This is a genomic window from Rhizorhabdus argentea (genome assembly GCF_037861105.1).
GTDB classification, from domain to species: Bacteria; Pseudomonadota; Alphaproteobacteria; order Sphingomonadales; family Sphingomonadaceae; genus Rhizorhabdus; species Rhizorhabdus argentea.
On sequence record NZ_JBANFK010000010.1, the window covers coordinates 1 to 56804 of the forward strand.

Annotated in this window: 52 protein-coding genes (1 of these 52 running past the window's edge); 21 read left to right on the forward strand and 31 right to left on the reverse strand. The window is 64.0% G+C overall.

The genetic code is table 11. From position 1 onward, the window contains the following. Both AAC645_RS11005 and AAC645_RS11010 read right to left on the reverse strand, forming a co-directional pair. The coding region (locus AAC645_RS11005) for a serine hydrolase domain-containing protein (protein WP_340315979.1) at window positions 1-363 on the reverse strand (363 nt) is incomplete at its 3' end. Window positions 364-496: 133 nt separating this feature from the next. After that, on the reverse strand, window positions 497-2764 hold the full coding sequence (locus AAC645_RS11010; RefSeq protein ID WP_340315981.1) for a TonB-dependent receptor: 2268 nt from the start codon (window positions 2762-2764) through the stop codon (window positions 497-499). A gap of 151 nt (window positions 2765-2915) precedes the next feature. Between AAC645_RS11010 and AAC645_RS11015 the strand changes: the two genes are divergently transcribed. Next, window positions 2916-3818, forward strand: coding sequence for a LysR family transcriptional regulator (locus AAC645_RS11015; protein WP_340315983.1), 903 nt, complete (start codon window positions 2916-2918; stop codon window positions 3816-3818). A 123-nt stretch (window positions 3819-3941) separates the two neighbouring features. On the opposite strand, the gene AAC645_RS11020 is transcribed toward AAC645_RS11015, so the two are convergent. The 6 genes from AAC645_RS11020 to AAC645_RS11045 all read right to left on the reverse strand — a co-directional run bounded on the left by AAC645_RS11020 (window position 3942) and on the right by AAC645_RS11045 (window position 10843). Further along, window positions 3942-5576 (reverse strand): hypothetical protein, encoded by a 1635-nt coding sequence (locus AAC645_RS11020; RefSeq protein WP_340315985.1) that lies wholly within the window; start codon window positions 5574-5576, stop codon window positions 3942-3944. Further along, entirely contained in the window at window positions 5573-6931 is a 1359-nt protein-coding gene (locus tag AAC645_RS11025) for an NAD(P)/FAD-dependent oxidoreductase (protein ID WP_340315987.1), read from the reverse strand. Before AAC645_RS11025 ends, AAC645_RS11020 begins: the two co-directional genes overlap by 4 nt. Then, complete coding sequence (locus AAC645_RS11030; RefSeq protein ID WP_340315989.1) at window positions 6924-7361, reverse strand: GtrA family protein; 438 nt, start codon at window positions 7359-7361, stop codon at window positions 6924-6926. The genes AAC645_RS11025 and AAC645_RS11030 overlap by 8 nt, the downstream gene beginning before the upstream one ends. Window positions 7362-7472: 111 nt before the next feature. Next, window positions 7473-9584, reverse strand: a complete 2112-nt coding sequence (locus AAC645_RS11035; protein WP_340315991.1) for an acyltransferase family protein — start codon at window positions 9582-9584, stop codon at window positions 7473-7475. Between the two features lie 212 nt (window positions 9585-9796). Further along, window positions 9797-9988, reverse strand: a complete 192-nt coding sequence (locus AAC645_RS11040) for a hypothetical protein (protein ID WP_340315993.1) — start codon at window positions 9986-9988, stop codon at window positions 9797-9799. A gap of 567 nt (window positions 9989-10555) precedes the next feature. Then, on the reverse strand, window positions 10556-10843 hold the full coding sequence (locus AAC645_RS11045; RefSeq protein WP_340315994.1) for a hypothetical protein: 288 nt from the start codon (window positions 10841-10843) through the stop codon (window positions 10556-10558). A 258-nt stretch (window positions 10844-11101) separates the two neighbouring features. Between AAC645_RS11045 and AAC645_RS11050 the strand changes: the two genes are divergently transcribed. Next, window positions 11102-11482: a GFA family protein gene (locus AAC645_RS11050; RefSeq protein ID WP_340315995.1), complete on the forward strand. Its 381-nt coding sequence runs from the start codon at window positions 11102-11104 to the stop codon at window positions 11480-11482. A 147-nt stretch (window positions 11483-11629) separates the two neighbouring features. On the opposite strand, the gene AAC645_RS11055 is transcribed toward AAC645_RS11050, so the two are convergent. From AAC645_RS11055 to AAC645_RS11100, 10 genes are all read right to left on the reverse strand, one after another. Continuing rightward, window positions 11630-13516, reverse strand: coding sequence for an alpha/beta hydrolase family protein (locus tag AAC645_RS11055; RefSeq protein ID WP_340315997.1), 1887 nt, complete (start codon window positions 13514-13516; stop codon window positions 11630-11632). Window positions 13517-14110: 594 nt separating this feature from the next. After that, complete coding sequence (locus AAC645_RS11060; protein WP_340315998.1) at window positions 14111-14494, reverse strand: nuclear transport factor 2 family protein; 384 nt, start codon at window positions 14492-14494, stop codon at window positions 14111-14113. Between the two features lie 232 nt (window positions 14495-14726). Then, the gene (locus AAC645_RS11065; protein ID WP_340316000.1) at window positions 14727-15785 is read right to left on the reverse strand and encodes an LLM class flavin-dependent oxidoreductase; all 1059 of its coding nucleotides are present in this window, start codon (window positions 15783-15785) and stop codon (window positions 14727-14729) included. Between the two features lie 167 nt (window positions 15786-15952). Continuing rightward, window positions 15953-16489, reverse strand: coding sequence for a VOC family protein (locus AAC645_RS11070; RefSeq protein ID WP_340316001.1), 537 nt, complete (start codon window positions 16487-16489; stop codon window positions 15953-15955). Between the two features lie 11 nt (window positions 16490-16500). After that, window positions 16501-17922 (reverse strand): 2-oxo acid dehydrogenase subunit E2, encoded by a 1422-nt coding sequence (locus AAC645_RS11075; protein ID WP_340316002.1) that lies wholly within the window; start codon window positions 17920-17922, stop codon window positions 16501-16503. Between the two features lies 1 nt (window position 17923). Then, window positions 17924-18946, reverse strand: coding sequence for an alpha-ketoacid dehydrogenase subunit beta (locus tag AAC645_RS11080; RefSeq protein WP_340316004.1), 1023 nt, complete (start codon window positions 18944-18946; stop codon window positions 17924-17926). A 17-nt stretch (window positions 18947-18963) separates the two neighbouring features. Then, on the reverse strand, window positions 18964-19935 hold the full coding sequence (locus AAC645_RS11085) for a thiamine pyrophosphate-dependent dehydrogenase E1 component subunit alpha (RefSeq protein WP_340316005.1): 972 nt from the start codon (window positions 19933-19935) through the stop codon (window positions 18964-18966). 19 nt (window positions 19936-19954) lie between these two features. Further along, window positions 19955-21163: an acyl-CoA dehydrogenase family protein gene (locus tag AAC645_RS11090; RefSeq protein WP_340316007.1), complete on the reverse strand. Its 1209-nt coding sequence runs from the start codon at window positions 21161-21163 to the stop codon at window positions 19955-19957. Further along, window positions 21163-22308 (reverse strand): thiolase family protein, encoded by a 1146-nt coding sequence (locus AAC645_RS11095; RefSeq protein WP_340316008.1) that lies wholly within the window; start codon window positions 22306-22308, stop codon window positions 21163-21165. Before AAC645_RS11095 ends, AAC645_RS11090 begins: the two co-directional genes overlap by 1 nt. Beyond that, window positions 22305-22712, reverse strand: coding sequence for a Zn-ribbon domain-containing OB-fold protein (locus AAC645_RS11100; protein ID WP_340316010.1), 408 nt, complete (start codon window positions 22710-22712; stop codon window positions 22305-22307). The genes AAC645_RS11095 and AAC645_RS11100 overlap by 4 nt, the downstream gene beginning before the upstream one ends. Window positions 22713-22841: 129 nt before the next feature. Between AAC645_RS11100 and AAC645_RS11105 the strand changes: the two genes are divergently transcribed. Beyond that, entirely contained in the window at window positions 22842-24464 is a 1623-nt protein-coding gene (locus AAC645_RS11105) for a GMC family oxidoreductase (RefSeq protein WP_340316012.1), read from the forward strand. 12 nt (window positions 24465-24476) lie between these two features. Here the strand turns inward: AAC645_RS11105 and AAC645_RS11110 are convergent, their stop codons facing one another. Next, a complete protein-coding gene (locus tag AAC645_RS11110) occupies window positions 24477-25253 on the reverse strand; it encodes a helix-turn-helix transcriptional regulator (protein ID WP_340316014.1) in 777 nt (258 codons plus the stop codon). A 136-nt stretch (window positions 25254-25389) separates the two neighbouring features. On the opposite strand from AAC645_RS11110, the gene AAC645_RS11115 reads away from it, so the two are divergent. Continuing rightward, window positions 25390-26508: an acyl-CoA dehydrogenase family protein gene (locus AAC645_RS11115; protein WP_340316016.1), complete on the forward strand. Its 1119-nt coding sequence runs from the start codon at window positions 25390-25392 to the stop codon at window positions 26506-26508. 144 nt (window positions 26509-26652) lie between these two features. On the opposite strand, the gene AAC645_RS11120 is transcribed toward AAC645_RS11115, so the two are convergent. Both AAC645_RS11120 and AAC645_RS11125 read right to left on the reverse strand, forming a co-directional pair. Continuing rightward, window positions 26653-27429 carry a ThuA domain-containing protein gene (locus AAC645_RS11120; protein ID WP_340316018.1) on the reverse strand — a complete coding sequence of 259 codons (777 nt, stop codon included), beginning with the start codon at window positions 27427-27429 and terminating at the stop codon, window positions 26653-26655. Continuing rightward, window positions 27426-28844: an aromatic ring-hydroxylating oxygenase subunit alpha gene (locus AAC645_RS11125; protein ID WP_340316020.1), complete on the reverse strand. Its 1419-nt coding sequence runs from the start codon at window positions 28842-28844 to the stop codon at window positions 27426-27428. Before AAC645_RS11125 ends, AAC645_RS11120 begins: the two co-directional genes overlap by 4 nt. A 159-nt stretch (window positions 28845-29003) precedes the next feature. Here AAC645_RS11125 and AAC645_RS11130 point away from each other — a divergent pair, with 159 nt between their 5' ends. Genes AAC645_RS11130 through AAC645_RS11140 form a run of 3 tightly spaced genes read left to right on the forward strand, consistent with a single transcriptional unit; the run spans window position 29004 to window position 31391 of the window. Further along, complete coding sequence (locus AAC645_RS11130; protein WP_340316022.1) at window positions 29004-29786, forward strand: SDR family NAD(P)-dependent oxidoreductase; 783 nt, start codon at window positions 29004-29006, stop codon at window positions 29784-29786. Then, entirely contained in the window at window positions 29783-30601 is an 819-nt protein-coding gene (locus AAC645_RS11135; RefSeq protein ID WP_340316024.1) for an SDR family oxidoreductase, read from the forward strand. The genes AAC645_RS11130 and AAC645_RS11135 overlap by 4 nt, the downstream gene beginning before the upstream one ends. Before the next feature lie 13 nt (window positions 30602-30614). Beyond that, window positions 30615-31391: an SDR family oxidoreductase gene (locus AAC645_RS11140; protein WP_340316025.1), complete on the forward strand. Its 777-nt coding sequence runs from the start codon at window positions 30615-30617 to the stop codon at window positions 31389-31391. Window positions 31392-31474: 83 nt separating this feature from the next. Here the strand turns inward: AAC645_RS11140 and AAC645_RS11145 are convergent, their stop codons facing one another. Then, window positions 31475-32794: an aromatic ring-hydroxylating oxygenase subunit alpha gene (locus AAC645_RS11145; protein WP_340316027.1), complete on the reverse strand. Its 1320-nt coding sequence runs from the start codon at window positions 32792-32794 to the stop codon at window positions 31475-31477. 193 nt (window positions 32795-32987) lie between these two features. Here AAC645_RS11145 and AAC645_RS11150 point away from each other — a divergent pair, with 193 nt between their 5' ends. Then, a complete protein-coding gene (locus AAC645_RS11150; protein ID WP_340316029.1) occupies window positions 32988-33674 on the forward strand; it encodes an SDR family oxidoreductase in 687 nt (228 codons plus the stop codon). A 22-nt stretch (window positions 33675-33696) separates the two neighbouring features. On the opposite strand, the gene AAC645_RS11155 is transcribed toward AAC645_RS11150, so the two are convergent. Together AAC645_RS11155 and AAC645_RS11160 are read right to left on the reverse strand one after the other, a co-directional pair. After that, window positions 33697-34506 (reverse strand): sugar phosphate isomerase/epimerase family protein, encoded by an 810-nt coding sequence (locus AAC645_RS11155; RefSeq protein WP_340316030.1) that lies wholly within the window; start codon window positions 34504-34506, stop codon window positions 33697-33699. Next, window positions 34503-35681, reverse strand: a complete 1179-nt coding sequence (locus tag AAC645_RS11160; protein WP_340316031.1) for an aromatic ring-hydroxylating oxygenase subunit alpha — start codon at window positions 35679-35681, stop codon at window positions 34503-34505. Before AAC645_RS11160 ends, AAC645_RS11155 begins: the two co-directional genes overlap by 4 nt. A gap of 118 nt (window positions 35682-35799) precedes the next feature. On the opposite strand from AAC645_RS11160, the gene AAC645_RS11165 reads away from it, so the two are divergent. Together AAC645_RS11165 and AAC645_RS11170 are read left to right on the forward strand one after the other, a co-directional pair. Further along, on the forward strand, window positions 35800-37461 hold the full coding sequence (locus AAC645_RS11165) for an AMP-binding protein (RefSeq protein ID WP_340316033.1): 1662 nt from the start codon (window positions 35800-35802) through the stop codon (window positions 37459-37461). 115 nt (window positions 37462-37576) lie between these two features. Continuing rightward, the gene (locus AAC645_RS11170) at window positions 37577-38335 is read left to right on the forward strand and encodes an SDR family NAD(P)-dependent oxidoreductase (RefSeq protein ID WP_340316035.1); all 759 of its coding nucleotides are present in this window, start codon (window positions 37577-37579) and stop codon (window positions 38333-38335) included. A 30-nt stretch (window positions 38336-38365) separates the two neighbouring features. Here the strand turns inward: AAC645_RS11170 and AAC645_RS11175 are convergent, their stop codons facing one another. Together AAC645_RS11175 and AAC645_RS11180 are read right to left on the reverse strand one after the other, a co-directional pair. Beyond that, on the reverse strand, window positions 38366-39082 hold the full coding sequence (locus AAC645_RS11175) for an SDR family NAD(P)-dependent oxidoreductase (RefSeq protein ID WP_340316037.1): 717 nt from the start codon (window positions 39080-39082) through the stop codon (window positions 38366-38368). Window positions 39083-39090: 8 nt separating this feature from the next. Beyond that, complete coding sequence (locus AAC645_RS11180) at window positions 39091-40104, reverse strand: NADP-dependent oxidoreductase (RefSeq protein ID WP_340316039.1); 1014 nt, start codon at window positions 40102-40104, stop codon at window positions 39091-39093. Window positions 40105-40251: 147 nt separating this feature from the next. Between AAC645_RS11180 and AAC645_RS11185 the strand changes: the two genes are divergently transcribed. Together AAC645_RS11185 and AAC645_RS11190 are read left to right on the forward strand one after the other, a co-directional pair. Further along, window positions 40252-42522, forward strand: a complete 2271-nt coding sequence (locus AAC645_RS11185) for a TonB-dependent receptor (protein ID WP_340316041.1) — start codon at window positions 40252-40254, stop codon at window positions 42520-42522. 69 nt (window positions 42523-42591) lie between these two features. Further along, window positions 42592-43356 (forward strand): SDR family NAD(P)-dependent oxidoreductase, encoded by a 765-nt coding sequence (locus tag AAC645_RS11190; RefSeq protein WP_340316043.1) that lies wholly within the window; start codon window positions 42592-42594, stop codon window positions 43354-43356. Between the two features lie 9 nt (window positions 43357-43365). On the opposite strand, the gene AAC645_RS11195 is transcribed toward AAC645_RS11190, so the two are convergent. The 3 genes from AAC645_RS11195 to AAC645_RS11205 are packed head-to-tail and all read right to left on the reverse strand — an operon-like array spanning window position 43366 to window position 45882. Further along, window positions 43366-44376, reverse strand: a complete 1011-nt coding sequence (locus AAC645_RS11195) for an NADP-dependent oxidoreductase (RefSeq protein WP_340316045.1) — start codon at window positions 44374-44376, stop codon at window positions 43366-43368. A gap of 41 nt (window positions 44377-44417) precedes the next feature. Next, entirely contained in the window at window positions 44418-44846 is a 429-nt protein-coding gene (locus AAC645_RS11200) for a nuclear transport factor 2 family protein (RefSeq protein ID WP_340316046.1), read from the reverse strand. 28 nt (window positions 44847-44874) lie between these two features. Next, window positions 44875-45882, reverse strand: coding sequence for an NADP-dependent oxidoreductase (locus AAC645_RS11205; RefSeq protein WP_340316047.1), 1008 nt, complete (start codon window positions 45880-45882; stop codon window positions 44875-44877). A 121-nt stretch (window positions 45883-46003) separates the two neighbouring features. Here AAC645_RS11205 and AAC645_RS11210 point away from each other — a divergent pair, with 121 nt between their 5' ends. Then, window positions 46004-46405 (forward strand): nuclear transport factor 2 family protein, encoded by a 402-nt coding sequence (locus tag AAC645_RS11210; protein WP_340316048.1) that lies wholly within the window; start codon window positions 46004-46006, stop codon window positions 46403-46405. A 16-nt stretch (window positions 46406-46421) separates the two neighbouring features. Here the strand turns inward: AAC645_RS11210 and AAC645_RS11215 are convergent, their stop codons facing one another. Then, the gene (locus tag AAC645_RS11215; RefSeq protein WP_340316050.1) at window positions 46422-47006 is read right to left on the reverse strand and encodes an MgtC/SapB family protein; all 585 of its coding nucleotides are present in this window, start codon (window positions 47004-47006) and stop codon (window positions 46422-46424) included. Between AAC645_RS11215 and AAC645_RS11220 the strand changes: the two genes are divergently transcribed. The 3 genes from AAC645_RS11220 (at window position 47005) to AAC645_RS11230 (ending at window position 51151) form a co-directional block, all read left to right on the forward strand. Then, on the forward strand, window positions 47005-47151 hold the full coding sequence (locus AAC645_RS11220; RefSeq protein ID WP_340316051.1) for a hypothetical protein: 147 nt from the start codon (window positions 47005-47007) through the stop codon (window positions 47149-47151). The genes AAC645_RS11215 and AAC645_RS11220 overlap by 2 nt on opposite strands. Before the next feature lie 66 nt (window positions 47152-47217). Next, the gene (locus AAC645_RS11225; RefSeq protein ID WP_340316053.1) at window positions 47218-47532 is read left to right on the forward strand and encodes a DUF1905 domain-containing protein; all 315 of its coding nucleotides are present in this window, start codon (window positions 47218-47220) and stop codon (window positions 47530-47532) included. Window positions 47533-47590: 58 nt separating this feature from the next. Continuing rightward, a complete protein-coding gene (locus AAC645_RS11230) occupies window positions 47591-51151 on the forward strand; it encodes a hydantoinase B/oxoprolinase family protein (RefSeq protein WP_340316055.1) in 3561 nt (1186 codons plus the stop codon). 306 nt (window positions 51152-51457) lie between these two features. On the opposite strand, the gene AAC645_RS11235 is transcribed toward AAC645_RS11230, so the two are convergent. Continuing rightward, complete coding sequence (locus AAC645_RS11235; RefSeq protein ID WP_340316057.1) at window positions 51458-52324, reverse strand: alpha/beta fold hydrolase; 867 nt, start codon at window positions 52322-52324, stop codon at window positions 51458-51460. A gap of 111 nt (window positions 52325-52435) precedes the next feature. Here AAC645_RS11235 and AAC645_RS11240 point away from each other — a divergent pair, with 111 nt between their 5' ends. The 5 genes from AAC645_RS11240 to AAC645_RS11260 all read left to right on the forward strand — a co-directional run. Next, the gene (locus tag AAC645_RS11240) at window positions 52436-53410 is read left to right on the forward strand and encodes a bile acid:sodium symporter family protein (protein ID WP_340316059.1); all 975 of its coding nucleotides are present in this window, start codon (window positions 52436-52438) and stop codon (window positions 53408-53410) included. 30 nt (window positions 53411-53440) lie between these two features. After that, the gene (locus AAC645_RS11245) at window positions 53441-54316 is read left to right on the forward strand and encodes a metallophosphoesterase family protein (RefSeq protein WP_340316061.1); all 876 of its coding nucleotides are present in this window, start codon (window positions 53441-53443) and stop codon (window positions 54314-54316) included. A 234-nt stretch (window positions 54317-54550) separates the two neighbouring features. After that, the gene (locus tag AAC645_RS11250; RefSeq protein ID WP_340316177.1) at window positions 54551-55588 is read left to right on the forward strand and encodes an adenosine deaminase; all 1038 of its coding nucleotides are present in this window, start codon (window positions 54551-54553) and stop codon (window positions 55586-55588) included. A 58-nt stretch (window positions 55589-55646) separates the two neighbouring features. Next, entirely contained in the window at window positions 55647-56159 is a 513-nt protein-coding gene (locus tag AAC645_RS11255) for a phosphoribosyltransferase (protein ID WP_340316063.1), read from the forward strand. A gap of 47 nt (window positions 56160-56206) precedes the next feature. After that, window positions 56207-56804, forward strand: the 5' portion of a protein-coding gene (locus AAC645_RS11260) for a peptidylprolyl isomerase (protein ID WP_340316065.1). The gene runs 44 nt beyond the window's last position; only the first 598 of its 642 coding nucleotides appear in the window; it begins with the start codon at window positions 56207-56209; the stop codon falls past the right edge of the window.

Below are 56804 nucleotides of genomic sequence, written 5' to 3' on the forward strand. Positions count from 1 at the left end.
CAGACCGGCCTGGTGCGACATCATTTCGCCGACCGTGATCGCCGCCTTGCCGTTCGCCGCGAATTCAGGCCAATAGGCCGAAACAGGCGTTTCATAATCCAGCCTGCCCCGGTCAACCAGCATCGCGATGCAGATCGACAGCACGCCCTTGGACGTGGAATTGACACCGAAAAGGGTGCGATCCGTAATCCTGGCGGAGCGATCGTCCACACGACTTCCGCCCCAAAGGTCAACGAGGGGCGCGCCATCGCGGTAAACCGCGAAAGCTGCCCCGATGTCCTGGCCCGATACAAGATTATGTTCGAAGGCCAAACGGACGCCTTCATAGCCGCGGAGCACGGTTCCCTGGACTTTATCTGACACGAACCCAATTCCTATCCGAGATTGCTTGTCCATTCGCCGGCGTGGACACAGATGATCCTATGCGGCGCTGGCGCAAGAGGGCGGCGGCTGCATCACCCGTCTGAGGATGATGCAGCAGCTCCGATCAACGTGGTTAGAATATATACTCCAGCCGAATGCCATATGTGCGAGGCTTGGCGGCATTATAGTAGACGCCATAGGGCTGGGCGGTCTGCCTGAAAGCAGCATAGTCCTTGTTGAACACATTGTTGGCATAGACGCCAATGCGCAGCTTCTCTCCGGGCGGGCTGATATAGCCCGATGCGTTCGCGGTGAAGAGATGCCCGTCGCGATCATAGCCCAGCTGACCGCCTGCCCCAGGCTCGAAGTTGATCGAGGAGCGGTATTGCGCGATGGCCGAAAGCGAGGCCGTCCACGTCCCGATCGCGAACTCGTACCCCGCGTTGAGCGAGCCCGACCACTCCGGAGCATAAGGCGGGGCGGTTCCGGTCACGTCGATTGCGCAAGGATAGAGCGTTGCGCCCGGAGCGATCGGGTTCGACATGCCGGTCGGATCCAAGCAGACGAGCGCGGCATTGCGGAACGGCTTGTAGCGGGCATGCTGCCACGAGCCGCTGACGCCGAAATGGAGCCCTTCGATAGGAACGACCTGCGCCTCGACTTCGACGCCGTAATTCTCGACCGCGCCGGCGTTGCCTGTGACGGTGCCGCCCGAGGTCAGATCGAGCGTCTGAACCTGCTGGTTCTTGTTCTTGAAATAGAAGGCGGCGGCGTTCAGGCGAAGCCGATTATCGAACATGGCCTGCTTGACGCCGACTTCGTGGCTAAAGATCTTCTCGGGCTGCAACGGCGGCACGGGCGCGGGCGCTGGACCCGGCCCCGAAAAACCCCCGGCTTTGAAGCCGCGGGTGAAGCTGTAGTAGATGTTGGTCGGCCCATTATCCCAGGCCAGTACGAACCGCGGGGTGAACGCACGCTGTGAGGTGCGAAGATTGATCGTGTACGCACCGGGGATCCCGAACAGTGCCGCGAAACCGGCATTCGTGTCGCCCCTGGCGGTGCGCTCCTCATAGGTATAGCGGCCGCCGACCGTGACCTTCAGCTGGTCGGTCAGGTCGTAATAGCCTTCGAGGAAGGCCGCGTAGGACTTGGTCGCCGCGCTATTGTTGAAGCCCGGAGCCGTCGCGGGGTCCAGGCTGCCGCCGAATGCCAGCCCTAGGAAGGCCGGCCCGAAGTAACCCTTGTCATGCAGGTAGCTGAGGCCGAACAGATAGTTGAACCGGCCATCCAACTTGGAGGTGACCTGAAGATCCTGCGTATAGGACGTACCACCCGATTTCGGTACCGCAAACTCGAACAGCGGCAACGGCGTGTAATCCTGGTCAGATGAGCTGTCGATCGACTTCTGACGACGAAATGTCGTGATGCTCGACAGGGTGAACTTGCCCATGTCGAAGGTCATATTGAGATTGGCGCCATAATATTCGGTTTTGACGGGCTGGATCGTCGTGTTGTTTTCGGTCTCGTGGAAGCCGATCGAAGGCCTGACGATGCCAGGCGCGATGATGCAGGCATAGCAGGTCGAATCGTTGCGCCCCAGCGTGGCCAATGATCCGAGCACATAGTGAGTATTATAATATTGGCCGCCGAGGATGATGTCGGCGTTGCCGGGTTGCCAGCGCAGCTTTGCGCGCGCGCTATAGGCTCGCCCGCCGCCGGCATCCTGGCCCGTCGTGAGATTGCGAACAAAGCCATCATCATGCTTGTAGCTGCCGGTGGCGCGCAGGGCGAGATCCTGGCCCAGCGGCACATTGATCATCGCATTGATCTGCCGATGGTCGAGATTGCCATATTCGGCGCGCACCCGTCCTTCAAATTCCTGTTTCGGATCGGCGCTGTTGATGATGATGACGCCGCCGGTCGCATTGCGGCCGTACAGCGTGCCTTGCGGTCCGCGGAGCACCTGGATGCTGCCGATGTCGAAATTGTCGAGGATCTCGTTTACGGTCAGGGTGCGCGTCAGATAGGCGCCGTCTTCATAAACCGCGACCGGCGCTTCGATGCCGGTGGACACGAAATCGGTGCCAATGCCGCGAATATGCGGGGAGAAGAAACCGTTCGTCGTCGTGAAACTCGCGCTGGGCGTGATAGCCGCGATGTCGATCGCGTTCGTCAACCCAAGGCTCTGGGCGACTTCGGCCGTCACCGCGGTCACCGCGATCGGTGTATTCTGCAGGCTCTCGGACTTGCGTTGCGCGGTAACGATGATCTCAGCGGTTTCGCCCGCGGCATCACTGTTCGATCCCTGTGTCGCATCAGCCGTTGCCGCACGAGATTGTGCATAGCATGTGGAAGCGAGCATTGCGCTCATCGCAACCGCCACCCGTCCAAATTTTCGCATCTATCCCCCCATTTTTCGTCTGCTTGCCTGCAGGCGTTTGAATTCCGTACAGGCATGAGGTCGGCAGAGCCGCCGTGTCCAATACGTATTTCGCTATGATATATAAGAATATCATCATATTTGGGTGCGAGTTCGACTCTGGGGGATATGCGTGCCTATTGATCCGAAGCTCATGATCGACTTCGCGACCATCGCCGAGGAAGGCTCGTTTACCCGCGCCGCACAACGGCTGCGTGTCGCTCAGCCATGGCTGTCTGTCCGTATTCACAAGCTTGAAGAGATCGTCGGCTATCGACTTTTCGATCGCAGCACGCGGAGGATGTTGTTAACCGAGCCGGGGGCGGAACTTTTCGAAGCTGCCCGTAATGTTGCAAAAGCCGCGGAGGCGGCCGAGCGTTTGGCGCTCCAGCTCGGCCGCAGGAGCCGAACCGTGCTGCGGATCGGAGCCCCACCCTATTCGAAGATAATTCGTGAGCGGCGGGAGCTGATCGGCGAGTTCGCCCTCGCCCATCCGAATGTGAGTCTCGAAATCGAAATAGGCTGGTCGCTAGCGCTCCTCGATCGCCTGGCCAGGGGAGATATCGACCTGGCCTTCATCATGGGTGACACCGAGGCCGTCGGCTTTGAAAAAGTGGTTTTGAAATGGTTTGGGGTCGCACTCAGCCTGGCTCATGATCACCCATGGGCCAAGTTGTCGTCAATATCGCCCGAGCGGACGGTTGGGCAACCTATCGAGGTGTTCATCCGAAACCTGAATCCCGGTTTGTGGGATCAACTCTACGCTCCCCTGATCGAAGTCGGCGCCGATGTGATCGAAGTACCAGAATTGGCGGAGGGAGCGCCCGATAGAATGAGATCGCCAGAGGCCGTTGCCGCTTACCTCGACTTCGGAGCGGACGATCCTGGATTGGCCGAGATCGTCCGCATTCCCTTGGCAACACCGGCGATAGTTCCTTTTCAGCTTCTGCGCCATAACGCTGCGCCGTCGAAAGTTGGCGAGGAGTTCTGGCAGTTCGCGCATTTCCGCAGCGGACAAGGGCAATCGTCCCTATGACCTCGATTTGTCGAACTGCTCTGCCACCTCCCGACCCATCATCACCCGCTCTAGACCTTGAATAGAGCCTGATTCACCTCGCCCGCGGAAGCGCACAGCGCTTCCACCTCAGATGATCAGGCTCTAGCGCTGCGACCGTATATAGAGGATGGCCTCGCCGTATCGATCCGCGCCGATCCGGTGCGGGACGAGCCGGTAGCCATTCTGAAGCGCGAAACGCTGCAGCGGTATCTCCATCGCGCCCTCCTGGCCGATCAAAATCGCGTCCGGCGGATCGCGACCGAGAAGCTCGCCGATCGTGGTTGGCGACGTGATGTGGTAGGCGCGGCGCTGCTCGGCGGTCAGATAGTCGCCTACGCGATAGTAAAAGGGCCCGGATGCCAGTTCCGGATAAACCTTCAGCCCGGCCTCGATCGCGTATACCGGTGCCAGGGTCGCGATACGTGGTGTACCGTGGACGAAAGCCAGCTCCGCTCGGATGCGCTCGCCGAAAGCATGGATGCGGTTGCCCTCCCACTTCGCGGGATGGAGCAGCTTCGGGATGTCGGCCAGCAACATCGGCAGGCCCGCGATAAGCGCCGCAATGCCGAGCGCGATCAGCAGCGGCCGGGCTTGTGCCCGTTCGCCCCGCGTCAGCGATCCGGCAAGCGCGGCGAGCAGCAGGATAGCGAAGGGCACTGGCGGCATAAAATACTGCGAGAAGGAAGGCTTCGGCACGAAAGAGACGAGCAGCCCACATAGGGTGAGTGCCAGGCACAGCAGCACGGGCCAGCGGCCAAAACGGGCCGTCATGCTGCCCTCCGACTTCTGCCGAGCCGCAGCGATCACAACGCAGCCGATGATGCCGGCGATTACGAGCAGGGTCGAGCCGCCGCTCCAGAGACGATAACCGTAGACCAGACGTCCAGACAGGCTGAGGCCGATCACCTCGCCGGCATGCTCCGGGCGGCTCCAGTAGACCGTGTGCGGCCCGATAAAATACTCGAACACATCGAAGAGGAAGGCATCGCTATGCGTCGCGAGATAGTAGAAGGTCGGCAGCCCCCCGATGATGCCGCCGATCATCATCGGCAGCGATAGCGATAAGAGCCGACGCGATAGCGGCAGCGCGACCGGAAGCAACAGGCTTGCGATCGCGAAAGGCGGGATCATGACGACGTAGTTGGCCTTGAATCCGACAGCAACCGACAGGCAGACGCCGCATAGCAGCATCCTGATCGAACTCACCCGTTCTTGCGCCATGCCGTCGAGGAAGAAGAGCAGCGCGAGGGTCGCAAACGCGATCGGGAAGAGGTGCGTCGCAATGATCATGCCCTGATAGTCGACGAACAGGGCATTCGTGACGAGCAGCACGACGGAGACTATTGTCACCATCTTGCTGGCAGACAGGCGCCACGCCGTCGCCGCGAAGGCATAGAGGAGGCCGACCCAGCAGAGAAAGACGAGCAAGCGTGCGGCGAGGAAGTAATGGTCGGTAGCCGTGACTAACAGGAACCAGTGGAGCAGTATCGGCAGGTTGGGAAGGTGCGCGTAGCTCATCTCCTGGTAGAGCGCGTGCTGGCCGAACAGCATGCCGATGGGAAAATAGATCTGCTCGTCGTGGCGCAATTCCTCGCCCATCACGCGCGAGAAGAGCGCGACCAGCAGAAGCGCACCGGCGGCGATGATCGCGATCCGGACGCGACGATCCTGGCGTTCGGCAGGCATAACGGCTTGCGCGCCGCCATCGGGCGTCATCGAGCCGGAAACGACATTCATGCCGGAACTCGGGCGCGGATCTCGGCGGCCAGCGCCTTCGCGATCTTCCGGCCTTCGCGAACGGCGTGCGGCGTCCCGCGATCCTCGGGGTAGATTTGCGCCATCGAGGCAATCTTGAAGCCTTCGACCGGCGTGTCGTTGCCGGGGATGGCGTCTGCATAGCCGACCGTCGTCACTGGCTGGGTGTATGGCGCGCGCCACAGGTGGAAGGCTTTGATCCAATCGCGTTCGAACGCGGGAAACATGCGCTGGAGGTGAGGAACGGTATAATCGAGGAAATCCTGGGCGCCCATCCGGTAGACCGAATCGTCGGCCGGCAGGTATCGCGACAAATAGACGATATGGCGTCCGTCCTCGCGTTCGTTGGGGTCCATATTGGTATGTTCGATCACCGCGACGAAGGGGAAGGACGGGTCATTGACGTTCATCCAATAGAGCTCCGAGAGGCTGCGATCGAGCTCGAGCACGAGACACATGCTGCCGAGATATTTGACGTTGCGCAGCCGGGCCGCATAACCGGCATCGATCGCGTCGCCCATCACGTCTGCGACGATCGGCAACGCGGTCGTTGTGATCGCGCCTTCGCACGCAATCACATCGTGCTGCGTCCGTACTGCAGTGATAGCACCATTGCTCGTGTCGATGCCGATGGCGGGCGTGTCGAGCCGCAATGCGCCGCCATGGCTGCGGATATCCACCACCATCGAGTCGACCAGTGCCTTGAAGCCGCCCTTGTAATACATCAGGCTCTCGCCGCGCGCGCCCTTGCGGCTACCGCCGCGGAGCACGAGCTTGGCCCAGAACCATGCTGCGGAAACCTCGTAGGCATAGCGGCCGAACTTGCCGACCAGCAGCGGCTCCCAGACGACGCGGAACCCCTCCCGCCCGCCGATCCTCACAAGCCAGTCGGCGGCGCTGATATGGTCGAGCTCGCGCCACGACTTGATGCGCCGCGCCGCAAGCACGATCAGGCCCAGACGAATGCGGTGGATCAGCGGCAGCGGCGTGAAGCGCAACACGTCAAGCGGCGTCGTCAGCCGGAACAGCTTGCCCGCGAAATAGAGGCCGGTGGGGGAAGGGCGGGTCACGACCTGATCGCGCAGACCCATTTCCTCGACCAGATCGAGCAGGTAAGGATCATCATGGTACCAGAAGTGGTAGAACCGCTCGATCTCGCGACCGTCGGCCTCGAAACTTGCGGCGAGGCCGCCGGGTTGTGAGTCGGCTTCGACCACGACAGGCTCAATGCCTTGACGAACCAACTCGTAGGCGGCGGCGAGGCCCGCGAAGCCCGCGCCGATCACGACTACGCGCGGGCGGTTAGGTGGCATCGAGATGCTGACGAACTCACCCATTGATCGCATGCTCCCCCCGGTGCGCGCGGAACACGAAGCGGCTGCAGCCGAAATAATTGTAGAAGAAGACGATCGGGATCGAGAGACCCTTCGCGAGCATCTTGTCCACGGCCATGGCGAAAAGGAACACGAGCACCGTCGAGAGAGACAGGCCGATCAGGTTCAGCCCGAAGAAGCGGACAAACTGCCTCTTGGATCGCGCATCACGGTCGCGGAAGGTCCACTCGCTGTTCAGCAGATAGCTGACCATGATCGCCGCGGAGAAGGACAGGATGTTGGACAGGACGGCTGGCAGTCCGACAACGGTGGCCAGCACGGCATAGCCGCCCACATCGATCGCGAGGTTAATGAGCCCGACCGCTGCATAGCGGGCAATGCCCGTTATGTGTACGGACCGGGCGGATCTCGACAGAGTTATCGAGCGCGCCATGGCATGCTCTCGGCGGTGAGTAATTGCACGGACACCTCGTTTCGATACGAGAGACAGCGAGCCATACTCCAGTGTCGACAGCCGAGACGTCCGCTCGCACGGACCATAGCCTTAATCGCCAGAACGCAATTTCGGATGAGCCAACAGCCGCGTTGTGATGGCATCGAGGCGCCATGCCTCCCCCTCGAGCAGACGGTTGCTCGCAGTGCGAACTTGCATTTTTGTGCCGAAGTCGTCTGGACGACCGCTGAAAACCCCGTCGAACAGCCTCGACAGTCCGATGGCGCCTGCGATCGAGAGGTGGTCGTCGTCGCGGTAGAGCGAAACGCCGTCCTTGACGACCATGCAGCGATCGGCATCGCACAGATTTTCGGAAGGTCGTATCCGCTGCAAGTCCACTCCACCGGCGATGCCATCCAGGAATATCCTGGTTCGGCGGGTTCTCCGCGCATAGGTGCGGGCATCGAGATAGACGCCGTCCAACTGGCCGCCCCGGATCGCGAGCTGGGTGAGCCGATTTGGAACATTCGTACCTATTTCGGGAACCGGATAGACGATCGCCACATGTTTGCCGACCGCCCGCAGGCGGGCGATCGTTCGAGCCATTGCCGCAAGCACCAGATCGGACGCCGGGCCGGGTGGCTCTCCGCCGGCGGTGGCGAAGGCCGGCTCCGTGGAATGCTCTTCACTCGGCCCATAGTTCGAATGCTCGACATAGGCCTGCAGCCGGGAAGCGAGCACCACCGTATGGATCTCGCGGTCACTGACAAGCTGTCGCAGTGCCCACATGTTATAGGCATTGCAGATGTGCTGCCGTACGCCATCGGTTCTTTCGATACCGATCGCGGGCGGACAGCCGCCGCTGCCGTAGAAGATGACCCGCTCGCCGGCCCGATCGGCCGCGGCCGCGACACCCGGCAGCAGTGCCCAGGCGTGGCTGTCGCCCCACAGCGCGGTCCTGACCGGCCCCTTCGATCCGCGGACGCATGGCTTCGAGCCTTCATTCCAGCCGCTTCCGCTGTCGACCAGACATTCTGGCCAGGCTTCCTTCAAAGCCGCGCGGTCCATCGCCGCAACCGGCGCAGGCAGGCGCCACCACCAGCCATTGCCGAGATGGACCAGACTGCCAAACATCACGGCGGCGGCGATCGACGCGCCGGACGCGGCGAAGACGGATTTTGTGCCGATCCGCCATTCTTGCTGGCGATGCTGGCGAAACGGCTTCTCGACAAACCGCCAGGAGAGCACGGCAAGCAGCCCGGATGCCGCAATGATCGCCACACTTGCGGATGCCGATATATAATCGTTGGTCGCATAGCGATACAGGACGATGATCGGCCAGTGCCACAGATAGAGCGAATAAGACACCAGGCCGATGAAGACGAACGGCGAAAGGCTGAGGACTCGACGTACGAGCGTTGGCTGTTTCCCATTGTGGATGAGCAGGGCTGCGCCCAGGCAAGGCGGAACAGCATTGAGACCGGGAAACTTCGTGGCGCCGCTATAGCTGAACACGGTGAAGGCGATCAGCGCAACTCCGGCAATCGAACCCAGCTCCCGCAACATTGTTGAACGTGTTTCGGGAACTGCGCCGGTCGCCAGCAATGCACCGAGACCAAGCTCCCAGGCCCGGAAAGGGGCGAGATAGAAGGCGGGTACGGGATGGGCCGCAGTGGCCCACACTGACGCAGCGAACGACATCACGCAGACCACGCCGATCACGGCCGGGATGTTCCAGCGAAGCCGCGTCGAAATGATCAGCAATATCGGCCAGAAAATGTAGAACTGCTCTTCGACGCAAAGCGACCACATGTGGAGAAGGGGTTTCGCGTCCGATACGAAATATCCGCCTTGCTCGAGTGCAAAAAGGATGTTCGCTCCGAACAACGCCGTTCCCGCGACACTCTGCCCAAAATCCTTGAAATCATTGGGCAGCAGGATGAAAGATGCTGCCACGCAGGTTGTTGCGATAACAGCGAAAAGGGCCGGCAAAATGCGCCGCGCACGTCGATCATAGAAGCTGATCATCGAAAATCGGGACTGGGCAACCTCGCTGACAATGAGGCTGGTAATCAAATAGCCTGAGATGACGAAGAAAATATCTACTCCGACGAAGCCGCCGCTGAACCCTCCCACGCCGACATGATAGAAGACCACCGGAACAATCGAGATTGCCCGAAGTCCATCTATATCAGATCGATAGGTGGTCGATGAGGTTCCCATTCAACCCCCGGCAATTTTCGAACGATATCTCGTTTTGAGCAAGCATCGCATGGCGACAACCGCCAATAAGGGTAATGGGGCGAAATTCCCTTCCCACTCGGAAGGAGTATGTAACAAGCACCTGCACGATGGCTTGAGGATCAATTCCGTATTGCGTCCACGAAATTGCGTGGTTGCGGGCGCGACGCGGACGCAGGGCCCTTGTTGGCGTCTCAGTAGACGTCCGAAGCTTCGGGCTGCCCCATCGCAAGCCGAATGCCGATGGTGAGCAGCGCCCAGGTGGTGAGGAAGGCATAGCCTAGCAGAGGCCAAACCATATTTCGAACATCGACCAAAGCCATGAAGATCAACGTCAGCAGGGCGGCGACGATCATGGCGCACAGGGCGGTAAGGAAGAGTCTCATCGATCGCATCCCTCAGTTCGCGCCTGACATATGTACTACGCATATTGCGACTGCGACACTTGAGTCATAGGGCGGCCTGCTGGCCGTTGCAGCCCAGTCAGGATCGCCAGTCGATTAGAGCGGCAGAAGCCGACCCAAGCTCGGTCATCCTGGAGCCAAGTCGCGGCGCTTGGAAGCCGCCGTGAGGCCTGTCGATATAAGCCGCGCGTAATACGGTATATCCGGCCTGCCTTAATCTCCCCAGCGATCAGCGTATTAGCGGCCGGGACATTCCAAACCACGCCGCCTGCTCAAGGGTGGTCACCGCCTTACCTCCGCTGAACTCCCCCCTCATTGCCGCCAGCCCGGCGTCAATGTGCGTTTCTGAAAGCTCGCCGCCTTTATACTGCATGGGGCATCCTACGTCGGCACACGTCCGCTTTCCACTTCAAGCCTGTCCAAGGTGGACAGTCGGAAAATCACTCCTTTTCAGTCGTCCAGCGTCGTCGACTTTCCGCTCCCTTTCAGCCGTTTCACACTATTTTCGGCCGAGTGGCCACTCCCGACCCAAGGGCGGATATCCTCGGCCTAATTCGCTGCAAGTCGTTTCGGGAAGGACACCTCCAGCACCACTGCGCCAACATCTGTTCGGAATGGCCCATGTTCCTCATACGCACGGCGGCTCGCGTAATGACCTTGTTCCAACCACAGGTCGAACGCGGCGTCGTAGAGTCTCCCGCTGACGACGAAGATTTCTTCGGCATAGCCGTGCTTCTTGACGCCGATGTGGGATGTGTCCGCTCCCGCATGAAACCGCGTCAGCTTGGTATATTCCAGGGTCTCGGGGTCCTCGTTGAGCAGCAATTCTTCGGCCATGTTTTCCAAGCCGGGACACGGAGACCATCTCACGGCGGCTTCGCCTGCCAAGGTGTTCCAATATATAGCTGTCGTTTTCGTCACAGTCCTCCCCCTCTCCAAACTAAAATACGACATTGCTGGCCATCGTGATCGCGTCAACTGCTGCGCATCGAAGCGTCGCTTCCCACGACTTGCAGCCGGTTCATTCCGTTTCGATGGAACGACTGACGCCGACCATATTGCAGGCGTTCAGCCGAACGCTATGCTGGCGAGGTGATGCAGAGAATCGCCTCCTGTAATTGCGGCCAACTTCGTGCTCGCGCCGAGGGAGAGCCAGTCCGAATCTCGGTATGCCACTGCTTGGCCTGCAAGCGGCGTACAGGGAGCGCCTTCGCCCACAATGCGGGTTTCAACCACGATCAAGTTTCGATCGACGGGGAATGGAAAAGCTGGTCTCGCACGACCGATACGGGACGTACGAACACGTTCAATTTCTGCCCAGATTGTGGTTCGACGGTTTTTTACGACGTCGAGATGCGGCCGGGCATTGTCAACATCCCCGCAGGCGCGTTTGCCGATCCAGACTTTCCTGCGCCGACCATCGAGGTCTATCCCGAGCGCATGGTAAACTGGTGCACCGTCGAGCTGGAGCCGTGAAGGCCTCGCCACGTCCGCGTTCCACCCATCTCGGTCATTCCGCACCAAAGGAATCGGACGGCCGTTTCCACCCCAAGTCAGCCGCTTAGTGTAGCTTTACAGCTTTTATAAAGCGCAATCGGACCGAAGCCCAAGGCCGCGGCCGTATCACCGGGTAGGCCGATCCGGCGGATTGTAGCGCTCGATGAAGGCAGTGGCAGCCTCCAGCATCGAAGCGCGCGTGGTTCCGTTGGAGAGCCAATGATCTTCCCCTGGCAATGTCAGCAGCTCAACCGGCTTGCCGGCCTGCCGTAGAGCGCGTTCCATGGCGATGCTCTGTTCGTACAGGACGACGGTATCATCCTTGCCGTGGATGAGCAGGATGGGGGCATCCGCACGATCTGCAAAACGGATTGGGGAGATCGCCTGCAAGTCTCGCCCTGAGCCCACCTCTTGTTTGAGCGACCTGATCAGGGTCTGATTGCCTCTGCTAATTCGCACATCCGATTGATACATCCGCTGAACATCGCTCACGCCCGCGACGGAGACCGCGCATCGATAAAGGCCTTTCTGTAGCGTCACCCCCGCAAGCGCGGCATAGCCTCCATAGCTGCCTCCCATGATGCAGGCGCGGGCAGTGTCTACAATGCCCTGCCGGCCCAGCGCCTCCAGGCCATCGGAAATGTCCGTCTGCATCTTGCGACCCCATTGGCCGTGGCCGGCTTCTTCGAAAGCCGTTCCGTAGCCCGTCGAGCCCCGGAAATTGGGCTGGAACACGGCATAGCCCCGCGCGGCAAAGGCCTGCGCCCACCAATCGAATTGCGGGTAATCACGGCTGGCTGGGCCGCCATGGGGGAAAATCACGACGGGAAGATTCTTGGGCTCGCGGCCGGGTGGCAGGGTCAATACGCCGGAGATATCCAGCCCATCAGCGGCCTTATAGCGAAACATCTTCATTGGTCCGACGTCTGCCGCTGCGATCGGATAGGAAACCCCTAGTATAGTGGCCTTGCCGGATCTGATGTCGACAAGCCACCATGTTTGCGGGTCGCCAATTCCATCCGTTCTCACGATGAGCCGGTCGAAGGCATCGTTCCAGTCAATCAGCCTGACATTTACCCCAGGAAAGGCCTTAAGCGTTGCCGCCATGATCTTGTCGTGTCGGGGATCATAGAAGTGGGCCAGGGGCGCGTCACCCTCACGCAAATAGCCTATCAGGCGACGCTCTCGAGCGTCGGTAAACGTCCCGCTGATATACTCTTCCGCCAGGATTTCGGTGGGCACGCCCCCCGTCAGCGGCAACTCGAACCATTGGGTAACGCCAGTCTCCTCATTTTGCTGGCCGTATATGATGGTTCCGGGTGTCCGGCCCAGACTAATCAGGCCAATGTCGCCGCGGGGGCTGACACCCGCGGCGATGACGTTCGCGTCGCTATTTTGGATGCGCCACCTGCCGGCTTTTGGACTGAAATCGAGCGTTGCCGCCACCTCCCCGGTCGAGCCGAGCAGCCAGGAGCGGAACATGCCATCACCTTCAACACGGGGAGCAATGCGTCGAGCCTTGCCATTCTCAAGGTCTACTTCGTAGAGCTCGGGATGGGTGCTGCTGAGGTACGTCTCCCTCTGCCCATCGCGGTCCAGCGTAATACCGCCGAAATATCCCAGCCAGCGCCCTTGACGCTCCAGAACACCGTAGAAGCCAACAATGCCTCCAGTGACAGTCGATACTCCGTCAAAGATGGACCATGGCTTGCCCCCATTTATCGGGATCACGAGCATGGTAGACAATTCAGCCTTGGCTGTGGTGAAGCCTACCAAGGGTACGGTGCTGCTGATCTGCAGGAGAATTTTATTTTCTCCAGCCCAGTTGATGCCCCGGATTTTCGGGTTGCCGACAGGCACATCCAACAAAATATTATTATCTTTGTCGCTAACAACGAGCCGCCTCGCTTCTTTGGCAGCGCCGATGATCGCGACCCGCTCACCCGACGGAGAAATGGCGGCCATTTCGAAGCCGGGAAGATTTCCATACAAGGCGATCGAGGGCGCGCCCATCGCTGTTCCCGCAAACCCTACGCACACCATGATGAAAACGCAGCGTAGAATGAGCTGCCGAAAAAATACTCCCGCCACAGTTCCCCCTTGAGCGATCTTCAGTTCGAGAGCCTCACCGACTGCTTCAGTGGCTTCGCTTCAAGATCATCATTGAGGCCGGGAGCGCGGGGTTATTCCGTCTGATCCTCGTCTTTTTCGCTGTTTCTCTTGCGATCATCATTATTGGCCAGTGGGGTAACGATAGAGACCACAGAAAGATGACGCCGGAAATCGCTGTCATCATGGGCTTTGGCGTGCAAGAAAGTCGCTGGCATCCTGGCCTAATTGTCGTGTCGGCTCAGAATCTAGACGGCATAACCGGAAGCGCGGCCGTTCCACCGGCACAAGTCGCCGGATGCCGTGTCGGCGACAAAATCAGGGCGGAACGTGATGGGATAGCCCTGTACCCTAATCCGGCTCCGTGCCCTATCCAACTCCAGCCCAGCGAAGCTCAAAAGGAAGCTTGGTCGGGATAAGTCCAAAAGAGCTACCGCCAAGATTTAGATGACGATGCCCGGAGTCATTCGTAAACGACACGCTCTTGGGCTTTTCTGATCATCCTCCGTCATCCGGCGACGTGACGAAACAATAAGTATCTTCCGTCGTGCGAGAGGAGATGCGCCAGCCGTCCTGAGTTCGGACATATTGATCTATATAATAGAGGCCACGTACCATCACCGCGCCTGACCCGGCGCTCTCGGCTGGCTTTGGCATGGGCAGCGGATTGTAACACATCACCCGTCCTCGTGCGCGATCACCATCAATAACAAATTGGTGATTGGCCATCATGTGATGCGTCGGGCCCAAGGCGGCCAGACCCGGCACTGCCCATTCCATCAGATCCGCAATCGTGCCGACGGGGCCGCCCACCGATGAATAATCCGAGGTGGGCATCCGCAGTAAAAACGGCGGAGGAAAGGGTTTCGAAATCGCGATCATCTATCGCGCTGGCATAGACATAGGTAAGATCCTGAAGCTCAAACCTATCTGAGATATTCTGCAAGCTAAGCATTATCTCTCCAATGCATATTATTCGGGACTATATGGGTCGGTGTACTCTAAAAATCCACATCCCCGGATGCCAGCAGCGACTCAAGCTTCCTTCGGATGATCGTCAAGAAGGTCTGGCGCTGGCATTTCGTTCCACCTTTTCTGCCATGTCTCAACAAAGTCAGAGTGAAGATCCGACCCTCTTGCGGATTTCAGGGACGACGTAATCCATCAGATATTGTGTACGTGGATAAGTGCTCGCAATCGGCTCACCGGGCCCGCTGCTGGCCACGAAGACCACCTCCTCGATGACTGGGTTCGCGGTAACCGCCTCGACAATCTCGGAAACGGCCTTTGCGCCGTCCCAAATCCTGTAGATATCGAGATCAACCGCTTCTTGGATCTTTTCGAACCGTGAATGTTGCACGAACCCACGCTCAACATAGGTGTTCACGTAATTGAGCGCATATTGCTCCAGTTCCGCAACCGCTCGCTCAGGGTCTTCCGCGATGAGAGCCACCTGCGCGGCGATCACGGTGCCAGTACGCCCATAGTCTTTCAGGGCATCAGCGTAGATTCGCACGTGCTCGTTGTTACTCGATAGAAAACCGTCTCCGATCAACGCTGCCCGCCTTATGGCTGGCTCCGAGACACCTCCCATCAAGATCCGCGGGGGATCCGCGGGAACCGGCGTCACCGCAATTTCGGGCATCTTGAACCTTTTTCCCTCGAACGTGAACGGCTCGCCAGTCCACGCGCGACGGACAAAATCGACCGTATCTTCCATCAAACTGGGCCGGTGGCGCATGTTGACGCCGAACGCTGCGAACTCTTTTTCGCTGTAGCCCATGCCAATGCCGAGATCATATCGCCCTTGCGACAGGACCGACACCATCGCCGCATCCTCGGCGAGACGGAGGGGGTGATACAAGGGAGCAAGCGCCACGATGCTGCTCAGACGCACCCTCTTCGTCCGCATGGCGGCCGCGGCCGCCATGACTGCCGGCGAAGGGCACAGCCCATCGAAATGGTGCTCGCAAAACCAAACCGAGTCGAAGCCGATTGATTCCGCCCAGGCCACATGATCGAGCGTCTCCGCCCAGTGAGGCTCATACCGCCGGCGCGATGGGTCAGTCGCAGTAGCACGGTCGTTGTCCAGATAGTTGTACGCCACGCCGAAGCGCAATTTCCTTGCTTCGCCCTGCGTGTGCGCAGGCGCGGTGTAAACCAGCTCAGCCATCAGAGTCCTCCAACCATTGGGGCCCTTGGCTAGAGCCTAATTGGAAGAGGGTATGAGCGTAGGGGGCACCGTATCAAGGGCCGACTTCCCTTTTCGCGTCACCACCGAAGGCCTGCAACCACGCGTTGCCAGTCTGCACCCATCACCGCGCCGCTGGGTAAGGGGCCTCAGCCCACAACCCGCAACGGATCGCTGCCGTCCCACGACCGCGCCGCATCGCGCATCATTTCGAACAGGCCTTCCGAGCCCGCCATCGGCTGCAGCAGCTCGATGACGTGGCCGGGGCCTCCCCCGGCGTCGACATAGATCACTTCGCCGCTGTCGCCGACCTTGCCCTCGACCAGGATCTCGGCCCCGGCTTCGGCACAGGCGCGGCGGGCGTCGGCGATCGAGGGGACGAAGATGCAGATGTGATGCAGCCGGTCCTTCACGGCATATTCGCCGCTATAGATCGACGGCGCGTCGTTTTCCGGGCGGATCAGTTCGATCTGGATGTTGCCCCAATAGCCGATGGCGATCGAGAAGAGCGCGTCGGTCGGTGCGCCGCGATACTTCATCTCGCCGAGCTGGACATTCTCGATCAGGAAGAACGGGCCGACGCCCATGATTTCCGTCCAGTATTTCACCGCCGCGTCGAAATCTTCGGGCAGGTAGGCGAGCTGGATGATGTCGCCCAGGGCCTTGATCGAGCCGGGATTGGTCATGGTCGTTCCTTTCAGGAGAAGAGACCTTCGGGCGCTTCGATCAGGCCCTTCAGCGTGGCGAGGAAGGCGGCGCCGGCGGCGCCGTCGATGGCGCGGTGATCGACCGACAGGGTCAGCGCGATGCGGGTTTCGAACAGCACGCCGCCGCTGGCCGTTTCCACCGGCTGGCGGGTGGCCGCGCCGACCGCGAGGATCGCGCCCTGCGGCGGGTTGATGATGGCGTCGAACTGCTCGACGCCCATCATCCCCAGGTTGGACACGGAGAATGTGCCGCCGTCCATGTCATCGAACGAGAGCCTGCCCGCCGCCGCCTTGTCGATCAGCGCGCGGGTCGCGGCGGCGATCTGGTCGATCCGCAGACGATCGGCGCGGCGGACCACCGGCGTGACGAGCCCCTTGGGGCTGGCCACCGCGATCGCGACATCGGCGTGGGGAAAGCGGTGAAGCTCTTCGCCATGCACCTGCACATTGACGTCGGGGTGCCGGACGAGCGCGTTAGCGACGGCCTTGACGATATAGTCGTTCACCGATGCCTTGCAGCCGAGCACCACATTCGCGGTCTTGCGCATCGCCAGCAGCGCGTCGGCGCGGGCGGAAATGCGCAGGTAGAAGTGCGGGATCTGCTGCTTGGCCTCGGTCAGTCGCCGCGCCACGATCTTGCGGATCCGGTCGAACGGAACGATCTCGGGCTGGTTGGCGACCGCCGCCAGTTCCGGCACGGCGGGGGCCGTCGCCTTCGCTGGCGCCGGCGCGGGCATAAGCGCCAGCACATCGGCTTTCGAGATGCGGCCGCGCGGGCCGGTGCCGGTGACGCCCGCAAGCGCGATGCCATGCCGGGCGGCGATCCGGTGCGCCAGCGGCGAGGCGAAGGCCTTGCGGTCTTCTACGATCAACGGTGCCGCGCCGTGCAGGACCGCATCGGCTTTGGGCAGCGATGCCTGGTGGACATCCTGATAGGTGATGCGGCCGCCGCGGCCCGACCCTTCGAGATCGGCAATGTCGACGCCCTCGGCCTCGGCCAGCTTGAGCGCCTCGGGACTGATCGGCCGGTTGGTCATGATCCTGGTGGGCGCGGCGGGTGCTGCCGGGACAGGGGCAGGCGTCGCATCGGCCTTGCGCGCCGCGACCTGGGTATCAGCGGGGCGGAAGGCGGCGATGAAGGCGTCGACCTCGGCGTCGGTCGCGGCGGCATCGGCGAAAACCGCGAGCAGCGTGCCGACCGGCTGCGCCCCGCTGCCGGCCGGGACCAGCACGCGCCGCGCGACGGCGTCATATTCGGCCTCGACCTCGTTGGTGATCTTGGCGGTTTCGATCAGGCACAGCGTCTGGCCGCGGGTGAAGCTTTCGCCTTGCTGCACCATCCATTCGGCGATGGTGCCCTCGGTCATCTCGATGCCCCATTTCGGCATGCAGAACGGGCGGATATCGGCCATGTCAGTTCCCTCGGCGCCAGGCGAGGAGCTTGCGCACCGCCGCCTCGATCCGCTCGACCGACGGCAGGTAGGCGCTCTCCAGCTCCCGCGCGAAGGGGATCGGCGTGTGCGGCGGCGTGACGGCCTGCGGCGGCGCCTTCAGGCTGGCAAAGGCCTTGTTCGCGACCAGCGCACAGATGTCGACCGCAAGGCCGCAGCGCGGCGGGGCCTCGTCGACGATCAGGAACCGCCCGGTCACCTCGACCGAATCGAGGATGGTTTCCTCGTCGAGCGGGCTGGTGCTGCGCAGGTCGATCACGTCGCAGCCGATGCCCTCGGCGAGCAGCTTGTCGGCGACCGCCTCGCAGAAGCCGAGCAGCAGGCCCGACGACACGATGGTGACATCCTGGCCGGCGCGGGAGAGCCGGGCGTGGCCGAAGGGAATGGCGAAGTCGGGATCGTCCGGTACTTCGCCGCTGATCCCGTAGAGCGCCTTGTGCTCGAGGAAGATCACCGGATCGTCATCGCGTATCGCGGTGCGCAGCAGGCCCTTCACGTCGGCGGGCGTGCTGGGCATGACGACCTTGAGCCCCGGCATGCCGGTGAGGATCTGGTGGACCGACTGGCTATGCTGGGCCGCGGCGTTGTAGCCGGCGCCATAGGCCATTCGGATTACCGCCGGGCATTTGGTCTTGCCGCCGAACATGTAGTGGAATTTGGCGAGCTGGTTCCAGATCTGGTCGAGCGACACGCCGATGAAGTCGGCGAACATCAGCTCGGCCACCGGGCGCTTGCCCGACAGAGCGAGGCCGGCCGCCGCGCCGATGATCGCGCTTTCGGAGATCGGCGTGTCGATCACCCGGTCCGCCCCGAACTTGCCGAACAAGCCGACCGAGGTGGACCAGATGCCGCCGATCGCTTCCGGGCCGCCCGCGGTGCCCATGCCGCCGACCACGTCCTCGCCCAGCACCACCACATTGGGGTCGCGGGCCATTTCCTCGGCGATCGTCGTGACAACGGCGTCGCGGTACATCATCTCTGCCATGGGGTGCGCTCCGCCGTTCAGTAGGAAATATAGACGTCGACGAGGACGTCGGCCGCGGTGGGCCGGTCGGCGGCACGCGCCGCGACAACGGCGGCGTCGATCGCGGCAAGCACGTCCTGGTCGACCGCGTCCAGGTCGGCGTCGGTGAGCAGGCTGGCGCCGGTCACGCTGGTGCGGAACGACTTGAGGCAATCCCGCGTCTCGCGGATGCGATTAAGCTCGCCCTTGGCCCGGTAACGTTGCGGATCGCCCTCGAAATGGCCGAAGAAGCGTTCGGTATCGAACTCGACCGAAGCCGGGCCGTTGCCGGCGCGGACATATTCGAGCAATTCGCGCATGGTCTCGTACACGGCGAAGAAGTCGGTCCCGTCCGCACGCCAGACCTTCATGCCGAATGCTTCGGCGCGGCTGGCGATGTCGGTCTGGGTGCCGACTGCATATTCGAAGCCGGTATGTTCGGAATAGTGGTTGTTCTCATAGACGAAGATGCAGGGCGCCTTGGTGACGACAGCCATGTTCATCGCTTCGAAGGTGGTGCCCTGGTTGCAGGCGCCGTCGCCCGAGAAGGCGATCGCCACCTTGCCCTTGCCCTCCAGCTTGGCCGCCAGCGCGGCGCCTACGGCGATAGGCGCGCCCGCCCCGACGATGCCGTTCGCGCCGAGCATGCCCTTGTCGATATCGGCGATGTGCATCGATCCGCCCTTGCCCTTGCACAGGCCGTCGCGGCTGCCCCAGATCTCCTTCATCATGCCGTCCACGTCGCAGCCCTTGGCGAGGCAGTGGCCGTGGCCGCGATGCGTCGAGACGATCCTGTCGTCCTCGTCGAGAAGCTCGCACACTCCGACGGCGACCGCTTCCTGGCCGCAATAGAGATGGGTGAAACCGGCAATCTCGCCGGTCTGGATCTCCACATGCAGGCGTTCCTCGAACTCGCGGATCACCTTCATCTGGCGGTAGGCGCGCAACAGCGCTTCGCGGCTCAATTGCATCCCTGTTCCTCGTCCTGTTCTACAAGCCCAATACGGACCGCGCTATGATGTTGCTTTGAACTTCGTTGGTTCCGCCGAAGATGCTCCACGCCCGGCTGTTGAGATAGCGTGGCGCAGCCAGCTGCGCTTCGCGGGAGTGGAGCGGCCGGGGCGCATCGGCACCATAAAGCGGGCGCGTCTGTTCCAGCTGCAGGCCGGCGGTGCCGAACAGCTCGACCGCCAGGAAATCGATATCCTGCCGCAGGTTCGACGCCAGCAGCTTGGTCAGCGACGTCTGGGGCCCCGGCAAACGGCCCTTGGCAACTTCGGAGATGATCTTCAGCTCGATCATCTCGAGCGCCTGCACCCCCAGTCGGAGCTTGGCCAGCTTGCGCAGCCATATCGGGTCCTCGGCCATCGATCGACCGCGCCCGTCGCTCTCGCCGCGCGCAGCCACTTCGATGCGGTCGAGATCATAGCTGAGCTTGGGCGCGTGGCACGATCCGCCGCGCTCGTTCTCGAGCAGGAACTTGGCGATCTGCCAGCCCTGCCCTTCGGCACCGACGAGATCGTCCGCGGGCACGACGACATCTTCGAGGAAGACCTGGTTGACTTCGTGATCGCCGGCCGCGGTCAGGATTGGGCGGACCGAGACTCCCGGCTGGTTCATGTCGACCAGCAGGAAGCTGATGCCGGCCTGCTTGCGCGTCTCGACGCTGGTGCGCGCCAGGCAGAACATGCGGTTGGCGTGGTGGGCGTGGGTCGTCCAGATCTTCGAACCGTTGAGCACATAGCGTTCGCCCTGGCGCACCGCCCGGCACTGGAGCGACGCGAGATCGGAACCGCTGCCGGGTTCCGAAAAGCCCTGGCACCAATAATCGTCGCCGGACAGGATACGCGGCAGGTAATGCGCCTTCTGCGCATCGGTCCCGAAGGTCCAGATCACCGGCGCGACCAGCTTGAGGCCCAGCACCGTCAGGTTGGGCGCGCCGGCAAGGGCGCATTCCTTTTCGAACAGATAGCGGCGCAGCGGGCCCCAGCCGGTGCCGCCATGCGCGGCAGGCCAGTTATAGCCGAGCCAGCCCTTGGCATGCAGGATGGCGTTCCAGGCCTGGCCTATTTCCGGCTCGACGAACACCGAGGGTGACGCCGCCGCGTCGGAGGTGAGGCTGGCGGGAAGATTGTCGCGCAGGAAACTTCGGATCTCTTCGCGAAACGCCTGCTCTTCAGGGGAGAAATCGATGTCCATCAGCGTTCCAGGATCGCCACGGCCGAGACGCCGGGCGCCCCGTAGACATGGCTGTACGCCGTCCTGGGATTGCCCGGCACTTGGCGGCCGCCGCCGTCGCCGCGCAGCTGCACGACATTTTCATAGACCTGCCGCAGCCCCGAAGCGCCGATCGGCTCGCCACAAGCGAGGCAGCCGCCATCGGTGTTGACCGGCAGCTTGCCGCCAATCTCGCTCCACCCCTCGGCCAGCCATTGCTCCTGGTCACCGTCCCGGCAAAAACCGTTTTCCGCCATATGCATCACCTCGGCGCCGGCCTCGGTATCCTGAAGCTGGGCGACCGCGATATCTTCCGGCCCGATGCCGGCGAGGCGGAAGGCGTCCGCCGAAGCGATCATGGTCGACGATCCGCCGCGGGCAATGTCGATGGACGGCGCGAAAACCTCGAACGATCCGGCCGGACGGGTGCGCATCGCGGCGGCCTTGAGCCGGACCAGCGGCTTCCCCAGCTCGCGCGCCTTCTTCTCGCTCGCCAGGATCAGCGCGACGCCGCCTTCGGCGGGCGAGCAGAACATGAACTTGGTGTAGGGATCGCTCACCAGCGGCGCATCCAGGATGTCATCGAGCGCAACCGGCTCGCGCCGCCAGGCATGTGGGGCATGGACGCCGTTGCGAAACGCCTTTTCCGCGACCCGGCCCAGCGTCGTCCGGCTGATGCCATGCTCGTGCATATAGCGGGTGATCTTCGCCCCGAAAAACTGGGTGGTGATCATGTAGCCGGCTTCGCCATACCAGTCGGGCAGGTTATATTCCGACGGCATCGCGTTGAATGCGCCGCGCGGATGTTTGTCGAAGCCGACGGCAAGTCCGAGCTCGAACTCGCCCGACTTGATCGCCATCTGGGCAGAGAACAGCGCCGACCCGCCCGCCGCGCAGCCGTTCTTGACGTTGATGAACTGGACACCGGTAAGCCCCAGCCGCTCAACCATGGTGTCGGGATTGCCGGCCGCCTCCGAGCCGCCATAGGCGAACTGGATATCGCTCCACGTCACCCCGGCATCAGCCAGAGCCTCGCGCACGGCAGCGACGCCCTGGTCGAGTCCGGACAGCCCATCCGTCCGTCCGAACGGATGGATGCCGATGCCGATGATGCAGACATCGGTCATCCCGAGTCTCTTTCGTTCGAAGCCAGTGGCCTGAAGGCGTGCGTCAGCACCAGTTCGGCGGCAGCGGGATCGAGCGGGACGAGCGTCAGCTCCAACGGCATGCCGATGCGGATGGCATCCAGCTCGACATCGGCCAGCCGCGCCTCGACGATGGTTTCGCCGGGCAGCTCGACATAGCCCACCGCCCAGGGCCGGAACTCATTGGGCCCCGCATAGGGCGGTGATTTCGGGCGGTAGCGCTGGACGGTGTAGGACCATAAGGTCCCCTGCCGCGCGAGCGGCCATGGTTCGTAATCGGCGTTCGGCGGACAGGGGAATACGATCCGCCCGGTCGTCCGGTCACGGCCGCCGACCAGCCTTGGCGGCGTTTCATCGGTGAACAGGCCTTCGGCAATGGCGCGCATGTCGATCCTCTCCCGGCAACGACTCCGGTCCCTTGCCTTTACCTGCGATGTCGCGCCGCACTGACTCGTCAAAACGCTAGGGTAGCGCCCGGACCCTCCTGTGCCACCTTGGCGGAATAAGGAGAGACCATGGCCGAGGCGTGGGACTATATCATCGTCGGGGCCGGTTCGGCCGGCTGCGTCATGGCCGAACGGCTGAGCGCCGACGGCAGCGCGCGGGTGCTCGTGCTGGAGGCGGGCGGCGAGAACAACAGCTTCTGGGTCACGCTGCCGAAGGGCGTGGCCAAGCTGGTGACCAAGCCCGCGCACATGTGGACCTATGCCGTCACCCAGCCGCGCGAGGAAGGCGGCCCGGCCAACGAGTTCTGGATCCGCGGCAAGGGCCTTGGCGGCTCATCGTCGATCAACGGCATGATCTGGAGCCGCGGCGAGCCCGCTGATTATGACGCGTGGGAAGCGCTCGGAGCCACCGGCTGGAACGGCGCGGCCATGACCGAAGCCTTCCTTCAGCTGGAGGATCACGCCGCCGGCCCGGGCCCGATGCGCGGCAGCGGCGGGCGGGTGCGGGTCGACCCGGCGATCTTCCGCTATCCGCTGGCCGATCGGATGATCGAGGCGGGCGAGGCGCTGGGCCTGCGCCGGGTCGACGACCTGAACGGCACGACCGGGCCGCGCGTTGGCCTGTACAGCCACAATATCCGCAACGGCCGGCGCGAGAGCTCGGCGCGCACCTTCCTTGCCCCAGCGCGCCGCCGCCCCAATGTCGAGGTTGTGACCGGCGCGCTGGCCGAACGGATCGTCTTCGAAGGGCAGCGCGCCATCGCGGTCGAGGCTATCGTCGACGGTCGACGGCGCCGTTTTAACTGCCGCGAGGAAATCATCGTTTCCGCCGGCAGCATGGAAAGCCCGCTGCTGCTGCAACGCTCGGGGATCGGCGATGCCGGGCGGCTGAAGGCAGCCGGCATCAATGTCGTCGCCCATTCGCCCGACGTCGGCGAGCGCATGATCGAGCATCTCTCCATCTCGATGCCCTATCGCCTCGAAAAGGGGGTCGGCACGCACCGCAACTTCTTCGGGGTCGGTGCGGCGATGGCGATGGCGCGATATCTGTTGCGGCATGACGGCATCATGGCGACCGGCCCGTTCGAAGTCGGCGCCTTCCTGAATGTCGCGCATCCCGACGGGCGGACGGACGCACAGCTCTACCTGGGCGGCTACACATTCAAGGTGGGGGACGACAATAATCCCGTCCCGCTCGACAAGATCGATCCGCGTCCCGGCGTGACGATCTACGGCCAGCTGCTGCGCCTGACGAGCGAAGCTTCGCTGCGGGTGACCGGTCCGGCGGTCGGCGATGCGCCGCAGATCCTGCCCAACTGGCTCAGCACCGAACATGATCGGACATCGGCGGTGCGGCTGATGCGGACGATGCGCGCCTATATGGCCGCGCCGCCATTGGGCGACATGCTGGGCGCGGAGATGCTCCCAGGCCCGGCGGTGGAGAGCGACGAGGATCTGCTCGCCGCGTTCCGGCGGCTGTCGAGCTGCGGCCTGCACGCCATAGGCTCATGCCGGATGGGCAGCGATCCTGCCGCAGTGGTCGATCCGCGCCTGCGCGTGAACGGCGTTCAGGGCCTGCGCGTGGCCGATTGCTCGGTAATCCCGGGGCACGTCACCGGCAATACCAATGCGCCGGCCATGGCCATTGGCTGGCGCGCGGCAGACATGATGATCGAGGATCGCAGAGGCTGAACCTCGGGCTGGTCAGGAATTCCCCAGCGAGATGAAGCCGAGCTGTGCGGCCTTGAACACCGTCTGGCTGCGGTTGACGGCGTTGAGCTTCGTCGACGCATTATGAATGTGGAAGCGCACCGTGGCGCGGCTGCGCGACATGATCATGCTGATTTCCAGATCGGTCTTGCCGATCGCCGCCCAGCGAAGACATTCCACCTCGCGCTTCGACAGGCGCGATTGGGGCGGCAGTGCCTGCAGCGATCCCATGACATGGACATAGCTGGCGATGAAGGTGCGGCCGTACAGGCCCAGAGCATCCCCATATTTTCGGAAATCCTCGGCGAGGTCGGTGTGGTTGCGGTCCAGCGGATTGAAGCTGACCGCGCCGATCTGCCCGAAGGGCAGGTGGACCGGCACCGCGATGGCCGCCCGGGTCATCGCGCGGTTTTCGAAATTGCCCAGGGCGATGGAGTTGAGATAGGGGCTTGGCTGGCTGGTGTGAAAACCCTCGGCGTTGGCCCAGAAGGGCTGGCTTTCGAACCTGCAGGCCATGGTCAACGGCGAGTCCAGCGCGATCCGGGAATTCCGCCACCACGCGCGCTCGTTATCCGCCCAGCCGAAGATCTCGCCGGCGAGCAGAACCCCATCGGCATCGACGGGAGTGCGTTTGCCGGCGATGTCATGCGCCGGAGCTGCCCGCATGCCCAAGTCCATGGCGATCTCGTGCAGCGACGAGGCCGCACGGCGGATGTCCTCCGGCGCCGTTATCCTCACCGAATCAATCTTCTCTTGGCTCAGCAGCGACATTTATCTCTCCGCCTTCACTCTAGCCCGCGCCGCAGTGCTAGACAATCGCGGCGTAGTGCTGCGGTGCCTAACCTTTTGCCCAGCGGGGCCGGGCGACCGAAGATGATAAAGCGATCTCCGCACAAGGGGATTGTTCGTGAACTTCGATCTGACCGAATATGAGGAGATGCTCAAGGCATTGGCGGAGCGGTTCGTCAGCGATCGTTACGACATGGAGCGCCGCGGGGCGTACCAGGCCGAGAGCAATGGCTTCGGCGCCGCAAACTGGGCGCTTCTGGGTGAGATTGGCCTGATCGCCGCGCCTGTGGCGGCAGAAGATGGCGGTTCGGGTCTCGACGCCACCGCCATTGCAACCGTCTTCGAAGCGCTCGGCCGCGGCCTGGTCGTAGAGCCGCTGATCGAAAATGTGGTGCTGGCGACCCGCCTCTTTGCCGCTGCCGCGCCGGAACCGCTGCGCAGCCGATGGCTGCCTCGGCTGCTTTCGGGCGAAGCGCGTATTGCGTTGGCCCACAGCGAAGCGGCGGGGCGGCCAGGACGGCTCTGGATCGAGACGCAGGCCAGCGCCGGCCCAGAGCCCGCTCGGCTCAACGGAGCGAAGGCCTATGTCCCCGCCGGCGGCGGAGTCGACGGCTATATCGTCAGCGCGCGCCAGTCGGGGGCGCCGGGCGAAGCCGGGGGGGTCGGCCTGTTCCTTGTCCGCGCCGATGCCAAGGGGCTCGCATGCGAGAGCTGGCGGATGGCGGACGGCAGCGTCGCCGTTTCGCTGACGCTCGACGATGTCGCCGCCGAACCCGGCTTCTCGCCAGCCGACGGGGTCGCCAGGATCGAAGCAGCAGACACGCTCGCCAGCCTCGCTCGATCGGCCGAGGCGCTCGGCATCATGGAGCGGATGTTCGCCGAGACGCAGGACTATCTGCGCACGCGTGAACAGTTTGGCGTAAAGCTGGGAAGTTTCCAGGCGCTTCAGCACCGGATGGTGACGCAATATGCTGCGATCGAGCAGAGCCGAGCGCTGATGAACCTCGCCATCGTATCCTGGGGAACGGGCAGTTTCGACAGGGCCGTAGTTGGGCTTCGCGCCTTCGTGGCGCCTGCCTCGGTCGCACTTGGGCATGAGATGATCCAGTTCCACGGCGGGATGGGCGTGACCGACGAACTGTCTATCGGCCATGCCCACAAACGCCTGCTCGTGCTGTCACGCTGGCCCGACGAACCAGAGGCGGCTCTCGATCGCTTCGCCGGGATCGCTGCTTAGGACAAAGCCTGGCGTCGATTATCTCGTCATCCCGGCGGAGGCCGGGATCTCAGGAGATGCTCGCGACCTCAACTCCGTCCCTGACGACCGAGATCCCGGCCTCCGCCGGGATGACGATCCTGGGGCTGGCGCTGTCTTCGGCCGCTAGGCTGAGGCCGGTTCGCGATCCTTGAGCCAGTCGATGCCCCGCCGCAACAAGCCGTAGAACACCGGCAGATCCCAGGCGCAGCGGTCGACGGTAGGCCACCAGTCGAGCATCGGCTGGAGATCATAATGGCCGCGACAGTGCCCCAGCGTCAGATAGAGCACAGCCCCGGCACCATGGCGCTTGATGTAGAATACCGGTTGCCGGCCCGGCGCGTCTTCGGCTTCGACGAAGCCGGTGCCGGCTTCGGTGCACTCGGTCTCGAGCAGGACGTGCAGATCGCCATGACGTTCGAGATGATAAAGCTCGTCGGTGGTCTCGAAGGGTTCGACGCCGTGGACGAGCGGATGGGACGGATCGGCCACCGTGACCCGATATGGCGCGATCGGCGGATGCGAGATGAACTGGCTGCCCAGCAGATCCATGAACATCGGCGCCCAGCGCGGCGCATCCCACAATCCGTTGTCGAGCAGGCGCAGTACGGAATTCGTGCCGTGCAGCGCATACCAGCGGCCGCCCTGCGCCAGCCATTCGCGCAGCACTTCCTGAGCCTTGAGGGACGGCGTTACGTCGCAGGTATAGGTGATGAGGATATCGGCGGCGGCCAGCACCTCGACATTCTCATAATCCTCGAACACCCGAGTCCGAACCCGCCCGTCTTCCGCCAGCAACTTCAGCAATTCGAGCCGGGCGAAGTCCATGTCGTGCCAGACGCCGCCGCAGATCAGCACGCAGTCGATACGTTGCGGCCGGGCCTCGGCCGGCCCGTCGCTCATGCCACGGATCCGGTTTCGCCCAGGACATATTTGTCCATCGTGCGGTGGAACTGGCGAATGCGGATTTCCTGATAGTCGGCGAGCTGGATCTTGCCGGTCTTGGAGCAGTGCAGCCCCTCCTGAACGAACGGGAGATTGGCCATGTCCTGTTCCAGGACATCGCCCAGCCCGCCCAGTTCGGGCGCGTCCGTCCAGGGCTGGTCGAGGCGCAGGAAGTGCATCGGCACGCCGCGCGGGATCGGTTCGCCCTTCTTGGTGCGGGCCAGCACCCGTACTTCCATCAGGCATGTGTCCGCAGTCTTGCCCGGCCGCCAGCGATAGACGATGTTCGGCATATATCCGCCCCAGGGCGCGAAATTCGGGAAGACATTGTAGACGAGCGCGTCGAGCAGTTCCGCATCGGTCGCCTGCTCATGGTCGTAGCCGCTCTGTTCGGTATAGGATTTACGCAGCGCAGCGCCCAGCGCCGCCCGTGCGCTTTCGCCCGGGGGCACCTCCACCGCATAGGGATCGGCCGAAGGGTCGTAATTGTCGGACGAACGGCCGTTGAACTTGATGAACTCGTCGACGATCCACTGCTCGGTCTTGCCGTCCGGATCGATGTGCGGGCTGAGAATGCCGAACGGCACCAGGTTCGCATTCACATTGTCGCCCCAATACCAATAGGCACTGTTGCAATCGCCCGTGAAGGGCAGCAGCTGGGGGTGGGTGACGACGGTGTGCCAGGCCTCCATGAAGGCTTCCGTGGTGACTTTCCAGTTGGCCGCGACTTCCTTCCCCACCCAGACGACGGTGGTGCATTCCTCATGGCGCCAGCGCTTGAAATGCTCGGGCAACGGATCGAGATATTCTTCGAGGGTCGGGCCGCCTGCCTCCTCGCGCACGAAGATATAGCCGCCCCACCGGCCCACTTCGGCTTCGGGAAGGGCCATGTCGCCACTTTGGAGATGGGGAAAATCCCACCGGCAGGGCATTCCCGCGAACGATCCGTCCTTGTTCCAGGAGAATCCATGGAAGGGACAGGTGAGCGTATCGGCGGTGCCGTCCTCGGTGCGCAGCTTGCGGCCGCGATGCAGGCAGACATTGTGCAGCGCCTTGACCGAGCCGTCGTCCTGGCGCGTGATCAGGAACGAGCGGCCGGCATTTTCGAAAAGGGCATAGTCGCCGGCTTCCGGCAGATCCTCGTCGCGCGCGGCGAATTGCCAGACATGAGGCCACATCTTCTCGCGCTCGAGCCGGGCGAAGTCCTCGCTGGTGTAGCGCGAAGCCTCGAGCGGCTCGGAGCCGAGATATTCATAATGCTCCTCGGTCAGGCAGGTCGGCGCAGGCCGGGAGTCGCTGGCCATCAGTTCCGTCCAGCTGATCCCGGGACTGCGTTTCCTCCCGCCGGAAAGCCGCGGATCCTCCTGAGCCATTGCGCGAATCCTCATATCCCGTTCGATCGTTATACGGTGTTTGTGCCCAGTCGGCACGCCGCCGTCACCTTATCGAAAGCATAGGTTGCAGCGGCCCGATAATCCGTCACACCACGCAGCAGAAGTCCCGTCCATCGGGAAGCAGTCTGGGAGGATGCCGTGAGTCGACGGCTTGAAGGCAAGGTCGCACTGGTGACCGGCGGCACATCGGGAATCGGCGCAGCCACGGTGCGACGGCTGGCGGCGGAGGGCGCCGATGTCGTCTTCACCGGCTCCAATCGCGTGGCGGCGGACGAGCTCTGCGCGGCGACGGGCGCGACATTCCACGCGCACGACGTATGCGATGCAGCGGGCTGGGCCGGGCTGATGGACAAGATCCGCGGTCGGTTCGCCAGGCTGGACATCGCCTTCGCCAATGCCGGAATCGAAGCGGGCGACGCCAGCGTCGAGGATATCACCATCCAGGGCTGGGAGAGGGTCATCGGCGTCAACCAGACCGGGGCGATGCTGACGGTGCAGCATGCGATCCGGGCGATGAAGCAGAACCCCGAAGGTGCTGCCGGGTCGATCATCGTCAACTCCTCGATGAACGCGCACCGCGCGATGGGCAATTTCGTCGCTTATTCGGTATCGAAGGCCGCGGTCGTCGCCCTGGTGAAGTCGGCCGCCGTGCACTGCGGCAACCGCGGCTATCGCATTCGCGTCAACGCCATCCTGCCCGGCGTAGTCGAAACCGCGCTGATCCTTGGGCTGATCGAACAGGCTCCCGATCCGGCGGCTGCGCGCGCGGCCTATGAAGGCATGTCGCCGCTCAAGCGGATGGCAAAGGTGGATGAGGTGGCGGGGCTGGTCGCCTGGCTCGGTTCGGACGAGTCCAGCTTCGTGTCCGGCAGCGAATATGTGATCGACGGCGCAACGACAGCGGGGACGATGGGCGTATGAGCGAACTTGGCGCGCAGCGGCTGATCGACAGGGTGGCGTTCGTGTCCGGTGGTTTGCGCGGTATCGGGCTCGCCTGTGTCGAGCGCTTCCTGGCGGAGGGGGCGCAGGTCGTGCTGTCCGACCTCGACGCGCCGGACAGCGAGGTTGCGGCAACCACCATGGCGCGACTGGGCCAGGCGGCAAGCTATGTGCAGGCTAATGTCACGAGCGAGGAGGACTGGCTGCGGGCCTGTGAATGGGTCCGCGAGCGCCACGGCAAGCTGCATGTGCTGGTCAACAATGCCGGCACCGACCTGACCGGTCCGGTCGAGAGCCAGGCAATGGAAGGCTGGCGGCGGATCATGGCCATCAACGTCGACGGGGTCTTCCTGGGCGTGAAGACGTTCGTGCCGCTGATGGCCGAGAGCGGCGCGGATGTCCGCGGCGGCGCTTCGATCATCAATGTCAGCTCGATCATGGGCTTGGTCGGCTACACCGACACGTCCGCCTATAACGCCAGCAAGGGCGCCGTGCGGATGTTCACCAAGGCGATCGCCGTGGAATTCGCCACCAAGCAGATGCCGATCCGCGCCAACTCGCTGCACCCCGGCTTCGTCGTCACCCCATTGCTGCAGGAAGGTTTCCAGCGCTGGGTGGACAAGGGCGCCGCGGAAAAGCCGCAAGACCTGATCGACTCGGTCGCCGCCCAGACGCCGATGGGCCGGCTCGCCGCGCCGGAAGAACTGGCAAGTGGGGCGTTTTTCCTCGCCAGCGCCGACAGCGCGTACATGACCGGCGCCGAACTCGTCATGGATGGCGGCTGGACCGCGCAATAAGGAGTCTGGGATCGTGACGATCGCGTTGGATGATGTCGTGGCCGTGGTAACCGGCGCGGCCGGGGGCATCGGCCGTGCAGTGGTCAAGGCGATGAAGGCGGCCGGCGCCGTGGTCATCGCCACCGACCTGCCGGACAGCGCGGATGTCGGCGCGGATCACTATCTCCGCCATGATGTGACCAACGATGCGGACTGGAACGCCGTCGCGGCGTTGGCGCAGCGGGACTATGGTCGACTGGATGCGCTGGTAAATGTGGCGGGGGTCTCGGTGGTCGGCAAGATCGAGAGCACGCCACTCGCCGAATGGCACCGGGTCAATGCGATCAACGTCGATTCGGTGATCATCGGCACCCAGATATTGCTGCCGCTGCTAAAGGCCGGTGGGCAGGCGCGCAAAGGTGGCGCCTCGATCGTCAACTTTTCCAGCGTCGGCGGCCTGCGCGGTGCGGCGTTCAACGCGGCCTATTGCACCAGCAAGGCCGCGGTTAAGATGCTGTCCAAGTGCATGGGCGCGGAGTTCGCGGCGCTGGGCTACAATATCCGCTGCAACAGCGTGCATCCCGGCGGCATCGACACCGTCATGCTGACCAGCATCATGGACAGCTATGTCGATCTCGGCGCGGCGCCTTCGCGCGAGGCGGCGATGCAGGCAATGATCGCCAATCACCCCATCGGCCGCATGGGCCGCCCCGACGAGATGGGTGGCGGCGTGGTCTATCTCTGCTCCGAAGCGGCGAGCTTCGTCACCTGCTCCGAGTTTCTCATGGACGGCGGGTTCAGCCAGATCTGACCCGCGAAATCGAAGGGCTTTATAGAACCCGCGCCCTTCCTGCTCGTCATCCGGAGATTGTGGGGGCCCACAGGCACACCGCCTCAATCCTTCCCGCACACCATATCGTTGAGCAGCTCGTGGAAACGCTGCACGCGTTTTTCCTGCCTCGGCAGGATGCAGCCCTTGAAGCCGCGCGAGTTCAGCCCCTGCTGCTGGCTGGTGCCGATCGACAGATCCTGATCTGCGACATAGCCCAGCGACTGGCCGTCGCCATAGACCGAATGGCGATGTTCGGCATGCTCCAGCGGCACCATGCCAATCGGCGTTTCGACCTCGGTCATTCCCGCGACGTTCGGCACCAGGATCCAATGCTGGAAGACGCATTTCTCGGGATCGCTCGGATGCGGCTCGGTGCGCAGGATCTGGCATTGCTCGGGTGACATGGTCAGCGTCAGGTTGGGGAACAGCGTGCAGTGGAAATAATCGACCAGCTGCTGATCCGACATGCTGGCATAATTGACATATCCCCGCTCGGGGCCCAGCCGGCGCTTGGCCTCGATGACGGCCTGGCGGATGTCGCCGGTGCGGCCCTTATACTCGCCGGGATCGATGCCCCATGCGCGGGCGACCGCGTCGAGTGGGGACGGCACTTCGCCGCTGTGGAAATCCTGGCGCGTGGTGGCCTGATGGCCCTTCATCCACATCGAATTATGGCCGCTCGGGTACATCTCGAACAGCGTGTCCGGCAGGCCGTCGTTGATGAAGGTCGAAAGCTCCGGGTGGATGGTCGGGAGGTGATAGCTTTCGTTGAAATTGTCGCGGATGATCTTCCAGTTGAAATCGCAATCGGCCGACAGGTCGAGCACGCGCACCCAGCTCTCCAGGCCATAGCCCGCCAGCCGCTCCGGGAAGGGCGAGAGCCATTCGTGCAGCGGCGCGACGTCATCGTCCATGCACCAGAACACGAATGGCCCCCATGTCTCGCACCGCAACGGTGAGAGCGTCACCTTGCCGCAGGGACTGCCGCCGGCGAAGTCATCCGGATCCTGGACATGGATGAGCGTGCCATCGGTATCATACTGCCAGCCATGATAGGCGCAGGTGATGCGCGGGACGCTACCGACGTCGACCTGTATCAGGCGGTTACCGCGATGCGGGCAGCTATTGTAGAAAGCCTTGATCGAGTCATCCGCCTGCCGGACCATGATGACCGATTCCTTGCCGAAATTGTGACGGATGAAGTCGCCTTCTTCCTGCAGGTCCGCCAGCACGCCGCCAAGGTGCCACACCTTGGGCCAGAGATGGTTTTTCTCCAGCTCCATCCACTCCCGGGTGATGTAGCGCTCGCCGGTAATCCGGTCTCCCCGGACCGGCGGATCGAATTCCTGCGAATAGCGGGAGAGCATGGGCGCGGCACTCATAGGAGCATCCTTCGATCGGTTTTTTCCGCTTGGCTGGTGATAGACTCGCGCACGGCTGTCCTCCACTCGCCATTGTAACAGGAGGCTCGCCCGGCGGGGCGGCCGTGCTCGCAAACTGGCCGGACTAATAGTTTACCCGGGCAGATGCCGGTCGCAGTGTAGCAGCCGGGAATAAGAAGGAAGGATGCCCTCGATGGCTTATGTTGCAATTACCGGCGCGGCGCGCGGAATCGGTTTCGAACTGGCGAGGCAGCATCTGGAGGCAGGAGACCATGTCTTCGCGCTGGTGCGGAATCCCGCGGCGGCAGACCGGCTGAACGCCCTGGCAGCGGCATCCGGCGGGCTTCTGACCGTCCACGCCATGGATGTGGGAGACGATGCCTCGGTCAAGGCGGGAGCGGCGGCCACCGGCAATGGCCACATCGACCTGCTCTACAATGTCGCCGGCGTCGGCGGCGTGATGACGCCCGAACTCGACAGCGTGGATTGGGACGCGTGGGACGATGTCTTCAACATCATGGTCAAGGGTCCCCTGCGTGTCCTGCAGGCGTTTCTGCCGCGGCTCGATCCGGGTTCGAAGGTGATCAATTTCTCCAGCCAGGTGGGCGCATCGACCTGGCCCTATGGCGGCCTCTACGCCTATGCGGCAGCGAAAGCTGCGCTGGGCAGGCTGATGCGGTCCGTCGCCACAGACCTGAAGCCGCGCGGGATCATCGTCGGCATCATCCATCCCGGTTATGTGAAGACCGACATGGGCGGGCCGGGGGCGGAAATCACGCCCGAGGAAAGCGCAGCCGGCGTGCGCAAGGTCGTCGCAGGCTGGACGCTCGAGCAATCGGGGGATTTCTACAAGTGGAATGGCGAGCCCCACCCCTGGTGAAGCGCAACGACGCCGTGTCCGGTCAGGCGTGGGCTTCGAGCCAGCGCCTGGTCGCGCCGGCGACCGCCCTGGCCCGGAGCACCGGATCGCCGAACGCCTCGCGCAGTGCGCGCGACCGTAGTTCGATCGACAGTGGAATGTCGGCCGGGAGAGCGTCAAGCAAGGCTGCGAGCGGCAGGCCGCCTTCGCCGCATTGCTCGCGCAGATCGATTGCGTCGGTGATCACCGCAGCGAAATCCGCCGGGTCGGGCCGCTCCGGGCGCGCATCGCAGAACTGGGCGTAAGGCAGCAAGGCGGGATCGACGGCGGCGATCTCCTCGATCGAACTTCCCGAACGATCGACATGGATCGGATCGACCAGCAACGCGCGCAGCGGATGCCCCACCTGATCGAGCACGGCCAATGCGCTGCGCAGATTCTTCACTTCGGTGAACACGCCGAACTCCAGCGCCACGCGCATCCCCGACGGCTCGGCATGGCGGCACAGCTCGGCGAGCCGCGCGGCGGTACGGGCATGGTCCGGATCCGAAGAGACGCACAGCACATTGGCTGCACCGAGCTCCATCCCCACATCGATGACCTTGCGGTGCTCGTCCATCGCGCTGTCCGGCTTCAGCCAGATGACCTCGACATCCAGCACCGGCAGCCCGGCATCGTCTCTCGCCGACCGCACCTGGCGCACCAGCGCTGGCGTCCAGTCCCCCGGCTCGACCCACAGGCCGACCGCATCGAACCCGGCGCCAGCCGCCGCCCGGATCGTGTCGACCGGGCCAAACTCGGGCACTACGCCGGAGGCCAGCGCGATGGGCCGCGACCCGCCGGAGCCGATCACATCACAGGCTCGACCGCCGAGGGATCATCTTCCAGATACCAGTTCAGCCATTCATGGAAATACTGGTTCGCGCGCTCGTTGCGGCCGAACACCAGATGGTCATGAGCGCCGGAATCCAAGCCCTTCTGTATCTCGAGTCCTATCACATAATCCTCGGTATAGGTGACATCACTGAAGAAGTTGATGGCAGCTTCGGTCGCTAACCGGTCTTCCTCGTCGCGGATCGGCTCGCGGCGCAGATAGTTCAGCACGGTGCGATTGCGATCGGGCGTCGGCCCGGGGAAGATCTGGGCGACCTGGGTTATTTCGGGAGCGATGAAAATCGCGACATTGGGGAAGAAGACCCGCACGAAATCGAAGCCGTTATTTTCCTGCAGACCCCAGCTCTCGCGCGGGAGCGGCCGCAGCGCCTCGGCAATCCGGCGCTGCGGAAAACCGATGCGGATGTTGGGACCGAAGCCCTCGTAATGCATGCAGTTGGACGGGGTGCGCGTCGCGATGGTTTGGGGATGGAGCGAGGCGAAGTGATAGCCTTCGAGATAGCCGTCGAACGCTATCTTCCAATTCGCTCCCTCGATCGTGCGCGAGCCGAGATAGGACCATCCGGCGAAGTCCAGCGCTTCGAAATCCTCGAGGAGCCCGCGGAAATGGCGATCCAGATCGAGCAGGCCGTTCGGCGTGAGGCTTGCGAAGATCATGCCCGCGCGTTCCTCGCAAGGCAGTTCGCGCAAGCCGCGTTCGGCCTTGTCGACCTCGCCGAAGGTGCTGGCTTCGGCCACGGCGAGAAGCCTGCCGTCCTGTCCGTAGGTCCAGCCGTGATATTTGCAGGTGAAGCGCGCGCAGTTGCCATGCCCATCGTTCGCGACCGGCGCGCCGCGGTGAGCGCAGACATTGAGGAATGCCCGCACCTTGCCCGCCTTGTCGCGGTTGATGAGCACGGGCATGCCGACCGCTTCCATAGCCTTGTAGTCACCCGGATTGGGCAACTCGGCGGTGAACGCCAGCATCAATGGCGCCCGTTTGAAAACCAGTTCCATTTCGGCGAGCCACTGGTCGCGATCGGTGTAGCTGGCCGTGGGAACGTCCAGCGTCTTCGCGCCCTGGTGAGTCTTCCTGTTCTCGACATAATCGAGCATGATTTCGGCGACCTCGCCGACGCGCTGGATATGATCCACGATCTTCTCCCGATATTGTTAGTCGAAGCGGATTTCAGCAGAGCATGCACAGCCCGACAAGCTGGGACAGGTGACAGGTACGGTCCCTGATCGCCAGCTTGTCTTTTGGCCAGTTGGCATGGCCGGGCAGACGGAGCAGCCAGACGCCATGGAAGAGAGGATACCCCCGCCCTGGGCCTGGCTGAGCATCCCGGCGCCGCATCATGCCGCCTATGCCGGCAGCGGTCTGTGGGACGAGCGCACGATCGCGGACCAGGCTTTCGCGCTGGCCGACGCGGACCCCGACTTCGTCGCCTTCATCGACGCCGAGGCGCAGCTCACCCGCGCCGAACTGATCGCGGATGCCGAAGCACTGGCGGCCGGATTACATCGTCGAGGCCTCCGGAGCGGCGACGTCGTCGCCTTCCAGATCCCCAACTGGCGAGAGGCGGCAGTCATCAACCTGGCGGCGGCGCTCTCGAACCTGATCGTCAATCCGATCGTGCCGATCTACCGCGACCATGAAGTCACGTCGATGCTCGGCGACTGCCGCGCCCGGGCCTTCTTCGTTGCCGACCGGTTCCGCGATTTCGACTTCGCTGCCATGGCACAGCGCGTACGAGCGGCCCTGCCCGATCTCACGCATGTGTTCACCGTGCGTGGCGCAGGGGCGGATGATTATGCGGCACTGCTGGCCGAAGGACGAGGGGTGGCGTTTGCGCGACCGCGCGTCGACCCTCTCGGCGTCAAGCTGATCCTCTACACGTCGGGTACGACAGGGCGACCCAAGGGCGTATTGCACAGCCATGTGACGCTGGCGCGCATCCTGCGGACCAGCGCCGCGCATTGGGGGATGGCCCCGGGCGCCGCTACGCTGATGCCATCGCCCGTCACCCATGTTTCCGGCTATGCCAACGGGCTGGAGGCGCCTCTCGTGTGCGGAACACGCGCGGTGCTGATGGAAAGCTGGAATGCCCGTAAGGCGGTCACGCTGATCGACCGCCACAAGCTGGTCGGGACGGTTGCGGCAACGCCGTTTCTGGTGGAACTCGCCGCCGCCGCGCGGGAAAGCGGCAATCGCCTACCGTCGTTTCGCTTCTTCGCATGCGGCGGCGCAGCGGTGCCCGGCGACCTGATCTCTGCAGCCAACACAGCCTTCGCCAACGCCCGCGCCTTCCGGGTGTACGGTGCCTCCGAAGTCCCGCTCGTCAGTTTCGGCTGGCCGCAGGACGAGGTGCTGGCCGCGACGACCGACGGCGAGGTCGTGGACTATCAGGTGCGCATCGTGGACCATGACGATCATGAGCTGCCCGACGGCGAGGAGGGCGAAATCCTTGCGCGCGGACCCGGCATGTTCATGGGCTATGCCGATGCCGAACAGACCGCGGAGGCGATCACGCCCGACGGCTTCTTCCGCACCGGCGACCTGGGCACGCGCAGCCGGGACGGCGCGATCACCATCACCGGGCGCAAGAAGGATCTCATCATCCGCGGCGGCGAGAATATCTCGGCCCGGGAAATCGAGGAGGTGCTGCACCGGCATGGCGACGTGCGCGAAGCCTGTGTGGTCGCCATGCCGCATCTGCGACTGGGAGAAGGCGTCTGTGCCTTCGTCATCCTTCGCGAGGGCGCCGATGCGGACGGCGCTGCGCTCGCGGCGCATGTCGCGGCCAGCGGTCTGGCCAAGCAAAAGATCCCCGAACGTTTCGAGTTCGTCACCGATTTCCCGCGCACCGCCTCCGGCAAAGTGCGCAAGGACCAGTTGCGCGCCGAAATACGGGAGCTGCTTGCCAGGCCTTGAGCCGATCCGGCGACAAGATGCGGACGCGCCCGATCCTGATCAAAAGGCGAGTGGTGCAGGCAGGGACCGCCAGCGACAACCGAGCGCTACGGAAAAATGGACGAGAGGACGCATCATGGATCTGGGACTCAAGGGCAAGAAGGTCATCCTGACCGGCGGCAGCCGCGGCATCGGCCGCGCAGCGGTGGAGATCTTCGCTGAAGAAGGTTGCGATATCGCGTTCTTCTCGCGCAGCGCCGAAGGCGTGGCGCAGACCGTGGAGTCGCTCTCGCGGCATGGCGGCAAGATCATCGGCGAGGCGCTCGATATGAGCGATCACGAAGCCTATACCGCCTGGCTGAAATCGGCGGCGGACCGGCTGGGCGGCTGCGACATCTTCGTGCCCGGCGCCAGTGCTTCCGGCTCGGGCGCGACGGGCGACTGGGACATGTGCTTCAATGCCGACGTCAAGGGCACGGTGCTCGGCTGCGAGACGCTGCAGCCCTATCTCGAAACGTCCGGCGCCGGCTCGATCGTCATGATGTCCAGCACCGCAGCCTTCGAGAATTTCATCGTCCCGCAGGCTTTCAACGCGCTGAAGGCGGCGTTGCTCACCTATTCGTCGCAGCTCGGCCAGGCGCTTGGGCCCAAAGGCATCCGCGTCAATGCAGTGTCGCCCGGTCCGATCGCCTTTCCGGGCGGCAACTGGGAAGCGATCAAGGCGGCGGCGCCCGAACTCTACCAGGCGACCGAGGCAAGCTTTGCGCTGGGCCGCTGGGCCGCGCCCGATGAGGTGGCCAGGACGATCGTGTTTCTCGCGAGCCCTGCATCTTCCTATACAACGGGCACCAATGTCGTGATCGATGGCGGCTATACCAAGCGGGTCCAGTTCTGACAGTCGTTTGCTGCGATCGGAGGGAGGCGGCTATTGCCGGGTCATTGCGCCGCCATCGACGAAGAAGCCCTGTCCGGTCATGAACCGCGCGTCGTCGGAGGCGAGGAAGGCGATGACATCGGCGATGTCATCCGCCTGCCCGAGCCGGCCGAGCGGCGCCTTGTTTTCCCAATATGTCCTGAACTCCGGCATCTGGCTGAAGGCCGGCGCCGTCATGGGCGTGTCGATGGCGCCGGGCTGCAGGCAGTTGGCCGTGATGCCGAACGGACCCAGCTCGCATGCGATCGACCGGGTCATTCCGAGCACGGCATGCTTCGATGCGCCATAGGCGACCAGCCCGGCGTCGCCGAAACGCGCCAGCGTCGAGCCGATGGTGACGATGCGGCCATGGCCGGACCGCTTCAGCGCCGGCACCGCATCCCGGATCAGGCGAAAGACCGCGGTGACGTTGACCGCCAGAACGCGGTCGAAATAGGCGTCGTCATGCCCTTCGAGCGGGTGGAAGGCGCTGATGCCTGCACAGGGCACGAGGATGTCCAGCCCGCCATGTCGTTCGATCGTCTCGGCGACCAGCTGGGCATTGATACCCGCCGCGGTAACGTCGGCATGACGATCGACACCGCCCTTCAGATCGACCGAATAGACCCGCGCGCCATCGGCGGCGAGGCGCTTCGCCGTAGCCGCACCGATCCCCGAGCCTGCGCCGGTCACCAGTGCTACGCGCCCTTCAAGGCGCCTGTCCCGCATCGCAGGCATCAGGCGACCTTCAACACCAGCTTGCCGCTGTTGGCTCCGGTGAACAGGCGCATGAAGGCGGCAAAGGCATTCTCCAGCCCCTCCTGCACATCCTCGTCCATGCGGAGTTTGCCTTCGGCCATCCACTGCGCCATCTGCGCCCCGCCTTCGCCGAACCGGTCGAGATAGGCTGCGATCAGAAAGCCGTGGATCGTGGCTTGCTTGACCAGCACCTGCCACAGGTTGCGGATACCGACTTTCTCGGGCGAATTATATTCGCTGATAAGTCCGCACAGGACGACGCGAGCGCGCGGCGCCAGGTTCATCAGTTCCGCGTCCATCACCACGCCACCGACATTCTCGAACACGATGTCGGCGCCATCGGGTGCAGCAGCGGCAATCTCGGCAGCCAGTCGATCGACCGGCTTTCCCTTATAGTCGATCGCTGCGTCGAAGCCGAAATCGTCGATCAATCTCCGGCATTTCTCGGCACCACCGGCAATGCCGATCACGCGGCAACCCATGATCTTGCCGATCTGGCCGACGACCGACCCGACGGCTCCGGCCGCTCCCGAGATCAACAGGGTTTCCCCCGCTTTCGGCCGGGCGGTGTCGAGCAGGCCGAAATAGGCCGTCAGCCCCACGGCGCCCATGGCGGACAGGAAGCTTGCCGGGCTCGGCGCCTGGGAGATGTCGATCCGGCTGGTGAATCCGCCCGGGGCTACTACCGAATAATCCTCCACAGCGTTGAGGCCCATCACCCAGTCGCCGGGCTGGAAATCAGGGTTCGCCGAGGCATGGACGACGCCGACGGTGGTCGCCCGCACCGGATCGCCCAGCGCGATCGGCGGCATGTAGCTCGGCGCATCGTCCATCCAGCCGCGCTGCGCAGGATCCAGCGAGATATAATGGTTGCGGACGACGAAGCTGCCCGGTGCAGGCGGCAGCACGGGCTCTTCGGCGAGGCGGAAATCCTCAGGCACGGGCATGCCTTGGGGACGGCGGATCAGAAGGAATCGTCGGTTCATGAGCATCTCTATTCTCCCATGCAGCACATGGTCGCCGATGTTGCCGTAACGAAGTACCTGTAACAAATCCCAGTAGGGCCACCCAGGCCAAGTCGGTAGAACTATCGGAAAGATATCCGCCCAGAAGCGATGCTGACAAAAGGTGAGGAACTCATGAGAGCGATATTTGCGCGCCCGGCCATTCTCTCGGCGCTCGTCACCACATCACTGGCGGGCTACGCGATACCTGCTTTTGCGCAGGCAGCAACTGAGAGCACCGCTGCGGCAGGGGCCACCGATGGCAACGAGATCATCGTTTCCGCCCGCCGCCGCTCCGAAACGCTGCAGGAAACGCCCGTCGCGATAACCGCGATCAACGCCGCCATGCTCGAAAACAAGGCCTCCACCAATATCGGCGATCTGCAAGGCGCCGCGCCGAACCTCTTGATCACGCAGCAGAACTCCGGCGCGCAAGCCGCCAACCTGTCGATCCGCGGCCTCACCTATGCCGATATCGAAAAGTCACAGGAGCCGACCGTCGGCGTGGTGGTCGACGGCGTGTTCATCGGCACCAACACCGGCCAGTTGCTCGACTTCTTCGACATCGAGCAGATCGAAGTGCTGCGCGGCCCGCAGGGCACGTTGTTCGGCCGCAACACCATCGGCGGCGTCATCAATATCCAGCGCACCCGTCCAACCATGACGACAGGGGGCAGGTTCGAGGCATCCTACGGCAAGTTCGGCACATGGGCGACGCGCGCGGTGGCCAATGTCGGCGATGGCGAGACGATCGGCCTGAAGGGCTTCTTCTTCCACAATGAGTCCGACGGTTTTTATCGCAATGGAGTGACCGGCAAGCGCACCGGCGGCGTCAACAACGATAATTTCGGCGCCTCGCTGCTGTTCAAGCCACGCGAGAGCAACTTCGATGCGCTGCTGACGCTCGAGAAGCAGAACCAGACGTTCGACGTGGTGAACAGCAATATCGCCCGGACGGGTGAAGTGTTCTGTTCGTTCGAGCCGGCGGAACAGTGCAACCGCAACACCACCGGCGATCTCTACACCGTCTTCAATAGCCCGGCGTCGAGCAAATATAGCGCGCCCGCCGCCACGCTGGAAACGAACCTCGATCTCGGTGCCGTCAAACTGACGTCCATCACTGGATATCGGAAATCGCGGGAGACACAGACGCAGGATTTCGACGCCTCGACGGCAGATCTCTATTATGTGTATCGTAAGCAGCATTACCGGCAGTTCAGCCAGGAGCTGCGTGCTTCCGGCAAGATCGGTTCGTCGTTCGATTATGTGGTCGGCGGCTATTATTTCAATTCGCGCTATGACCTGACCCAGTGGACGCGCCTGTTCGGCTTCAACACGGCGATCGATCCCAGGGTCGCCGACCTCAACCCGCAGACCGTTATCGGCCACACCAAATCCTATGCGGTGTTCGGTGACTTCAACTGGGCGTTCGCGGATCGCTGGCGCCTGTCCTTCGGCGGTCGGTACACCCATGACAAGAAAGAATTGTCGAACAGCTTCGCCCAGACCGGCGTCGTCGGCAACGGCAAGGGAAGCTTCAATAAGTTCACGCCGAAGATCGGCGTCGACTTCCGCCCCAACGACGATGTCATGGTCTATGCCAGCTGGTCGCGGGGATATCGCTCGGGCGGCTTCAGCCCGCGCGCGGCGACGGCGGAGACGGCGGGGACGCCCTACGCGCCCGAGACGGTCGACAGCTATGAGGCCGGCGCCAAGCTGAACCTGCTCGATCGCAAGCTGCAGTTCAACGTTGCAGGCTTCGTATCGAAATATAAGGATCTTCAGCAGAACACGACGATCCCGGGCGGACCGACCGGTAACCAGACGATCACCTCGAACGTCGGTTCTGCAACGATCAAGGGCATCGAGCTGGATGTCACGCTACGCCCGGTCGAAGGGCTCAGATTGATGGCGACGATGGGTTTGCTCGACAGCAAGTTCAAGAATTTCATCGTCGGCAATATCGCGCCGGTGGGCGGGGCGATCGTCCCGTTCGACTATTCGGCCAACAATCCGATCTACAGTCCGAAATTCTCCGGCTCGGTGAGCGCGGAATATACGATGCCGACATCCTTCGGCAAAGTCGTGACCTCGGTCGGCCTGCGCCACATCAGTCCCTATGACCAGCAAATCTCGCTGGGCGCGCTCAGCGGCAACCTCACCACCGGCCCGGTGATCGTCAACGGCAATGATCCGCGCGTCCGTACCGATACGCAGAACCTGCTCGACGCCAGCATCACGGCCAATTTCACGCTGGGCAACACCGATGCCTATCTGACGCTGTTCGGTCGGAACCTGCTCGACGACAAGGGCACAACAGCCGCCTTCACGGTGGCCGGCCTGTGGTCCTTCGCTTCGGCGCGCGAGCCGCGAACCTATGGCGCCACCGTCGGCGTGAAGTTCTGATCGTCTGCATTCGCCAACCTCGGGGGCGCCGGCGGATCGCCTGTGCCCCCGCTCTTTTCGGGAACCCCAATGAATCGTCTCGCAGGCAAGATCGCGCTCGTAACCGGCGGCGCTTCGGTGCCCGGTCTCGGCAGCGCAACCGCGCGCTGTTTCGCGCAGGAAGGCGCGATCGTCTATGTCACCGACCGTGACGGCGCCGGCGCAGAGGCGGTGGCGCAGTCGATCCGCGATGCCGGCGGCAAGGCCCGCGCGCACGCGCATGACGTGACCAGCGAGGCCGACTGGGATGCGGTCATGGCCGCGATCCACGCGGAGGAAGGCCGCCTCGACGTGCTGGTCAACAATGCCGGAATAGCCGTGCTCGGGCCGCTGGAAGGCGTGACCACGGACGATTGGCGCCGTCAGCTCAACGTCAATCTGGATAGCGTATTTTTCGGCTGCCAACGGGCCGTTGCGGCGATGCGCGCGTCCGGTCGCGGCGGCTCGATCGTGAACATCTCGTCGGTGCTTGGCCTCATCGGCGTACCGGGCTGTACCGCCTATGCCGCGGCGAAGGGCGGCGTGCGCCTGATGACCAAGACCATCGCGCTCGAGTGCGCCACCGACGCGATCCGGGTGAACTCGGTCCATCCCGGCATGATCGCGACCAATATCCAGGGCGACGCTCTCGCGGACAATGCCGAGAATTACGACGCGACGATCGCGCTCATCCCTATGCGGCGCATGGGAGCGCCCGAGGACATCGCCTATATGAACCTGTTCCTCGCCAGCGATGAATCCAGCTATGTGACCGGCGCCGAGTTCGTGGTCGATGGCGGCATGGTCGTCGGATAAGGATCGCGATCAGCCCGGCAGGCGAACGAGGACCTTGCCGATGTGGCGGCCGGCCAGCATCGCGCCATAAGCCTCCAGCGTGTTTTCGATCCCGGCATATTCCGCGAAGCGCGTCGCAAGCCGGCCTTCGTGCAGCCATTGCTGCAGTCGAGGCATGAACTCCGCGCCGCGCTGCAGGAAATCGGGGATGAAGAAGCCTTCGATCCGCAGGCGCCGCATCAGCACCTGATCGAACTGCGCCGGCCCGGGGAGCGGCGCGTCATTGTCGTAGGCCGCCACCATGCCGCACACCGCGACACGGCCATAGAGCGCCATGTTGGGCAGGACGGCGTCGAGCAGCGGCCCGCCGACATTGTCGAAAAAACCATGCACGCCGCCATCGATCGTGGCGAGTTCGGACGCGACATCCTGGTTGCGATAGTCGATCGCCCTATCGACGCCGATCTCGTCGCGAAGATAGCGGCACTTCTCCGGGCCGCCCGCGATCCCGACCACGCGGGCGCCGAGATTGCGGCCGATCTGGCAGGCCAGGCTGCCCGTCGCGCCAGCAGCAGCCGAGACCGCCAGCCATTCCGACGGCCTGATCCGAGCCACTTCCGCCACGCCGACATAGGCGGTCCAGGCGTTCAGTCCCAATGCCCCGAAATGCTGGCGAGGGTCGGCGACACCGTCGTCCACCACCTCCAATCCGGCGGCAGCGGGCAGTACCGTCGAATATTCCGCCCATTGGCCGAACCCCCGCACCAGCGCGCCTTCGGCGAAGCGGGGATCGCGGCTCTCGCACACCCGCCCGAGGCACAGCCCGACCATGCGGCTGCCGAGCGGCAATGGCGGTTGATAGCCGTCTGTGCGCGGGCTCATCCACATCCGCGTTCCGGCGTCCATCGAAAGCCACTGCGCCGCCACCCGCACCTCGCCCTCCGCCAGCGGCGGCAGGACCTCGCATTGCAGGCTGAGCGCAGCGGCAAAATCCTGGCCTCGCGGGTGGCGGTCGAGCTGCCAGAAGCGGTTGCTAGCCATATTAGAGCCGCATCCTCGGACCGATGCCGGTCCGCACCGCTTCAAACCCCTTTCGGGGCATGCTGGCGATGGATGTTGCGGAACGACCGGCTGCTGAACAGCCAGCGGCCATCGACCTTGACGCAGACATCTTCATAGGCGCCGAGGTCGCGCATGGTGACGTCGCCCTGGTCATAGACTTCCGACGTATAGCTGCGCATCGTCGCGCGATCTCCATCGACCTCGATGGCGCCGGGCCAGGCCTGGAATATGATACCGGGATAGGCCTTCATCGCCTCGGTCCACATGGCGACGATGGCGTCGCGCCCGCGCGTGACGCCGATTTCCGGATAATCGGGCAGTGACCATTCACTGTCTTCGGCCCAGGCCGAGCCCCAGGCCACAGGATCGCAGCGGATTACGGCATCGGCATAGGTTTCCAGCAGTTCGCGTATGGCGAGACGATCTTCGGCTGGGCCGGTAAAGGACATGGCAGGCTCTCCTAAGGCTTGTTCTCGATCAGATCAGGACCAGCGTCTTGCCGATCGTCCTGCCCGACATCAGGTCGATGAACGCCTCGGGCAGCGTTTCGAATCCGGATCGAACATTGGCGAGCGGCTTCAGCCGGCCATCGGCCACCCAGCCGTCCAATTCGCGTTGCGCATCTTCCAGGACGTCGGGATAATCATAGGTGATGAAGCCCTCCATACGGATGCGGTTGACCACCAGCTGCCACAGCGTCGTCACGCCGTGGGGCCGGTCGGCATCGTTGTACTGGCCGATCATCCCGCACACCGCCACGCGGCCGTGGAGCCGCATCAACGGCAGGATCGCTTCGAGCGTTTCCCCGCCGACATTGTCGAAATAGACGTCGATTCCTTCGGGCGCGGCGCGCGCGATTTCCGCCGCGATATCGGGCGTCGCGCGATAGTCGATCGCGGCGTCGAAGCCGAGATCGCGAATGACGCGCGCTTTCTCGGCCGATCCGACGAGACCGACGACCTTGCAGCCGCGCGCCTTCGCAATCTGACCGACCGTCGACCCGGTAGCGCCGGCGGCCGCGCTCACCACGACCGTCTCGCCGGGCTTTGCCTGCCCCACCGCAAACAGCCCCACCCAGGCGGTCAGACCGACCGGGCCCAGCGCCCCCATATAATGGTGCAACTCCGCGCCAGGACGCGGATTGACCGCTTCCAGCCCCAGCGCATCGTCCCCGATCACATAATGGTCCGACCATGTCGCAAAGACTCGCACCATCGTGCCAACCGGCCACGCCGGATTGTTGGACTGCACGATCTCGCCCAGCGACATGCCGCTGACCGGCGCGCCGAGGGCGACCGGCGGCAAATAGCTCGGCCGATCGTCGAGAAAGCCGCGGGTTGCCGGATCGACCGAGCCGACGCGCATCCTGACGAGCATTTCCCCCGGGCCGGGCTCAGGCATCGGCGCTTCGGCCAGCGCAAAGTCGTCGGCAACGGGGATGCCGATCGGCCGGCGGGCGAGGATGATCTGGCGGATGCGGTTCATGGCAAGGATCCTAGCCGCAAAGCTGCCGGCGCAAGGCTAGCCATATCGCTAGGTTCACGGCGCGGCGCGTTGGCGGAGAGATGGCAGGCACGACAAGACGGCAGCGCGCAGGAGAAAAAACATGACCATGTCGGCCTCGGACATGCTTCAACTCGTCGACAATCTCTACGCGGCGGCCGGCGCGGGAAACTGGGATGCCGCAGCGTCCATGCTCACCGACGATTTCTTCGTGACCGAAGCGGACTCGTTGCCGATGGCCGGCGTCTATCGCGGACGAAATGCCCTTCGCGATCTCTATGGGAAGGTCATGGGCATGATGGATGTCGCTGCACTGGATCGGGTGCAGACGACCGTCGGCGGCGATGTCGTGGTCGCCGTGCTGGTGTTCAGGTTCGCCGATCCTGCCCTGGCGCCCGCCGAATTGTGCGAACTGTTCAAGTTTCGCGACGGGAAATGCTGTGAGATCAGACCCTATTATTTCGATCCCGACACCGTCATTGCGGCCTGCCGCGCGAAGACATAGTCCGGCTCCGCCCGCTTCATGGAGTCGTTTCGACCTTCTCCTCTGTCCCGCGCTCACCCGGGTCGGGTTTCAGCGGCCGCATGAACCAGAGCGTCGCCATGGTGAAGACCGCCAGCACGACCGCCACATCGTAGCTGCCGAGCCCGGCGGCCACGCCGATCGCGCCGGTGACCCACAGGCTGGCGGCGGTGGCGGTGCCCCTGACGGAGTTACGCTGCTGCAGGATCGCGCCGCCGCCGAGAAAGCCGATACCGCCGATCACGCCTTCGAGCACGCGCGCCATCGCACCGGCATCGTCGGTGGTCAGCACCTCGACCGCCTCGACGAAGCCGCAACTAGCGACTGCCACCAGCGGAAACGTTCGGATTCCGGCGCTGCGCTCTTCCCGCTCGCGGTTCCAGCCGATCGGGAGCGCCAGCAGATAGGCGATGCTGAGCGCCAGCAAATGGGGGAAGAGATCGAAATGGTCGGTCATCCGGACACCTGGCAACGCGCCCGTCCAAACAGGCGCACCGGTCAACGCATTATCGGGGACATCGCTCCGATGCTGCGCGCCCTTCTCCACCGCAGAGCGTTGGGAGGCCGCGAGGAGAACAGACATGGCGGATTTGCCTGAGCCACCCGAAGACCCTGTGGAGTCCGACGCGGGCGAGCCCCGTCCTGCGTCCGACGACGACGCGACCGTCGATCCGATAGTCGAGGAGATTGAGGAGACCGGCGAGCCATCGGGCGGCAACTTCGCCTGATAGCCCGCGATTGCACGAGCCGCGTCAGGCATTGACGCAGGGGGCGACCCGGCACAGTGCTACGGCATGGGCAACAGCGACAGCTTCACGATCACAAGCGAAGTCTGGCTGTGGAAGCCGACATCGCGCCCGTCCGGGGCGGGCTGGCATTTCCTGACGATCGATGGCCAGATCGCCGCGGAAATCCGCTTCGCCGCGCTCGGCCGGACAGGCGGGTTCGGCTCGATCAAGGTCGAGGCGCGGATCGGCGGAACCTCCTGGACGACCTCCATCTTCCCGCAACGCGACAGCGGCGGCTTCATCCTGCCGATCAAGGCCGATGTGCGGAAACGCGAAGCGCTTGGCGCGGGCGACGTGGCGACGGTGGTGCTCAGGGTCTAGCCTGAGCCCAAGCTGTCCCGCGCTTGTCCCCCATCGGGTCGAGCGCTACCGCTGATCCGTGGCCTGGGACTTCTGGATCGATCGCGGCGGCACCTTCACGGACGTGGTGGCGCGTGACCCGCAGGGGCGGATCCATACCGCCAAGCTGCTCTCCGAGGATCCCGAGCGCTATGACGACGCCGCCGTCGCCGCGATCCGCCGGCTGACCGGCTGTCGCGATGGACCGCTGCCACCGCTCGCCGTGCGGATCGGGACGACCGTCGCCACCAACGCGCTGCTCGAACGCAAGGGCGAGCCTGTCCTGCTCGCCATCACCCGCGGTTTCGGCGACGCGCTGACCATCGGTTACCAGGACCGGCCGGACCTGTTCGCCCGCGCGATCCTCCGTCCTCCGCCGATCCATGCGCGCACTCTGGAAATCGAAGAGCGGGTTACGGCCGCGGGCGACGTGACGATCCCGCTCGACCTGGACAAGGCGCGGGCCGGTCTTGCCGCGGCCTTCGATGCGGGTCTGCGCGCGATCGCGATCGTGCTGATGCACGGCTACCGCCATGTGGCGCACGAGGCGGCGCTGGCCGCCCTCGCCCGCGACATCGGCTTCACCCAGGTCTCCGCGAGCCATCAGGTCGCGCCGCTGATCAAGCTCGTCGGGCGCGGCGATACCAGCGTGGTCGATGCCTATCTGTCGCCGGTGCTGCACCGCTATGTCGACGGCTTCTCGCAGGCGCTCGGTGCCGGGGCGGCGGCGCTGTTCATGCAGTCCAACGGCGGACTGGTCGAGGGCGGCGACTTTCGCGGCAAGGATGCGGTCCTCTCCGGTCCGGCGGGCGGCATCGTCGGCATGGCGCGCACTGCAGCCCAGGCCGGCTACGACCATGTCATCGGCTTCGACATGGGCGGCACATCCACCGACGTGTCGGTTTATGCCGGCCAATATGATCGCGAAACGGAGACGATGATCGCGGGCGCCCGCATCCGCGCACCGATGATGAAGATCCATACCGTCGCAGCGGGCGGCGGATCGATCTGCCGCTTCGACAATGGCCGCTTCCGGGTGGGCCCCGAATCCGCGGGCGCGATCCCCGGGCCGGCCTGTTATCGCCGCGGCGGGCCGCTGACCGTAACCGACTGCAATGTCATGCTCGGCAAGATCCAGCCCGATCACTTCCCGAGGCTGTTCGGCCTCGATGGAGACCAGCCGATCGACCGGGTTGCCGTCGAAGCGCGCTTCGCCGAGCTGATCGCCAAGGCTGGCGGCGGGATCGACGCGCGACGCCTGGCAGAGGGCCTCGTCGCCATCGCCGTCGCGAGCATGGCCAAGGCGATCAAGGCGGTGTCGATCGGCGCCGGCCATGATCCGGCGCGATTCACCCTCGCCTGCTTCGGGGGCGCCGCGGGCCAGCATGCCTGCCTGGTGGCCGACGCGCTGGCGATCGACCGGGTGATGATCCATCCGCTGGCCGGGGTGCTGTCGGCCTATGGCATTGGACTGGCCGACCGCAGCGTCATCCGCGAGCGCAGCATAGTGCTCGCGCTGGACGATGCTGCAGAAATTGCTGCAGCGGTGGCGGCGCTGTCGGCGGAGGCGCTGGCCGCCCTGCCCCTCGCCCGCCGCATCGATGCGACCGCGCATGTCCGGTACCCGGCCAGCGACAACAGCATCGCGGTGCCGCTCGGCGATGCTACAGCGATGCGGGCCGCGTTCGAGCGCGCCTTCGCCCAGCGCTTCGGCTTTGCCGGCCAGGGCGAGCCGGTCATCGAGATGCTGCGCGTCGAGGCGGCAATGCCCGGCGGAGAGGATGCCACGCAGGCCGCGGAGCTGCCGACCCGCTCCGCAACCCCGAGCGCGATCGTCCAGACATGGATGGCGGATGCTGCGCACAAAACGCCGCTGTTCGACCGTGCCGGCCTCGCGAGCGGCTTCGCTGTCGATGGACCTGCGCTGATCGTCGACAGCGTCGCCACCACCATCGTCGAACCGGGCTGGCGCGCAGAGGTCGACCGTCTCGGCAACCTGATCCTCACCCGCCATCTCCCGAGGCAGACCCGGCAGGACGCCGGCACCGCGGTCGATCCGGTGCGGCTGGAAATCTTCTCGGGCCTGTTCATGGGCATCGCCGAGGAGATGGGTGCCGCGCTGCGCCAGAGCGCGTCCTCGGTCAACATCCGCGAGCGGCTGGACTTCTCCTGCGCGCTGTTCGACGCCGCCGGCAAGCTGATCGCCAATGCGCCGCACATTCCGGTCCACCTCGGCTCGATGGGCGAGAGCATCCGCACGATCATCGCGCGCCGCGGCGGCGCGGCCGATGGCCGCGGCATGCGGCCTGGCGATGCCTATGCGCTCAACGCGCCCTATCAGGGCGGCACCCACCTGCCCGACATCACCGTCATCATGCCGGTGTTCGCCGGCAGCGACGGCACAGAGCCCGACTTCTTCGTCGCGGCGCGCGGCCATCATGCCGATATCGGCGGGATCAGCCCCGGCTCGATGCCGTCGAACAGCCGCAGCATCGACGAGGAGGGCGTGATCCTCGATAATGTCCTGCTCGTCGACGAGGGGCGGCTCTGCGAGGACGAGATCCGAAAATTGCTGCGCAGCAATCGCTGGCCGGCGCGCAACCCCGACCAGAATATCGCCGACCTGAGCGCCCAGGTGGCGGCGTGCACGCGGGGCGGCGAGGCGCTGCGGCGGCTGGCACGCGACTATGGGCGCGATGTGGTCGCTGCCTATATGGAGCATGTCCAGGCCAATGCCGAAGCGGCGGTGCGTACGCTGATCGGCGGGCTCGACGACGGCGAGCATGCGGTCGAGTTGGACAATGGGGCGGTCATCAGGGTCGCGGTCCGCATCGATCGCGCCGCCGGCACCGCCATAATCGACTTCACCGGCACCAGCGACCAGCTGCCGGGCAATTTCAATGCGCCGCTGTCGGTGGTCCGCGCCGCCGCGCTCTACGTCATGCGTATCCTGGTCGATGCGCCGATCCCGATGAACGACGGTTGCCTGCGCCCGGTGACGATGATCGTCCCGCCGGGCTCGATGCTCAACCCACGCTATCCTGCGGCGGTCGTCGCCGGCAATGTCGAGACCAGCCAGGCGATAACCGATGCGCTGCTCGGCGCGTTCGGCGCAATGGCGGGATCGCAGGGCACGATGAACAACTTCACCTTCGGCGACGAGACCCACCAATATTATGAGACGATCGCCGGCGGATCGGGCGCGGGCCCGGGCTTCGACGGAGCGGCGGCGGTGCAGACGCACATGACCAACAGCCGCCTGACCGATCCGGAGATACTGGAAACACGCTTCCCGGTACTGGTCGAGCAGTTCGCGATCCGGCACGGTTCGGGCGGCGACGGCGAACGGACCGGCGGCGACGGCGCAATCCGCCGCATCCGCTTCCTCGGTGCGATGCACGCCGACATATTGTCGAACCGGCGGCGGGTTGCGCCATCGGGGCTGGACGGCGGTAGCGATGGCGCGGTGGGCGTGAACCGGATCGAACGCGCGGACGGTTCGGCCGAGCTGCTCGGCGCGACCGGTGCAGCGGATATGGCGCCGGGTGACGTGTTCGTGATCGAGACGCCGGGCGGCGGCGGCTGGGGTAAGACGGGATGATCCCCTTCAACCGTCGCCCCAGCGGAGGCTGGGGCCCGTGTCTCTCACCTGCCAGCCGTCATCTGAGAAGAAAACGGACATGGACCCCAGCCTCCGCTGGGGCGACGCCGGAAAGGGGCGGTTCCTTCCGGTTGAACCGCTCATCCAGAGTAGCCATTGAGCTTGTCGAAATGGCGTATCGAAGGCCAAGCTGCGCCCCGCGCACCAGTGGCTCCTTCGATACGGGTCTTCGCCAAGCTCAGCCCCTGCTCAGGATGAGCGGATAACGATCCAACCAGGCTGAAATCAACTCTAGCCAATCAGGCGCTAGGCGCGCAGAAAATCCCGCACCATCGCGATGAAATCGGCCTGGCGATCATGGTGGACCCAATGGCCGGCGTCCTCGAAAACCTCGACCCTGGCATCGCGGAAATGGGCGGCGCGGCCGTCCACCGCCGGGTTGGAGGCCCAGCTCTGCGCACCATAGACCAGCAGTACCGGGCAGCTGATCGCCGCCCATAGGCGATGTTTCGTCTCGGTCGTGATGTCGAGCGCGGCTTCCTGCATCGCCGGATCATGCTTGGGCGTGGCGCTGCCATCCTCGTTCACCCGGACGGCATGGCGCGCCAGGTGCTCGGCCAGTTCCGGAGAGAGCCGCTCGTTCGCTTCCCGGAAGCGCGCCACCATCGCCGCCAGATCGGGATAGCGCCTTGGCACGAAGGCCGAACGCAGCGCGCGTTGCTCGACAAGATTGCGCAGCACGTCGACCGCATCGCGTTTCTCGCGCTCCGCCGTCAGCTTCGGCGACAGTCCCAATCCCTCGATATTCACCAGCTTCGTCACCCTGTCGGGATAGAGACCGGCGAAGCGCGTGACGATGTTGCCGCCGAGAGAATGGCCGACGAATGGGCAGGGCGGCAGATCGAGCGCCTTGGTCAGGGTCGTGAAATCCTGGACATGATCCACCAGATCATAGGCGCCGTCCGATGCCCAGTCGCTGTCGCCATGGCCGCGCAGATCGGGAACGATGACATGATAATCGTCGAGAAAGGCGGCAGCGACTGCATCCCAGCTGCGGCCATGATCGCGCCCGCCATGCTGGAGCACCAGCGGCGGCGCCAAGGGGTCGCCCCATTCGGTGATGTTGAGCTGGAGGCGCGAGGAGGTGATCCTGCGGGTGCGGGGCGTGGGCATGCAGCCGCCTTAGGAAAGAAGCCGGCGTGGTGTCGAGCAGGGATATGCGCGGGCGATCGATCCCGGCGTCATGCTTGACGCGACCGGTTCCCTCCCGGCATGGCCGTAACGATGCGCATCATCGAACGCCTGCTCAGGGGGCTCGACCCCTTTCTCTTCCTGCTGGTGCTCACGACGATCCTCGCGTCGTTGCTCCCGGCCAGAGGCGCGGCCGTCCCGCTGTTCGGCTGGGCGACCGACATGGCGATCATGCTGCTGTTCTTCCTCCACGGCGCCAAGCTGTCGCGTGAGGCGATCATGGCCGGCATCGGCAACTGGCGGCTTCACCTGCTCGTGCTCGCGTCGTCCTTCGTCCTTTTCCCGGTACTAGGATGGACGATCACGCGCAGCGCCGCCGGGTTCACCACCCCGGAAATCCTGTCCGGGCTGCTCTACCTGTCGCTGCTGCCATCGACGGTGCAATCCTCGATCGCGTTCACCGCCATGGCGCGCGGCAATGTGCCCGCGGCCGTCTGCAGCGCTTCGCTGTCGAACATCACCGGCATCCTGCTCACCCCTGTGCTGGTCGGGCTGCTGATCCATGTCGAGGGCAGCGCCCCCGGCGTTTCGCTCGATGCGATACAGGCCATCATGCTCCAGCTGCTGCTGCCCTTCCTGGTCGGCCATCTGATGCGGCCGCTGGTTCGCGGATTCCTCGATCGGCATCGGCGCGTGCTGATGCCGGTCGACCGCTCGTCGATCCTACTCGTCGTGTACACCGCTTTCAGCGCGGCGGTGGTCAACGGTATCTGGCAGCGGACCGAGGCTGTCGACCTGCTGGTGATCCTCGGGCTCTGCACGGTGCTGCTGGCGCTGGTCGTAACCATCAACCTGTTCGTGGCCCGTCGGATGAAGCTGCCGCGCGGCGACGAGATCGTGCTGCTGTTCTGCGGCTCCAAGAAGAGCCTGGTCTCGGGCGTGCCGATGGCCGGTGCGATCTTCGCGCCGGCGCAGGTCGGCGTGATCATCCTGCCGCTGATGATCTTCCACCAGCTCCAGCTGTTCGTGTGCGCGGTGATTGCGGCGCGCTATGCGCGCGATGAGTGAACCGGTTCGGCGCAGCTTCGTTCAGCGCACATGGCGCGCATCGCTCACCTGTCGGACATCCATTTCGGCGCCCATGATCCGCGGATCGTCAGCGCGACCGAGGCATGGCTGGAGAACAGGCGCCCCGACGTCGTCATCATCAGCGGCGACCTGACCCAAAGGGCGCGCGAGGAGCAGTTCCGCGCCGCCTCCGCCTGGCTCAACCGGCTGCGTGCGGCGGGCCTGCGGACATTGGTGATTCCGGGCAATCACGACATACCGCTCTATGATGTCGTGCGCCGGTTCGCGGCGCCGCTGGCGCGCTATGAACGCTACATCGCGAACGAGCTTTGCCCGTGGTTCGAGAACGACAAGGTCGCGGTGCTCGGCATCAACACCGCCCGCTCGCTGACCTTCAAGGACGGCCGCATCAACCGTCGGCAGATCGACCTGATGAAGCGCCGCTTCGCTGCGGTCGAGCCGCACAAGACGCGCATCCTGGTGACGCATCATCCGCTGTTCGCCATGCCGATCGGCGAGGGCGGCGAGCTGAGCGAGGCAGTCGGGCACCATGACGATGCGGTCAAGGCGGTCTGCGAGGCGGGCGTCCATATCGCGTTGGCCGGGCACTTCCACCGCACCTATGCCGAAGCCGCGCGCAAGATGGTCGCGAACGCCGGCTCGGCACTGGTCATCCAGGCCGGCACCGCCACGTCCACCCGCCTGCGCAACGACGAGCCGCAGAGCTTCAACTGGATCCACGCCCATCTCAACAGCGATATCATGCTGCAGGTGATGGTATGGGACGGCAACAGTTTCCAGGGCGGCGACGAGGTGCGCTACACCAGGCTTGGCGAGGACTGGACGTCGAGCGTCGCCAGCGCGGTGCCGCGCCCGGTGAAAGCCGGCGAGTTGGCGGCGCGGTAGCCCTCGATAAGGTGTGCCGATCCACACTCATCCCGTTCGTGTCGAGCGAAGTCGAGACACCGCTCGTATCGCTTGCGACCCGTCCCTCGACTTCGCTCGGGACGAACGGATCAAGTAAACGTCGCCCTGCTTCAAGGCGCATCGGCGAACCGCCGATACGCTTTTTGCGCCGCGCTGCTGTCGTGCCCTTCATATGGCTGGCGGGAGGCTGAACATGCTGTACCAATGGCGCGCATGACCGATCTCGCCGCCTTCGTCGCGGGCCTGCCCAAGGCCGAGCTTCATCTCCACATCGAGGGCAGCCTCGAGCCCGAGCAGATGTTCGCCTTTGCCCGGCGCAACCGCATCGACATCCCCTTTGGCAGCGTCGAGGAGTTGCGCGGCGCGTACAGCTTCTCGCGCCTCCAGGACTTTCTCGACATCTATTATCAGGGCGCCGACGTGCTGCGCACCGAGGAGGATTTCCGCGACCTCGCCATCGCCTATTTCGACCGCGCGGCCGCGGACAATGTCCGCCATGCCGAGATCTTCTTCGATCCACAGACCCACACCGATCGCGGCATCCCTTTCCAGGTGGTCGCCGATGGGCTGCTTGGGGGCATGGCCGAAGCCGAGACGAAGCATGGTCTCAGCTCGAAGCTGATCCTGTGTTTCCTGCGCCACCTCGACGAAGAGGCCGCCTTTGCCACGCTCGCGGCAGCGGAGCCCTGGCTGGACCGGATCGCCGCGGTCGGTCTGGATTCCTCCGAACTTGGCCATCCCCCGTCCAAATTCGCGCGGGTTTTCCAGCGGGCCGGCGCGATGGGGCTGCGGCGCGTCGCCCATGCCGGCGAGGAGGGGCCGCCGGACTATATCCACGAGGCACTCGACCTGCTCCACATCGACCGGCTCGACCATGGCAATCGCGCGCTCGAGGATGCGGCGCTGACGACGCGGCTGGCACGGTCGGGCATGACCCTGACCGTCTGCCCGCTCTCCAACCTCAAGCTGTGCGTGGTCGACGATATCGCCGCGCATCCGATCGAGCGAATGCTGCGGCTCGGCCTGCGGGCGACGGTGAACTCGGACGATCCCGCCTATTTCGGCGGCTATGTAAACGATAATTATCGCGCGCTGATCCCCGCCGGAAAGCTCGACGCGCAGGATTTCGCGGCGCTGGCCCGCAACAGTTTCCTAGGCTCGTTCCTCGATGACGCGGATGTCGCCGGGCATTTGGCCGCATTCGATGCTTATGTGGCGAGTGTGCCGACACAAAATGGCTCGTCATCCTGAAATAAATTCAGGATGACGACGAAATGAGTTTCAGCGAACCAGCACCAAGGAACCGCTCATGCCGACCCTCACCCCCGTCGACCAGCCCGAGTTCCTCACCGCGATCCATTATATCGCGGCGCGGATCAAGGAGAGCGGCTGGACGCCCGACTTCATCATCGGCGTCGGCCGCGGCGGGCTCACGCCCGCGGTCTATCTCAGCCATGCGACCGGCCTGCCGATGCTGTCGATCGACCATAGCTCGCACCTGCCCGACTTTTCCGCCGAACTGCTGGTCAAGCTGGCCGGACGCAGCCTTACCGACCGGCTGCTGTTCGTGGACGACATCAACGACAGCGGCGGAACCATCGCCCATCTCAAGGCGGGCCTGGCCGAAGCGGGCGCCAATCTCGAGAATGTCCGCTTCGCCATGCTGATCGACAATGTCGTCTCGGCCGAGCATGTCGACTATCGCTTCCGCACGATCGACCGCTCGATCAACAAGGACTGGTTCGTGTTCCCATGGGAGCAGGTCTCCCCGGTCGCGAAGGTGATCGAGGACGCGGCGGTGGTGCCGGCGCGGCTCGCTTAGATCGCTGGGATATTGAACGCGGCGGCAGACAGGCTAGCTTCTGCGTCATGAAAATCGCCCGACTCGCCCTTGCGCTGCTCTGCGCACTGCCGCTCCCCGCCGTCGCGCAGGATGTAGCGCCGCCGCCGGTCGCCGCACCGGCGCCGAAGCCTGCCACGGTCAAGGTCAGCCTGTTGACCAGCGAAGGGCCAATCCTGCTCGAGCTCGAGAAGGAGCGCGCGCCGATCACCACCGGCAACTTCCTGCGCTATGTCGACGCGAAGCGGTTCGACAACATGACCTTCTATCGCGCCGTGAACGTGCCGAACGCGCCCGAACTGGGCCTCGTGCAGGGCGGCGTACATTATGACCCGCGCAAGATGTTCCCGACCATCGCGCACGAGCCGACCACCAAGACCGGCGTGCTCCATGGCGACGGGACGATCTCGATGGCCCGCAGCGCGCCGGGCACGGCGGCGGGCGACTTCTTCATCACGATCGGCCAGATGGATTATATGAACGCCGATCCTTCCGCGCCCGGCGACAATGCCGGCTATGCGGCCTTCGGCCATGTCGTCGAGGGGATGGACGTGGTGAAGCGCATCCTCGCCGCGCCGCGCTCGCCCACGCTGGGCGAAGGCATGATGAAGGGCCAGATGCTCGCCG

Excerpts from the sequence above, each read along its gene's own strand:
- AAC645_RS11010 (WP_340315981.1), bottom strand. The coding sequence starts at position 2,764 with ATGCGAAAATTTGGACGGGTGGCGGTTGCGATGAGCGCAATGCTCGCT.
- AAC645_RS11020 (WP_340315985.1), bottom strand. The coding sequence starts at position 5,576 with ATGAATGTCGTTTCCGGCTCGATGACGCCCGATGGCGGCGCGCAAGCC.
- AAC645_RS11025 (WP_340315987.1), bottom strand. The coding sequence starts at position 6,931 with ATGGGTGAGTTCGTCAGCATCTCGATGCCACCTAACCGCCCGCGCGTA.
- AAC645_RS11030 (WP_340315989.1), bottom strand. The coding sequence starts at position 7,361 with ATGGCGCGCTCGATAACTCTGTCGAGATCCGCCCGGTCCGTACACATA.
- AAC645_RS11035 (WP_340315991.1), bottom strand. The coding sequence starts at position 9,584 with ATGGGAACCTCATCGACCACCTATCGATCTGATATAGATGGACTTCGG.
- AAC645_RS11040 (WP_340315993.1), bottom strand. The coding sequence starts at position 9,988 with ATGAGACTCTTCCTTACCGCCCTGTGCGCCATGATCGTCGCCGCCCTG.
- AAC645_RS11045 (WP_340315994.1), bottom strand. The coding sequence starts at position 10,843 with ATGGCCGAAGAATTGCTGCTCAACGAGGACCCCGAGACCCTGGAATAT.
- AAC645_RS11050 (WP_340315995.1), top strand. The coding sequence starts at position 11,102 with ATGCAGAGAATCGCCTCCTGTAATTGCGGCCAACTTCGTGCTCGCGCC.
- AAC645_RS11055 (WP_340315997.1), bottom strand. The coding sequence starts at position 13,516 with ATGGGCGCGCCCTCGATCGCCTTGTATGGAAATCTTCCCGGCTTCGAA.
- AAC645_RS11060 (WP_340315998.1), bottom strand. The coding sequence starts at position 14,494 with ATGATCGCGATTTCGAAACCCTTTCCTCCGCCGTTTTTACTGCGGATG.
- AAC645_RS11065 (WP_340316000.1), bottom strand. The coding sequence starts at position 15,785 with ATGGCTGAGCTGGTTTACACCGCGCCTGCGCACACGCAGGGCGAAGCA.
- AAC645_RS11070 (WP_340316001.1), bottom strand. The coding sequence starts at position 16,489 with ATGACCAATCCCGGCTCGATCAAGGCCCTGGGCGACATCATCCAGCTC.
- AAC645_RS11075 (WP_340316002.1), bottom strand. The coding sequence starts at position 17,922 with ATGGCCGATATCCGCCCGTTCTGCATGCCGAAATGGGGCATCGAGATG.
- AAC645_RS11080 (WP_340316004.1), bottom strand. The coding sequence starts at position 18,946 with ATGGCAGAGATGATGTACCGCGACGCCGTTGTCACGACGATCGCCGAG.
- AAC645_RS11085 (WP_340316005.1), bottom strand. The coding sequence starts at position 19,935 with ATGCAATTGAGCCGCGAAGCGCTGTTGCGCGCCTACCGCCAGATGAAG.
- AAC645_RS11090 (WP_340316007.1), bottom strand. The coding sequence starts at position 21,163 with ATGGACATCGATTTCTCCCCTGAAGAGCAGGCGTTTCGCGAAGAGATC.
- AAC645_RS11095 (WP_340316008.1), bottom strand. The coding sequence starts at position 22,308 with ATGACCGATGTCTGCATCATCGGCATCGGCATCCATCCGTTCGGACGG.
- AAC645_RS11100 (WP_340316010.1), bottom strand. The coding sequence starts at position 22,712 with ATGCGCGCCATTGCCGAAGGCCTGTTCACCGATGAAACGCCGCCAAGG.
- AAC645_RS11105 (WP_340316012.1), top strand. The coding sequence starts at position 22,842 with ATGGCCGAGGCGTGGGACTATATCATCGTCGGGGCCGGTTCGGCCGGC.
- AAC645_RS11110 (WP_340316014.1), bottom strand. The coding sequence starts at position 25,253 with ATGTCGCTGCTGAGCCAAGAGAAGATTGATTCGGTGAGGATAACGGCG.
- AAC645_RS11120 (WP_340316018.1), bottom strand. The coding sequence starts at position 27,429 with ATGAGCGACGGGCCGGCCGAGGCCCGGCCGCAACGTATCGACTGCGTG.
- AAC645_RS11125 (WP_340316020.1), bottom strand. The coding sequence starts at position 28,844 with ATGGCTCAGGAGGATCCGCGGCTTTCCGGCGGGAGGAAACGCAGTCCC.
- AAC645_RS11135 (WP_340316024.1), top strand. The coding sequence starts at position 29,783 with ATGAGCGAACTTGGCGCGCAGCGGCTGATCGACAGGGTGGCGTTCGTG.
- AAC645_RS11145 (WP_340316027.1), bottom strand. The coding sequence starts at position 32,794 with ATGAGTGCCGCGCCCATGCTCTCCCGCTATTCGCAGGAATTCGATCCG.
- AAC645_RS11150 (WP_340316029.1), top strand. The coding sequence starts at position 32,988 with ATGGCTTATGTTGCAATTACCGGCGCGGCGCGCGGAATCGGTTTCGAA.
- AAC645_RS11165 (WP_340316033.1), top strand. The coding sequence starts at position 35,800 with ATGGCCGGGCAGACGGAGCAGCCAGACGCCATGGAAGAGAGGATACCC.
- AAC645_RS11170 (WP_340316035.1), top strand. The coding sequence starts at position 37,577 with ATGGATCTGGGACTCAAGGGCAAGAAGGTCATCCTGACCGGCGGCAGC.
- AAC645_RS11175 (WP_340316037.1), bottom strand. The coding sequence starts at position 39,082 with ATGCGGGACAGGCGCCTTGAAGGGCGCGTAGCACTGGTGACCGGCGCA.
- AAC645_RS11180 (WP_340316039.1), bottom strand. The coding sequence starts at position 40,104 with ATGCTCATGAACCGACGATTCCTTCTGATCCGCCGTCCCCAAGGCATG.
- AAC645_RS11185 (WP_340316041.1), top strand. The coding sequence starts at position 40,252 with ATGAGAGCGATATTTGCGCGCCCGGCCATTCTCTCGGCGCTCGTCACC.
- AAC645_RS11190 (WP_340316043.1), top strand. The coding sequence starts at position 42,592 with ATGAATCGTCTCGCAGGCAAGATCGCGCTCGTAACCGGCGGCGCTTCG.
- AAC645_RS11195 (WP_340316045.1), bottom strand. The coding sequence starts at position 44,376 with ATGGCTAGCAACCGCTTCTGGCAGCTCGACCGCCACCCGCGAGGCCAG.
- AAC645_RS11200 (WP_340316046.1), bottom strand. The coding sequence starts at position 44,846 with ATGTCCTTTACCGGCCCAGCCGAAGATCGTCTCGCCATACGCGAACTG.
- AAC645_RS11205 (WP_340316047.1), bottom strand. The coding sequence starts at position 45,882 with ATGAACCGCATCCGCCAGATCATCCTCGCCCGCCGGCCGATCGGCATC.
- AAC645_RS11210 (WP_340316048.1), top strand. The coding sequence starts at position 46,004 with ATGACCATGTCGGCCTCGGACATGCTTCAACTCGTCGACAATCTCTAC.
- AAC645_RS11220 (WP_340316051.1), top strand. The coding sequence starts at position 47,005 with ATGGCGGATTTGCCTGAGCCACCCGAAGACCCTGTGGAGTCCGACGCG.
- AAC645_RS11215 (WP_340316050.1), bottom strand. The coding sequence starts at position 47,006 with ATGTCTGTTCTCCTCGCGGCCTCCCAACGCTCTGCGGTGGAGAAGGGC.
- AAC645_RS11225 (WP_340316053.1), top strand. The coding sequence starts at position 47,218 with ATGGGCAACAGCGACAGCTTCACGATCACAAGCGAAGTCTGGCTGTGG.
- AAC645_RS11235 (WP_340316057.1), bottom strand. The coding sequence starts at position 52,324 with ATGCCCACGCCCCGCACCCGCAGGATCACCTCCTCGCGCCTCCAGCTC.
- AAC645_RS11240 (WP_340316059.1), top strand. The coding sequence starts at position 52,436 with ATGCGCATCATCGAACGCCTGCTCAGGGGGCTCGACCCCTTTCTCTTC.
- AAC645_RS11245 (WP_340316061.1), top strand. The coding sequence starts at position 53,441 with ATGGCGCGCATCGCTCACCTGTCGGACATCCATTTCGGCGCCCATGAT.
- AAC645_RS11250 (WP_340316177.1), top strand. The coding sequence starts at position 54,551 with ATGACCGATCTCGCCGCCTTCGTCGCGGGCCTGCCCAAGGCCGAGCTT.
- AAC645_RS11255 (WP_340316063.1), top strand. The coding sequence starts at position 55,647 with ATGCCGACCCTCACCCCCGTCGACCAGCCCGAGTTCCTCACCGCGATC.